The sequence below is a fragment of the Sulfobacillus harzensis genome (assembly GCF_012933365.1).
Lineage (GTDB): Bacteria > Bacillota > Sulfobacillia > Sulfobacillales > Sulfobacillaceae > Sulfobacillus_B > Sulfobacillus_B harzensis.
On the sequence record NZ_JABBVZ010000011.1, the window covers coordinates 1 to 57,671 of the forward strand.

Genomic DNA, 57,671 nt, shown 5'->3' on the forward strand with positions numbered 1-57,671 from the left:
CATCCCGCGCGTTAGCTGTAACGAAGAGGCGTCGCCGACTCACAGACTTAGAAAGCCGTCTCAGCGGCAGGAGGTCAACAGCCTTGAATCGTCCCGATGTGCTTCGAGCATCGTCGACGAAACCCGATCTGGCAAGCCAGATCTTTCCAGATGCAGACAGCCGCTTGCCGCTACGCGGCAAGCCCCGAGACCAAGGTCTTGGGCTAGTAGGCTAATTCTTTTTATACGAGGAGGTCCCCACTATGACTGGCATCATCGCCCGCTATCATTCTTGGCTTGACCTGCCGGATCTGGAGCCCGTGACTCTGGGGGAGGGTATGACCCCGCTGATTGGATGGGGGCATTGGGGCCAGAGTGATATTTTCTTAAAGCTCGAAGGCAGCAATCCCACGGGATCCTTTAAAGACCGCGGGATGACGGTTGCGGTATCCGTTGCCCGGCACCAGGGAGCCGAAGCTGTCATCTGCGCCTCGACCGGAAACACGGCGGCTTCAGCCGCCGCCTATGCGGCGCGCGCCGGGATGCTGGCATTGGTAGTGATGCCCGACGGTCAGGTGGCCGAACAAAAAATATTGCAATCCCGGGTCCATGGCGCCATTTTGGTGAGTTTGGACGGCAACTTCGACCATGCACTGGCCGAGGTTCGTCGTGCCGCTGCTCAAAATTCCAAATTGGCCTTAGTCAACTCTGTCAACCCGTGGCGGCTTCGGGGACAGGAAACAGGCGCCTATGAGGTCGTGGACGCGTTGGGTCACGCTCCGGCGGCCCTCGTCTTGCCGGTTGGCAACGCCGGCAACATCTCCGCCTATTTTCACGGATTTCGCCGCTACCAACACGGTGTTCCCCAAATGTTTGGCATTCAAGCGGCAGGAGCCAGCGCCATGGTGCAAGGCCGTGATATCGACGAACCGCACACCATCGCCACCGCCATTCGCATTGGGAAGCCAGCCAGTCGCCATTTGGCCGAAGAGGCCGTCACCCAATCACGAGGTGCTTTTCTCGGTGTCAGCGATGAGGAGATTCTCTTAGCTCAAAAAGAGCTCGCCCATGGTGGGGTTTTTGCGGAGCCCGCGTCTGCAACCGCCTATGCCGGCTTAAAGCGACTGCGCGAGCAAAACAGGCTTCCCGCCGGCCCGGTGGTGGTGGTGCTGACCGGAAACGGCCTAAAGGACGCCACAACCCCGCTGAGTTGGGCCACGTCGCGCCAATACCGCGTATGCGCTGAGGAGATTGACGGGCTTTTTGCCAAGGTTTTGGACGAGGCGGAATCTCATGTGGCACATTAAAGTTCCAGCTACGGCGGCCAACCTTGGGTCGGGGTTTGACACCTTAGGACTGGCGCTTTCCCTGTCTCTCGACGTTTGGTTTTCCGAGGCCAAGGAGGTGAGCATCTCCGTCCGTGGGGAGGGGCAGGGCATCGTGCCGGAAGGGCCTGACAATTTAGTCTGGCGGACCGCTGCCACCCTCTATCGAGAGGTATCGGGAAAGCCCATCCCGCCCGGCCGTGTGACCGTTAAGAGCCGTATTCCGCTGGCCCGGGGCCTAGGCTCAAGTGCCGCGGCGATTGTGGCGGGTCTCACCTTAGCCAACACCCTTTTGCCGAAGCGCCTCTCCCGAGAAGAGCTATTGGCCATCGCAACCCGTCTGGAAGGACACCCTGACAACGTCGCCGCGGCCATTTACGGAGGATTCATCCTGGCGTGGGATGACCAGGGGGCTATTCGCGTGCAGAATTACCCGGCGCCGGATCTCCGGTGCCTATTATTAATTCCCGACTACCGCGTTTCGACCGAGGATGCCCGCCGCGTCTTGCCGGCCTCCGTTCCCATTCAGGACGCCGTCTTCAACGCCCAACGCCTAGCTCTATGGATTGATGCGGTGAACCGCCGAGATTGGTCGCACCTCAGACAAGCAGGCGAAGACCGGTTGCACCAGCCATATCGCCAGAAACTGGTCGCCGGGATGGGGCCTCTGATTGAGGCCGCGCTTAGTCACGGCGCCGCTTTCTCCGCCCTTTCCGGATCCGGCCCCACTATTCTTAGCCTCGTTCCTTCGGAACGGGCCATGGAAGTCGCTCAAGCGTTAACCCGTGCCGCCCTTGAGGTGATTCCGGGGGCCTTTCAACTCCATGACGTGACCCCCAGTTCGTTTGGCGCCGAATGCGTTTTGGACAGCTGGCAGTGGCGCCGGGGCGGGAGTCGCCGACGCCTGCAACTGGGCCCAGGTGCCTGGCACTAGCCTTGTGAGTCGTTGAGCTCGAAAACTTGATGAACATGGTTTAGGGCGCGCTCGGCATCGCTACGGGCGATGATGCAGGAAATTTTAATCTCCGAGGTACCAATCATCTGGATGTTAATCCCTGCATCCGCCAGGGCACGAAACATAGCCGCCGCCACACCCGGATGATTGCGGACGCCGGCGCCCACGGCGGAAATCTTGGCGATGTCTCCATCCACCAGCAAAGATCGCCCGCCCAAGGCGCGAAGCGTCTCCTGCGAGACCGCCATTGCTCGCTCTCGATCGCGGTCAGCCACTGTCAAGGCGATATCCGCCCGGAGATCGTCGTGAGATAAGGCCTGAAACACCAAATCAATATTGATGCCCTCTTGGGCCAACCGATCCAACGCCAAAGCCGCCACGCCCGGCCGATCCGGCACACCCACCAACCCGATTTTGGTGAGATGAGTATCCAACGCCACCGCCGTAACCCAACGGGGGGCACGCGAGGTCTGCTTTTCGTCAATTCGGGTGCCCGGCTCATGTTCATCAAAGGTGGAACGCGCCTGAACGGCCACGCCCGATTGACGGGCATACAACACCGCCCGTGTCTGGAGAACCTGAGCCCCTTGGGAAGCCAACTCCATCATTTCATCATACGATAATTGGCTTAGCGCGCGCGCATCAGCCACAATGCGAGGATCAGCGGTAAACACGCCCGGCACATCGGAATAAATCTCGCACGCGTCCGCCTTTAGGGCAGATGCAAGGGCAATGGCGGTCAGATCCGATCCCCCACGCCCGAGGGTGGTTAGCCGCCCTTCGCCAGAGATCCCTTGAAAGCCAGTCACGACCGGTATAATGCCCTCTCCAAGCCAGCTTTCCACTGTGGTCGGCCGCACCGCGAGAATGCGTGCTTCGGAAAAATGGCCGTCCGTCAAAATACCCGCTTGGCTGCCCATGACGGCCCGGGCAGAACGGCCCAGCCGGTTAATTGCCATCGCCATTAAGGCGGCGGACGTCATTTCGCCCGTTGCCAGCAGAAAATCCAGGTTATCTGGCGAAGATTGCCCATCGACCTGACTCGCCAAATCGAGCAGGTGGTCCGTCGCGTCCCCCATGGCCGAGACAACCACCACAACCTCATGACCCGCGGACGCGGTCCGCACCACCCGTTCGGCTATAGCCTGAATCAATTCCAGAGACTTCACCGAACTGCCGCCGAATTTTTGTACAATGCGCACCGTCTCACCCCTGAGGTTTTCTCTCGATAATAGCGCAGATAATGTCCGCATGCGATAGGAAGGCTCTTGACAACCAACATTCACGATTATATTCTAAATGCAAGAAATTCGCATTTACAAAGAAGGGACAATAGATGCCGAACCTTTGGGAACCACATGCAGGACTCGCGGTCGGTGCAGTGTTGTTGACAGCGGTGCTGTTGGGCATGGTTCACGGCATTACACCCGATGAACACACCTGGCCCATCACCTTCAGCTACGCCATTGGAAGCTATTCAACCAAAACCGGGGTGGTACGAGGACTAACTTTTTCCGCCTCCTTCACCCTGCAACGGGCGCTGGCCAGCGAGTTGGCCTACTTGGCCCTGGATCGCTGGCTGAGGCTGGGGTCGGCGCTCAACTATTCAATTTACGTCGTGGTGGGTATTGCCATGATATGGGCGGCGCGAGCTATTTTCCGCGGGCAGCACTGGCACCTCTTCGCTTTCGGGCACAACAAGGCGCACAGCGAGCCAGAACTGCACGACGCTGCTTGGTGGATGCCCATCGTCCACGGATTCATCGCCGGCTGGGGATTTGGCGCCTTTGCCATCATCATTTATACGGTGCTGGCGCCATCAATGCCGTCGGCTTGGCTAGCATGGCTGCCTGGCCTGGCCTTTGGCGTCGGCACGACCCTGATCCAAGCGGCGGCCGGCGGGCTTTTTGGCTGGTTAAGCCGCCACTTGGGGCTTAACCAGCAGGACGTCCGTACGGTATCGTTGAAAACGGCCGGCAATACGTTAGGGTTGGGCGGCCTCATTTTCTTCCTGGCGGGAGCGTTTGGGCTGCTTTTCCCCAAGTGGGCCAATTTTAGTGTGGCGACGGGCCTTCACATTCACAACCTCGCCCATTTGGGCCTCCCAACCATTCTGGTCATGGTGACGGTGGTCGTCATCGGTGTCGGGACGCTCATCACGGAAACGCATCGCCTGGCATCCTCCAAGGCCAAGCCTAGCTGGCCCTAAGCGTTCCCGTGAGAATCAGCCCGCCCACGGCATCGACTGTTACCGCTTGACCGGTGGTCAACACCCGGGTGGCGTCAGCCACGCCTACGACCGTCGGGATTCCCAACGAGACACCGACCACGGCGGCGTGCGACGTCAACCCGCCTTCCTCCGCCACAATCGCCAGAGCCGCCTCCATTAACGGAGTCCATTCACCGTCGCTGGGCTGTGATCGAGAAACCGCCCGAAAGACGACGAGACGGGGCGGCGTCCATTGGTGGATCCCGCTTGGCCAACCGGTGCTCCGCCTGTGACAATCACCCGGTCGCCCGCATCAGCCCAGCCGTAGCGCACGGCAATGGCCACCGCATCTGACACCATTGCCTCCAGTGAACGGTGCTCATTGATTAACTGACTTTGAATTCCCCAGACTAACGTCAGCCGTCGCGCCACCTCCTCATAGGGCGTGACAGCCAAAATGGGCACGTGCGGCCGGTGGGCCGCCATCGAAAACGCGGTATGGCCCGTTTCGGTGGCCGTCACGATGACCCGCGCCTCCAAATCCTCGGCTGCCGTCAACGCTGCATGACAAACTCCGTCGGTCACCGTTCCGGAGATGAATCGGGGTTTGGGCGGATCTGTGAGGTGCGCCTCGCTGGCCGCCGCCGTACGCGCCATGACAGCCAACGCCTCCACCGGAAAGTCTCCCGCGGCGGTCTCCTCGGACAGCATCACGGCATCTGTACCTTCCAGCACGGCATGCGCCACGTCCGTGACTTCTGCCCGGGTTGGCCGATTGTCATGCACCATGGATTCCAGCATCTGGGTGGCCGTTATGACAGGCTTGCCGGCTCGATTGGCGGCGCTGATTATCGCACGCTGCAGCCAGGGCACATCTTCGGGCGGATACTCGACGCCCAAGTCGCCCCGAGCCACCATAATTCCGTCGGACATGCGCACGACCGCCTCCAGGTTCTCGACTGCCGCCTTGGTTTCAATTTTGGCGATAATCGGCACAGCCGAACCCAGTTCTTCGAGATATCGCCGAACCTGGACAACATCGTCGGCCGTGCGAATAAACGAGGCCGCCACCCAGTCAATGCCTTCTTCGATCCCCATGGCGAGAGCCGCTCGATCCAGGTCAGTCAGCACAGGCAGCGGCCAGACTTGCCCGGGGCAGGTGATTTTCTTATTGTCGTCCAAAAATCCGGCGGACTCGACCACCACGCGCGCCACGTCGCCGACTTCCTTCACCGCCAGTGCCAAGTTGCCGTCCCCGAGCACGAGCCGATCCTCCACGTTCAGATACGAGAGCAATGCGGGAAGATTAGGCCTCAAATCGGCATCATCGGAGGTTCCTAAAATCAGTTCCGCCCCGTGAACAAGCTTCAGCCCCGCCGGGTTGCGGGTCCGGATGCGCACCTCGGGCCCTGCCGTGTCTAGCAGCACCCCAATGGGCCGGCCCGCTTCCTGCTCAATCGCCCGTACCAACCGGATCACCACCCGATGATGATCCACAGTTCCGTGCGACAGATTGATCCGGGCCACGTCAAGTCCCTGTTCGACCAATTGGCGCAAGACTTCCCTATTGGTCGAAGACGGACCCAAGGTGGCCACTATTTTCGTTCTCCGCATAATATCGCCTCATTGTTCCTTTATGTTCCGGCTCTACCATATCAAAGAACCAGAGGCTCGGCCATGCCGGATATTGAACTGACGTCACACAATCTTTACACTAATGTCATCGATATTTGACAGGAGTGGGACAATGCGTCGCATCCGTTGGGTTGTCGTTGGATTCTTGGGCACCGCGCTGTTGGCTGGTTGCGGGGAAAAGACGCCCACCGCCAAGCCTCAGGGAACTGTCACCGTGGCTTATGCCGGATCGCTGGAAGATGTGAACGACCAGATTATCGGTCCCCAGTTTGAAAAAGCCACCGGATACGCCTACCAGGGCGAGGGAGGCGGCGCGCTTGGCATGGCTCAGAAAATCCGCTCTCACACCATCGCTGCCAACGTCTTTGAAAGCATGGGGTACGCACCCATTCAACTGCTTGAGCCGCATCAGGCCCGTTGGGCTGTATCCTTCGCGTCGAGTCCCTTAGTCATTGCGTTCAACCCCAAGTCGCGCTACGGGACCGAACTTACCGCCATTAAAGAAGGAAAAAAGCCGCTCAGCGATTTGTTTACTCTCATGCAAAGCCCCGGCTTTCGCTTGGGACGCACCAACCCCAACACCGACCCCCAAGGGCAAGCCTTCTACATGATGGTGGAATTAGCCGAGAAAAAATACCACTTGCCGGCGGGCACGGCGTCAAAGATTCTCGGAGTCCCTGACAACCCGCACCAAGTCTATTCCGAGGAAGGCATCCTGACTCTTCTGCAATCGGGGGCCTTGGATGCGTCTAGCGCCTTTCTGTCAGAAGCAGAACAGCGGCATTTGGACTTCATCCGCCTTCCCCAGGATCTGAACTTCGCGGACCCGAGCCAGAATGCCTGGTATTCTCAAGCATCGGTCCGGGTCTCCTCCGGCGTTGTGCATGGAAGCGCGCTGACCATTGACATCACCACGGTGGGGCAGCCCAGCCCCGGAGCACTGTCCTTTGTCCGCTATGTTCTTGGGCCGAAGGGACAACATTGGATGAAAAGCGCCGGGTATACCGTGTTGCCGCCCCAGGTCGTAGGGGCGCGCCAGGCTTTGCCCAAGACGCTTCGGTCGCTGGTGCGATGATGAGCCGCCTTTTGGGAGCCATTGGGATTGTCGGCATTATCTTGCTGTTCTTGCCGTTGGCAGTCCTCGCGTTGCATGCCGGATCTTTTACCCGGTCGTTAAGCAACCCCCAAAACCTTTCCGCCCTACGGACCACCCTAACCTCGGGGATTTTGGCCTTGGCCGTGGATGTGCTGCTCGGGGTACCGCTCTCCTGGTTTCTTGGTCGCCGGGTTCGCCCCGGATGGCAGCGATTTTGGGGCACCTGCCTTATTATTCCCATGCTCATGCCGCCGCTGGTGTTGGGGCTTGTCCTAGCCTATCTAGCAGGCCCGGTGTCGCCCATTACGCTGACGAACACATTTCCTGGCTTAGTGTTGGCAGAAGTCTATGAGTCCCTGCCCTTTTTCGTGTTTGCCGCCTGGGGCTATCTTCGCACCATCCCCCGATCTCTCGAAGAAGATGCCTGGGCACTCGGCAAGTCGCCGCGTGAAACCTTTTGGTACGTCTTGTGGCCTTTATCTGTTACCGGATTTGCCGTGGCGGCAGCGATGGCCTGGGCTCGCATCGTCGGCGCATTTGGCGGTCCGATTGTGGTCGCCTATCACCCGAGCGCACTCCCTGTGCAAATTTGGATCGCCCTCGAAGAGCAAGGGTTGCCGGCAGCGTTAGGCCTGTCCCTCTGGCTCATCGTTGCCGCTTTACCCCTTCCGGTCTGGCTAAACTGGAGATACAGCCATGTTAACCGTTAGCATCAATACGCTCCGGCTTCAGGGGGAGATGACGTTTCAATCGGGCATTACCGCTGTGGTTGGGCTCTCCGGTGCGGGCAAAACCTCGTTGTTTCGCATGTTGGCAGGATTGGATCAACCCCAGCAGCACCACATTGCATTCCGGGGAGAAAGTCTGGACGCCCAGCCTCCTTATACACGACCCATTCGCTATGTCCCTCAGCGTCCCAGCTTAGTTCCTCATCGCACCGTGGGCTCGCAGACGGAATGGGTGCGCCGGGTGGAGCCACAAGTCGTCGATGACTGGAAGCACATCTTAGCCCTGGACGACCTCTGGAACCGACTCCCCAAGGCTCTCTCGGGCGGTGAGCAGCAGCGGGCCGCGCTGATCCGCGCCCTAGCCTCCGATCCACTGGTGTTGGTGTTGGACGAGGCCCTGTCCGCCATTGACCGCCCGCATCGCGCCGCCATTTGGGAGGCCCTTAAAGACCGATGGCCCAACGACCGATTGCTGATTTTTTCTACCCACGACTGGATTGAGGCAGAATCATGGGCCGATCATATCGCCTACGTTGAGCACGGCCGGCTCTTCGGGCCACAGGCCACATCAGCCATCGTCCCACAAACGGCGGAGATGGCACGCCTTATGGGATTTATAGGTGCGGTACACTTAGAGCCCCATCAATGGTTGTGGCTCCACCCGGATGCGATAAGGCCGGGAATGCGATCGGATGCCCCCGTGAATGTCCCTGGCGATCTTGAAATGCAACCCTTATCACGGCTTCGCGCCCGATACCGGTTAACCACCAGAGACCGTGTTTGGCATTGGAACGGACCCTTGGCGGAGAACCCGAACACGGACGGAATTGCGGTCATTAGGCCCGTCATCACGGCCTTTGGGGAGGAGGGATCCCGATCATGACCTTTGGCGAAATGATTCAGCAAGCCCGCCGTCAGCGACAATGGCCACAAAGCGAGCTGGCACGAAGGCTTGGCGTCTCGCGACAAACCGTTGTCGCGTTGGAAAGCGACCAACACGCCCCCAGCTTCGAGACTGCCGTGCGCCTGGCTGATTTACTCGATCTGTCGCTTGATCAGTTGGCCTCGGCACACCGCCTCAGCACCAGCGTTCCCACCCAAATGTTGTGGCTGGACGCCGTTTCACCCCAGGTGCCCATTCCCATTGTGTGGAGCCTCATCCAAGGGGTCCGGGTGTTGGTACCCATCTCCCTTTTGGCGACACCGTCCCCGCCTGACGCAGTCTATAATCCCGTCAGTGGGGAGGTTCGTCCCTTTCCGTCCGCCCGGCACCCAGAGGATGTCATTCTCATCGGAGGTTGCGATCCGTTTGTGCCCTGGCTTAGTCAAATATTTCACGCCGTGAGCCCCCAACATTTCTTAGAGGGCGTCTGGCTATCCAGCACGCGGGCGCTCGAAAGCTGGCGAGCCGGATTGTTGCATATCGCCGGAACCCACTTGTTTGACGCTGAGCGCGGTGTCTACAATCCCGACAACTGGGTCAGCATCGACCATCTTAAAATTCCCTACATCGCCTGGGAAGAAGGCCTGGCTACCCGGCCCGACCATGCCCGGCTCCAGCGGGTGGCAATTCGGGACCCCGGAAGCGAAGCCCACGCACTATACGTGAGGCGGGGTCCCCATGATCTCAAGGCGGAAGTCTTTCGCACCCACCAGGCGCTGCTGGATGCCGTCGCCCTGCATCCTACTTGGGCCGGCGTAGGCTTAGGCCCACAAGCTGTGCTGATGGGATTGGATTTTACCCCCTGGGTTCTTGAACATTACGATTTATGGATTCGTGCCAGCGATGCCAAAAGCTCTTGGTTCCCGCCGTTTGAACAAGCCTTGAGAACCAAAGAGTTGGCCCGCCGTCTCGACGCCGTTCCTCATTTAGCCCGGAAATGGAGAGAATAAGGCCGTATGCGACCCAAACTTGGTGCATACGTCTGCTCCCGCCCCCTCATGCGAAGAGAGGCTCTCTCCGGAACCCGGGTCGTGACAGAGCCTCCATGCCTCAACGGCTTCCGTTTGATACCCTAAAAGAGCACTGAGCCCTGCGAAGTATTTCTCCTGGGCGGGGAGGAATGCTATCCCCATAAAAAGAGGTGATTGCTTGCCGCCACGTCGTCGCAAAAAGTTGGATAGTCAAGGCCTGAGACGTGCCCTGAGCGACCGTCAGATGCAACTGTTGTCCATGGGTGGCGTCATTGGGGTGGGATTGTTTTATGGATCGGGTCAAGCCTTGGAGCTGGCCGGGCCATCCATTCTCATCGACTATGCCATCGGCGGGTTGATTGTTCTCATTATGATGCGGGCACTTGGCGAAATGACCGTGGAAGACCCCGTGGCTGGATCGTTCAGCCGTCATGCCGATCGGACCATGGGACCGATGGCCGGGTTTATTACCGGCGGAATGTGGTGGTTCTTTTGGGTGGCGACAGTCATGTCAGAGCTGTCTGCCATTGGTCTCTTGGTGCAGTACTGGTTTCCCAGCTTTCCTCCCTGGATTCCGGGATTGATTGCTTTAGTGCTGTTTACGGCGTCCAATCTCACCTCAGTGAAAGTCTTCGGCGAGGTCGAGTTCTGGTTTGCCGTTCTTAAGATTTTCGCCATCGGCGCATTTATTGTGGTGGGCCTCTTGCTGGCGATTATTGCTCTCTTCGGAACAAGCCATCATGAGGCGGGCTTCCCGAATCTGTGGCGTTACCACGGATTTTTCCCCAAGGGGCTTGGCGGGATGTTGCAAGCCTTCTCATTGGTGGTGCTTGGCTATAGCGGGGTGGAAACCCTGGCCGTGACCGCCGGTGAGTCCGAAAATCCCATGGAGGCCATTCCGCGTGCGGTCACCAATGTGAGCTGGCGAATTCTCATTCTGTATTTGGGTTCGGTCTTCATTATGCTGGTGGCCTTTCCTTGGTCGGCGCTGGCGGGACGCCACACCAGTCCCTATGTGCTGTTGTTCGCCCGCATTGGCGTTCCGGCTGCCGCCACCATCATCAACGCCATCATCATTACGTCCGGCCTTTCCTCGTCCAATACTGGCCTCTACGGAGGCAGCCGGATGATTTTTTCCATGTCCACCGAACGATTTCTTCCTTCCGGCATGAGGACACTGAATGCCAAGAAAGTGCCCAAGTGGGCCGTGTGGACGACAGGCTTGGGCATTTCGGTCGGCATTTTGGTCACCTACTTGGCTCCCAATTCTGTCTACGTGTGGATGTCAAGCGCCGCCTCCTTTGCCGCGTTGTGGACTTGGGGCACCATCTTGGTCTCGGAGATGCTGTTTCGCAAGCGGTTTAAAGGCAAGTTGCACTATCCAACCCCAGGCTGGCCGGTCGTTCCGGTCATCGGCCTGCTTTTGATTGCCGCGACCTTAGTGGCCATTGCCATTTCGCCCTTAACCGACGTCTCCGTCTGGTCGGGAGCGGTTTGGTTGGTGTTTTTGATTGTATGGTGGTTTAGTTACGCCCGCCAGCACAATAGCGACCGCCCTGATCCCAACAGCCAGGAAGCGTCACCTTAACCAAAGAGGCGGGTCATTCCGCCTCTTTGGTCAGAAGAACGATTTTACCAGTGCTCTCGCGGCTTTCCATCCATTTTTGTGCATCCGCCGCTTCATGAAGGTGATAGCGGCGACCAATCCGCATCGCGAGTTGCCCTGATTGAACGTAGGCCAATACGGCATCGGCCGCGGGCTTCAGCAATTCCGGACGGCGAGCCCGCGCCGTTCCTAAGCTGAATCCCAACACCGCCCGGCAGCTGGCATGGAGATCACCCACGCGGATATGGCCCGTTTCCCCGCTAGCGCTGCCGAAGTGCACCAACCGACCAAACCAGGCCAAAGCTTCCAGACTTCTTTCCGCTACCGTTCCCCCAACCGAGTCTAGGATGACGTCAGCCCCCTGACCATCCGTCAGCTCACGTACGGGGGCAACAAAATCCTCTTGGCTGTAATTGATGACCGCGTCGGCGCCCGCGTCTCGCGCGACGGACGCCTTTTCCTTGCGGCTTACCGTACCAATCACCATTGACGCGCCCATGAGCTTGGCGAGTTGAATGGCTGTCGTTCCGACCCCGCCGGCGGCCGCGTGAACCAGCACGCGCTCCCCTGGGACCACACGGCCCACGTCGTGGAGCAATTTGTAGGCGGTAAACGCCACCGTCGGCAACGCGGCCGCCTGATCCCAGTCGACGGCGGCGGGTATGGGAAACACGAGATTCGCCGGCGCGACGACATATTCGGCATAGGACCCGCCCTTGGGAAACGCGATGACCCGGTCGCCCACAGCCACGCTGCCAACGCCATCGCCAATGGCCTCGACGGTACCCGCCGCGTCTAGACCGGGAATGAACGGCGGCTGTCCGGCGCCATGATATCGACCCTGCCGGGCTTTAATGTCTGCGAAGTTAACACTTGTCGCGGCAACCCGAATGAGCACCTCGCCCGGCTGAGGCTCGGGCGCGGCCACCTCCTCTAGGCGTAACACCTCGGGACCTCCCAACGCCGTCACCACAACAGCTTTCATCCTCATCCCTTCTTTCTTTGGAAATGGGTTTCCTACTCCATTCGCTTCGCGTGTGCCATTTCCTTCCGCCCCTCCTTGTCCTTGAGTCGAGGCATGCGATGTGTCACAATCGGTCAGGTTGACAACGTCGCATTCAGGGGATGACACCTATGAGAACCATGAAACTCGGATCTAGCACGCTGGAAGTGCCTGTCGTTGCGGTCGGCTGCATGCGCCTAAGCGCGCTATCGTTGAAAGAGGCCGAGGCGTACTTAGGCACAGCGCTCGATCAAGGCGCGAACTTCTTCGACCACGCCGATATCTATGGCCAAGGCCGCTCCGAGGAGCTTTTTGCTGAGGCACTACACATGAATCCCGCCGTTCGTGAGCGCCTCATCGTGCAAAGCAAGTGCGGCATTCGCGAGGGCATGTTCGACTTCTCCAAGGAACATATTTTGAACGCCGTTGACGGTAGTCTAAAGCGGCTGAAGACCGATTATCTGGATGTCTTGCTGCTCCATCGTCCCGATGCTTTGGTGGAGCCGGAAGAGGTGGCCGAAGCCTTTGATCTCTTAGAGCAAAGTGGGAAAGTCCGCTGGTTTGGGGTATCCAACCAAAAGCCGATGCAGATCGAGCTCTTACGGAAGTTCGTCAAGCAGCCGCTCATCGCCAACCAGTTGCAGTTGAGCATCACCAACGCCACCATGATTTCCCAAGGCATTAATGTCAACATGGAGAATCACAGCGCCGTCGACCGTGATGGCAGTGTACTGGACTATTGCCGTCTTGCCGACATCACCATTCAGCCCTGGTCACCGTTTCAATACGGGTTCTTCGAAGGCGTGTTCATTGGAAATCCCAGGTTTCAAGACTTAAACCAGACCTTGGATCGCATTGCCGCAGCGCACCAGGTGAATTCCACCACCATCGCCATCGCCTGGTTGCTCAGGCATCCTGCCCGTATGCAACCGATTATCGGAACCATGAACATTGGGCGTCTGATCGATTGCGTCAAGGCAGCGGATGTTCACTTGAGTCGTGAGGAATGGTACGAGATTTATCGCGGCGCCGGCAACATTCTTCCTTAAAGAGGGTTTGGAGCGGGCTCATTGTACGAGCCCGCTTTGACTGGACGGATCGCGCAGTTTGCCGCACCGCAAGGGCCTGCCTGAGCCCGGCATGCTCCATGGCTTTTCACGACTTATAAACCTTGCAGCACCATGCGTATCACCTGAGCCATCAGTTGCTCCGTCTTTTCAAGAGACGACCCGTCTTGCTTTGTAAGCAAAAGGTGGTCGACTTTACTAAGAAAGACATTATCTACGAGATTGTCTAAGACCAACACCGTCAAGCCGTGCATCGCCGACCAGAGCGTCAACGTCAGCATCTCTGCCGACGTCTCGTGTTCAATCTCTCCGGCGCTCTGTGCCGCTGCGATGCCCTGTAACACAATCTGAAGCGCGGCTTCGGCAGCCAGCTCCACGGCCTCACGACTGTTGCCGCTATCGCGGTCTGTTTCGCGTAAGTCTGTTCGGAACATGAGGCGGTAGGTCGCGCGATGTTCCAAGGCGAAACGCACGTACGCGCTACCAAGGGCGATGGTGCGCGCCAACGGGGTTCCCTCGGTCTTGTCATACGCCGATTCGAGCGAGGCCTCCAGCTTTTGAAATCCTTCGATGGCCAGCGCCGCAATGAGGTCGGCTTTATCTGCAAAATGATTATACGGGGCGTTATGGCTCACGCCCGCCTTCCGCGCCACTTCACGCAGGGTCACGTCCGGGGTGTCACGCTCAGCAATGAGTTGCAAAGCTGCATCGAGCAATGCACGCCGCAGGTCGCCATGATGATAGGGACGTGTTTCCTGGTTCGTACCGACACCTCTTCCCAACGGTAACGATGTTCGTCTTCAAGGATAGCACACGCGAATATTGACACTGTCTATTTTGGACGATATCCTAGCACATGTTGACATCGTCCAGATCGATGGCCCGCTATATTGCAACACATTCTAGGGCGAAGGAAGCACTCTCCCGATCACGGGATTGCATGCGTCAAAAGCGCCACCGTCCAAAGGAGATGTATTGGTCGATGTCGACCTTCTTGTACAGGGTGGGCCAACAAGCCTATCGGAACCCCTGGCGCTTCATCGTCGGCTGGGTCGTCATTTTAGGCATCCTCGCCACGTTATTGGGTGTCAACGGCGTCCATATAAGCAACAACATGACCATTCAGGGCACCGAGGCACAGCAGGTTTTGGATAGGCTGCATCGCGCCATGCCCAAATTGTCCGGGGGACAGGGCAGCGTGGTATTTACCGCACCGAAGCGTGAGCGGCTGGACACCCCCCAGCGTTTAGCGGCGCTTGCCCGGGTTGTCCGTCGCGTCGATCATCTTCACGACGTCGTCAACCCTGCCAAAGGAACCCCATCGGCTCAAAATACCGCGAAACCGGAGCGTTCTCTTTCTCGCACGGCTGCGTTCGGCGGTCATCGCGCACGCTATGGCCCATTGATGGATCACGGGGTGCCCATCCCGGGTGTAATCGTGTCATCCAACGGCCGGGTGGCTCTGTTTCAGTTCCAGTTTACCGTGCCCAATACCTCGGTGTCCTCAACGCTTCTTAGCACGATCGTTCGTGACGCGAAGTCGGCGCAGCATGGGACCGGCATTACGGTGTTGCCGACCTATTCCCTTCAGCAACAAGTCCCCCAAGAAGGATCGACAGACCTCATCGGGTTAGGTGTGGCGGCCATTGTCCTTCTCGTCACGCTAGGCTCCGTCGTGGCAGCGGGGCTTCCTATACTCATCGCGCTGGCGGGCGTGGGCGTCGGTGTGGGCGGTGCTCTGGCGTTTTCAAAATTCTTCCCGGTCGTCAACATCACCCCGGTGTTGGCCCTCATGATTGGATTGGCCGTGGGAATCGACTACTCTCTCTTTATTGTCAATCGGCAACGGCGGTTGATGATCAACCACGGGCTGAATGCGCAAGAGGCTCTGGGCCGCGCGGTGGGCACCGCCGGCACAGCCGTGCTTTTTTCCGGCAGCACGGTGGTTATTGCCTTGTGCGCCATGGTCGTGATGGGTATTCAGTTCATGTCTGTCATGGCGTTGGTCGCCGCTGCCACGGTTGCCATCACGGTGCTGTTGGCGTTGACGTTGCTTCCCGCATTATTGGGTCTGATTGGCGAGCGAATCCGTGGGCGCGCACAGGGCACGAAACAGAACCAAAGCCGGCCGCGGTGGGCGCATAAATGGGTACACGGCGTCATTACCGGCCGCTGGCTCGTCATTGTCGGGGTGGTGGTGCTGCTCGGGGCCGCGGCAATCCCGAGCACAAAAATGAAGCTCGGGTTCCCGTCGGGGGCGACGGCGAACTTGAACACCGCATCACGTCAAAGTTACGACGCGATTTCCTCGGCATTTGGGCCCGGATTTAACGGCCCGCTGTTGGTGGTCGCCCAACCTCGCGGCAGCTCACAGAAGATTACCCCCACGGTGCTAAGCCGTCTGGTGCTAGGCGTGCAGAAGGTCGGCGATGTTTCCCTAGTGGCGCCGATGGGGATCAGCACGCACGGCACATTAGCCGTATTGAGTGTCATACCAAAATCCGGGCCGAATGCGCAAGCCACCATCAACTTGGTGAAACATTTGCGGTCCCGGGGCTTGCGAGTTGCCGCAAACAACCATCTCGCTCTTGGGGTGACGGGGATGACCGCTCTCAACATCGACATGTCGGCCAAGTTAGCCCATGTCTTCCCCATCTACGTGAGCATTATCGTCATCCTGTCATTCCTCATTTTGTTGCTAGTGTTTCGTTCCATAATGGTCCCCCTTAAGGCGACGGTGGGATTTCTGCTCGGCATTTTGGCGACCTTCGGCATGTCCACGGCGGTGTTCCAATGGGGCTGGTTCCATGCCGCGTTGGGTTTCGACACCGGGGGACCCCTGTTGAGTTTTTTGCCCATTCTGGTGACAGGAATCCTATATGGCCTGGCCATGGACTATGAAATGTTCTTGGTCAGTTCTATGCGAGAATCACATGTGCACGGCCATCGGGGCACCGCCAGCGTCATTGATGGGTATGACCAAGCAAGCCGTGTCGTGGTGGCTGCCGCCACGATTATGGTCTCTGTCTTTGCCGGGTTCATCTTTAGCCCAAACATCGAAATCAAACAAATCGGGTTCGCCCTGGCGTTGGGAATCTTGATTGACGCCTTCATCATCCGGCTTACGCTGGTCCCAGCCGTAATGGCCCTGTTGGGCGACAAGAGCTGGTGGATTCCCCAGTGGCTGCATCGTAGACTGCCTAATCTCGACGTCGAGGGTGATACGTTGGTGGCCGCGCTCAGGGCCCAGGACGGGGAGCCGGGAGCCATCTCGAATCAGACGCGCGCCTTAATACTGGCGGTCGCAGCGGCGTGGAGCGCCCGCCACGGGGCGCGTCCCGGGGCCACGCTCGAGGAAGAGGAGCGACTAAAAAAGGCTTTGGAGTTGGTACGCACGATACTGGCCCGGGGGGATAATACGACCCCGGAAGCCGCCCCGGAATAGTCCCTGGGTGATACCGGCGATGATTTCTGCGCCATCTGTGACGAGTGGCGGCCCCGGATGCGAATCTTGTTAAAAGGCCACGGGCACCCTCTCCACTTTGGAGGGGGTGCCAAGTTGGAGACGTTCAGATTATTGGGCCTCCGAGATGGGAGGGCAATCCCCGTTACGCGGGTTTGGGAGCCCGAATGTTTTAATGACACCGCCGTTCGCGGTGCAGCCGGTCGCCGACAATGTGGTGCCTCCAATCGTGATGAGGCCACCGTAGGCAAATACGTCTGGGCAGAGCCCCTGACCATTCTCGGCGCCGCCAAAGGCACCACCCAAGCCGCCTTCCACCTGATTGTCCGTGAACTGGCAGTGGGCCATATGCACGATGCCGCCATCGTTGAAAACACCGCCTCCGATGCCGGCACCCCCGCCGCCGCCTGCCCCAGCGCTCCCGCCGGGTTCGCCCCCAGCGCCGCCACCGAAGCCACCAGGCCCGCCGTGTGCGTTTTGGAAGCCCAAAGTCCGACCTCCGCCGCCACCACCACCACCACCACCGCCAAACCCGCCTGGTCCACCGTTGCCACCGGCTGACGCAGCGGCACCACCACCGCCGCCACCGCTGCCGAAGCCACCTGCACCCCCATCGGTCCCTTCGCCAAAACATGACGTGTACCCGCCGCCTACCCCGCCCGCGGGTCCGCCACCCTGGCCGCCGGTGTCACAGAACTCTAGAGACAGCGGATAAAACGAGCCGCCGCCGTCACCGCCGACGGCGGAATTGGAGCTCACCACGGCCTGGACGAGTGTGGCCCGCCCTGTATTGTACAGCGCGCCTCCGAGCCCTGCTCCTCCGCCACCACCGCCACCCGCACAATCCTGGTTCCCAGCGTAGGTGCTCGTGCACGGAGACGTGGCCCCGTTCTCTCCGTTCGCCACGTTGTGCGTAAGTGTACTGTTTCGGACCATCACAAACCCGTGGTTCATGATGCCAGCGCCCTGCGATCCCCCGCCTCCCGTAATCGTCACTCCGAACAATGTGAGGCGACCGCCCTGGGTGACGGTGATGACGCTCGCGGTGGACAACCCTGAAATAATCACGGAGGCGCCATTGGCTTCCGGGTCGCCGATGATGGTCATGTTGCCAGAGACGACGAGCGTACCCAAGGTCATGTGGTATTCGCCAGCGGGCAATTGAATGATGTTATGGCCACGCCTCCCCCGGCAACCTGCCACGGTGGACCCCGTGTTGGCGGCCTCCACCGCAGCTCGGAGCGAACACTCGGTCCCGCTTAGGGTGTCCTCTTGCGTTTCAACGACAATCATGCCACGGTTTTCACGCATCTTTGCACACTCCTTGTTCCAGAAAGATAGTCAATGGGCCATGGCCGCCTTGAAGATGGTCTAAGGCTCAGGCGTATCCTATTCTGGAAAAATTAGGATCGTGCGAGTTCCGTCCAGAAAAATGGCCTGAGCAGGAAAATGATGCCGGCGGGCCGCGATCGCATGACCTCCGAACCTGCACCGGGACTGGGATCCCGTGAACCGATCGGCGTTGTTGTGCGAATGAAGGGGTAAGACGTGAATCCCTGCCGCTCATTCCGACGGACCAAGAAATGAGGCGCTCGGCCGAACCTCCGCCAGATTGAAGACCATAATGCGTTTGAGGAATTGTATCTTGCGGTTTCGCCCGGGGAATACCGCTATCTGACAAATCGGGAGCTGCCCGACGACGTTGTGGAGGAAACGCTTTAGAAGACCTTTCTGGCCATCCGGCGCGATGCGGGGGCGTTTCGCGGAGGGTCGCTTTATGCATCCCATGCACAGAAAAGAGATGAATGAGTCAATGAAGGGTTCTAACATGGAATATTAGGCAAGGCGGAAGTCAAAGGCGGATTTCAAAAATCACCGACACGCTTGTCTTCCACAATCTCGATGCTAGCTGGGTGTGGCACGATGCGTCGGGAGCCCCTCCGAACAGCGTGGCGCGGTGCACGTCGTTTCCTCCTGCGGTGACCTCTGCCCTCTCCTGGATACGCCATCATGAACCGGTGCAGTCCGTGGTGGCATTACCCGATATTGCTTCCGAACAGTCGATGGATCCATATCTCTATCTATAGACCGACTTATTATCAATGTAAAATCTTAAGAGCAGCGATTTATGCGGGACGAAGTGGAATCTGCGTCGGAAACGTACATGAGACGGTGCCTTAAATGGGTCGCTTCTCCCCAATATCGGTCCTGATGTTGGCACTTGTGGGAGCTTTGTCAAGAGAGTACGACTGGTTAGCTTGAACGAACTGGAGTGTTCCTCGGGCAAATAGCTTCTGGAACCGCCCGGAAGGGACACCCCGCTAAACTGGCTCCCGCGAAGGCCACCCCTTCAAAAATAGGTTCGGTGCTCAGGACCTTTCCGGGGACGTAACGCGGGACAGCAGCAATCGGACCGCATGGACTAACAGCGCGCCCATCGGTTGGCCTTGATAGATGATGAAACGGTCCCGGCGATGGACACCCCGCTTGTTTAGGGACTCTTTGGCCGCTTGGGCAACCTCTTTCAAGTCGCGGGAGGTCATGGGAAGTGGAGCTTCCCGTGGCTGATACGTGGCGCCGATAGGGAAGTCTCGGCCGGCCGTGCGGGTCATCTCGATATGACAGCCCATGACGCGACTAATAGGTACGGCATCCACGAAGGCCGATAGCCTCTCCAAACTTTGGCGGAAGGCTTCGCTGTCTTGGACATAGAGGCGCCCAGGATAAACAGTATCACCGGTCAGTAGAAATTCTGTATCGGGATCATAGACGGCGATGGACGCTTTTTGATGACCCGGAATAGGGAATACGGTTAATATCCTTCCGCCTAAGTCGAACAACGCGCGCCCTTCCGGCCAGGACGTGAGCCCAAAAAACTTCGCGACGTCCTCCGGGGAATGGGGGACGATGGTGGTGTGAGCCCGGTCGTGGAACTGTGCGTCTCCGGCCACGTGGTCTCCATGAGCATGGGTGTGTGCCACGATCAGCTCATAGGGTTCCGCATGGGGATGGCTGGATAACCAACTCGCCATCAGGTCGTCGACGGTCTCGCGAAGGGGAAAGCGGGCCGGGTCTCGTGTCGCCCCGGTATCGAATAAGATGGCCCTCACCGATCCAAAGAGGAGATACAAGAAGGGGGCCTCATACGACGTACGCTTGCTCTGGCGGAGAATTACCGTGTGGTGGCCAATCCAGAGCACCTGAATGGGCGGTTCTCCCTTTCGGCCATAATTCCATACAAGCTGGTCCACTTCCATGGGGCTCTCCAATGGGCTCACCTCTGGTGTTGCCGGGGCGTGACGGGCACCTTGGCGCATTTGCTCTCATTGTAGCAGGACCCATGATTGGCTTTCTATATGAGCGGCATTATTTTAGTTGCATAAGTACGGGGCTTTGTTCCGAAGAAAGCTCCGGTGGGGTTTCGGATTTCAGGATTCATGAGGGGAGGTTTCGATTTCGACAATTCTTTTCGGCGGTAAACGTGAGCGTCCGGATATGCGGGGGTTCTTCCGCGTCCCAAGCGAAGAGCATCCGTCATTTGGTACGAACGGCGAACGCTAGAGTCCCGTGCCGACGCCATTTTAGGAAAGCGAGGGGCGGTGACCGCCCCTTTGCCGCTATTCCTGCAAATAGAGGACCAGCATATGCCGGCGGAAGGCTTTCAGGCCCACAATCCCCAAGGCCACCGTAAAGATTCCAAAAATGATAGCCGCGTGGGACAGCCACGCTAACGTCAAATGAACGTGCAACCATCCCAAGAAGAAGGGGACGAGAAGAATGGCCACCGAGAGCATCGTGACCAGGTAGGCAGCCCGTTGATCTCCGACCCTAAGGGCGACGAACGTCCCCACGATCGATGTGTACAAGGCTAGGCCGGCCGAGAAAGCGAGCGCAATCAGGCGTCCTGTACCGGTCGCTAAAAACAACCAATGGAGACCATTGCCACTCAATGCCGCCGCCACCAGCAACTGGACCCCCATGGATAAAATAGCGGCAACATAGCCGACCAGCGAGGAAATCAGCACTTTGGCGCCAAAAATGGCCCACTCCGGAAGGCGCGTGGTCAAGAGATAGTCCAAGGTATGGCCGACCCGCTCGTGCAATACCATATCGGGGGCCGTTTGGGATACCATCACCACGGTGGCAAAGAGCACAAATAGAGCCCGAAGGAGGGTGACCAAAGCCGCGCTTTCGACCGCTGTGGACCCATGATGGTGGGCTGTCGACAAGGTCGGCAAGATGCCAAAAGCCAACACCACGAGCGCAAAAATTCGTAGAAAACGCTGGTTCCCGAAGAGCTCAAAGAATTCTTTCCACAGCATGGTGCTTAAATCACGCATGGTCTTCACCTCCGAGAAGTCGCAAGTATTCCTCTTCCAACGAGACCTGTTCCGGAACGACGGCTCGCACCCCGATCTGAGCCTCGACGAGACGGGAGACCAATATCTCCACATCATCGACTTGGCGCATCGTTGCCCGCCACTCGCGACCGCCTAAAAAGTCGAGTCGGGTTCCCTCGGGTAACGGCAAATTCCGAAGAGAATGCGGGTCGCCTCCGGATAAGGTGAGGCGGACGGTGGGTACCTCTGCCTGGCCTAGGCTGTTGGGATTCCCCATGGCGACTAGCCGGCCGGATTGGATGATAGCGACCTGATCGCACATGCGCTGAGCCTCACCCAAGAGGTGTGTGCAGAGAAATACCGTGCGGCCCGATCCCTGAGCCAGAGACACCAGGAGCTCCCGCACCATGACGATACTCGCCGGGTCGAGACCGGCGGTTGGTTCATCTAGGATTAATAAGTCAGGGTTCGCCATGAGGGCGCGGGCCAGCCCTACCTTCTGACGCATGCCCTTACTGAACCCGGAGATGCGGTCATTCCGTCGATCCCAGAGTTCCACGCGTTGCAACAGTTCCTTAATCCGGTCGCCCCGCTCATGCATGGGAATCCCTGCGATCCGGGCGGCCAATTCGAGGTTCTGGGCGGCGGATAGACGGTCGTAAAGCCCCACATTGTCTAGCATGACCCCCGAGCGCGACCGGACCTCGGCCCCATGAGAGATGGGATCCAAGCCCAACACCGCGACGGATCCGGATGTTGGCGCGAGCATTCCCACCATCATGCGCACCGTCGTGGTTTTTCCGGCACCGTTCGGTCCCAGAAATCCAAAGACACTGCCGCGCGGCACGGCCAAATCCAGGTTGGACACGGCTTGGCGGTTCCCAAAGCGTCGGGAGAGTCCATGACACTCGACCGCATACTGTTCCATGACTTCAACGTCCTCTCCGAAGGAAGCGGACTAACGCTTTTTGGCCGGATCTCTGTCCCGAACCGTGCCCCGGTTAAGTCGCCCGGCGCGTTTAAGCGCATCCACCAACAGAAATTCGATCTGCCCGTTCACACTACGAAGTTCATCAGAAGCCCAACGTTCCAGAGCGTCGTAGAGTTCGGGGTCCAGTCTCAATAAAAACCGCTTTTTTTCCGACACTAGGTATACAGAGTTCCCGCGTTGACCACGGGTTGGGCGGCTTGATCCGAGGCCAGGACTACCATTAAATTGTTGACCATCGACGCCTTACGCTCCTCATCCAAATCGACGAGACCGCTGGACAACAAATTGTCCAAGGCCATGTGCACCATTCCCAGTGCCCCATCCACAATCGTTTGCCGGGCCGCGACAATCGCTTGAGCCTGTTGACGCCGAAGCATCGCCTGGGCAATTTCGGCCGCATAAGCTAAGTGGGCCAGCCGAGCCTCCATGACTTGGACCCCAGCAATCTTGAGCCGTTCTTGCAATTCTTCGGCTAAATCATGAGCCACCACGTCTTGGCTTCCGAGTAGAGTCACGCGATCCGGAACGCCATCATATGGGTGGGTTCCAGCCAAGGCTCGGATAGCGGTTTCGGCTTGCATGCGGACGAAGGACTCCACATCGTCCACGTCAAACACCGCTTGAGCCGTATCTTGGATGCGCCACACAACAACCGCTGCAATTTCTACGGGATTGCCGTCGGCATCGTTAACTTTGAGCGTGTCACTGGTGAAGTTGCGAACACGCCGAGAAACGCGGCGCCGCGCGGTGAAAGGGTTGGTCCAATGCCAACCACTCAGGGACACGCTCCCGACGTATTGGCCGAAAAAGGTTAGGACACGGCTTTCGTTCGGCTGCACCACAAAAAAACCGCGCGCTATCAATACGAAGAGAATTACCAATACGGCGGACCAGGGGCCGGGATGATACCGATATGACAAAATCAAAGCAACTAACACGAGGGCTTCGAGCCCAATTATGGCGAATCCGGGAACGCACCAAGCGTGGGTCTCCTGAGTACGAACCATAGTTATCACTTCTTCCACAAGGATGATATCACAGTGATATCACAGCACGTCGTTCGCCGATTGTCAATGAAATAATCACCCTCACTCGACCGCGGCGTAAGCTCCTGATGGCGATGGTAGGCCGGCCACGAGCAACGAGGGATGGATGGGGGACTGCCTTTATTTTCACGGTTCCCTGCCTCGGAGAGGCAACCCCAAAACGTTGGGTCACCCCCCCCCCGATGTTGGCTAAATCTAAAGTGGTCGAGCTGTTCCTGGATGGTGCGCCGTTCGTTGTTGTCGGGAAAGGCATGAACCGTGCCTTATGGAAAGCGTTGCGTACACATCTCGCGCCCATATGACATAGGGTCCAGCAACCGTAACCGTGGAACGGTTAGCACATCGGTCGGCGGGGGCTACGAGTATTGCCGACGATCTTGCGCGGTACATTTGTCCCCTGGGACGCCAAGCAAAGTAGTCATTTAGAGGGCCTCTCTTGTGAAAGAGGCGCTTAAGGCATTTGGGTTCAGATAGACCACCAGAGATAAGTAAGGCCGTGGCCAGAAGCCATTCGGTGCCGGGATACTGGCGGATGCCACGACGACGGCGTGCAAGCGTTGCAGTGGTATGCTCGGTTGTCGGTCCGGACATCACCATCCCTCAAAATGCGGTGCTTGGATAGAGACGTTTCGGCGTCGCGAAAGAACCAAAGTTCATATGCGTTGTCGGTGTTGTTGATGACGGTCGGCTTTATCGGAACCCTCTGGCTGGTGAGCGCGGTGGCCTGGGCCCTTCACAGTATTTATGCGGTCGTCCTGGTTGGGGTGGGGATTTTCGCGATTAGCGTTATCACCAGCAGCGTCCCCCAGCTTAAGAAGTTTTCGCCGCTGACTTATATCAGCGATACGTCGCCTCATCCCCACACGGCGCAAGTGTGGGAGCATCTGGCCATTATGGCCGTTGTCACAGGTGGTCTGGCGATTCTCGCGTTGTGGGTGGCCAGCCGCCATGAGTGTGTGCCTTAACATGGGAGGGGTCAGATATGAGTGACGGCAATGATGTATTGGTTGTGACAACCCCGATGGTGGCGTCGATGACAGTCCTACGGACGTTGGGGTCGGTGTTTGGGGTGGTGGTGCGCAGCCGTGGATTGGGTGGCAATGTCGTGGCAGGGCTGCGGTCATTGGCCGGCGGTGAAATCAAGGAGTATACTGACATGTTGGAGCCAGCGCGCGAGCACGCCCTCAGCCGGATGAAGACGAAAGCCGCCGAGTTGGGCGCGAATGGCGTCGTGGCCATGCGCTTCGACTCCTCAGAATTGGGTAAACCATGAGCGAAATCGTGGCATACGGCACGGCCGTGGCGTTGGAACCGATGGAGGCTGCACAGCGGGACAGTCGGGACATCCACGAGGGCCCCTGAGGACAGCGGTGAGCCCAGTACGCACTCGGCAGTATGCGGCTCTCGAACATGGGCTGGCGGCAACGGCCGCGGCAAGACAGAAACCACAGTTGCCACGAACTAGCGGTCCGGGACAATGAGTCACACGGAGGCGGTCAAAGAATGGCAAGAAGTCTGGAAGTGCAGTGGACCTTAGGGTCCACCCGGGTATTCGGCACACTGACGATGCCGGAGGGCCCCGGACCTTTTGCGGCGGTTGTGATGGCTGCCGGCAGCGGCCCGACCGATCGTGATTGGAAGTCGCCGCTGCTTCCCGGCCATAACGGCAGTGCACGGCTCTTGGCGGAGGCCCTGGCGGATGCCGGTTATGCCTCGCTCCGCTACGACAAGCGGGCCGCAGGACCCCATGCAGTAGAAAATATGCAGGTGCTGGCGGGTTCTTTGAGCATGGAGTCGCACCGGGAGGAGTACGCCGGTGCGGTGAGCCTGCTGGCTTCCCGGCCAGACATTCGTGCCGAGGCGATTGTTGGACTAGGCCACAGCGAAGGCACGCTCCATGTCCTTCACTATCAGTTGGAACGGCCATCAGTTCCCCTGGCCGGAATGATTTTGGCCGCGCCTCCGGGACGTGCGGTGGGCGTCGTGGCACGGTGGCAATTGGCGGCGCAAGCGGCGGCGATCCCCCACGGCGATGCGCTGCTGGACTTATACGATCAGGCTATTGCGCGATTTTTGGCGGGTCGGGCGGCAGAGCCGGATTCGACCCTGCCCGATGGGGTGAAGCAGTTGATTGCCGGACTCGAATCGCCTGCGAACCTGCCGTTTTCCCGGGAATTGTGGGGAGCCGAGTCCGCGAGTCTCGTGGCCCAGGTTGCTGTGCCGACATTGATTGTGACTGGCAAAAAGGACATCCAGGTCGACTGGGAGCTGGATGGCGCGCCGCTCGAGGCGGCGTCCCAAGGCATGTCCCACATCACACTGAGGTATCCGGATCACGCCAATCATGCGCTAAAGTACGAGCCGAAAGGCCGTTCCACGTTAAATGCAGCAGATGTCGCAGCCGCCTACAACGCCGGGAACGTCCAACTCGATCCCGAAACGCTGACGATGATTCTGGATTGGCTGCGAAGCAAAATTCCACAGCCGTAGCCAAGCGTGAGGAACGGGGAGGACTCGGATCACGTCGGACAGCTTATCCACTGTTGGGTCGCGGTTGGTCTAAAAAATCCTGTCATGACGCGACCCGTTCGATGGTAGCGGTCTTTTGGACGGAGACTCGCCTCACACCATGCTGGCGATGTCCGCATGGATGAACTGGGATAAGAGAGGTCACAGTGGTGGTTAGAGTCCTCGGACCACTCTTGGTCTTGGCTATAGCAGGATTGCTTACCTCGTCCGTTCCCCTTTCTCGGTCACAAGTTTATTACGGATACGATATTCGGAACAGCGAAAAACTTTTGTTGAGTAGGGCTTTACAGAGTCAGAGAATTTTGTCATAATACGCCAAACCGATGAACGAGAAGAATTTTTTGAGCGTTTACAGAAAGCCGGAACGATGAAAGCTGGCAACGCTTGAAGAATCCGATTCCACTCGGGAGGATATCGACGAGGAGTCGATCGAGCCGGCGGTCCGGCAAATCAAGTGGGCGGATCTTTCCGCCAATTAGGGTGGCACCGCGGTGTATACCGTCCCTAAGTCGGGGGCGGATTTTTTATTCCCCCACCGGCAAAAAACACTAAGGAGGTCGACCATGCACATCTTGTTACCCGGCCCCACCCCTATCCCCGAAGCCGTCCAAGAAGCCCTGATTCGCGCCATGAGCGATCACCGTGGCACGCTCTTTGGCCAAGTCGACGTTAAGGTCCGGACGGAGTTGGCGACCTTGCTGGGGGCTCCCACTAAAGATCACATCGCCATCCTTCCCGCCTCCGGCACCGGGGGTCTGGAAGCAGCCTGTGAAAATTTGTTAAGTCCGGGCGACCGCGCATTGGTGGTGGAAACCGGCCTCTTTGGCCGTCGCTTCCGGGAGGTGGCAGAAGCTCACGGGGTAGACGTCGAATGTGTCGAGATCCCCTGGGGGCAAGCCTTTAATCCCCAAGAAATCGCGGAACGTGTGAGACAAAAGCCGTATCGCGCCATTTTGGTCACCCACAATGAAACCTCCACTGGTGTTCTGAATCCGGTTGAAGCCCTGGCCCAGGCGATCGGAACGGATCCGGGAGCACCCCTCATGATTGTCGACAGCATTAGCGGGGTCCCCTCCATTCCCCTGACTCTCGGTCCAGGACTTGACGTCATCATCGCTGCATCACAAAAAGGCTTCATGTGTCCTCCGGGGCTGGCCATATTGGCGCTCTCGGAACGTGCTCGCCAGTCCGTTGTGTCCGACACTAGGCCCGGCCGCTTCTATTTCGACCTTCGGCCCTATTTATCCGGGCGGCTTCCTTATACGCCGGCAATTGGGCTCTGGCACGCCTTGCATGCCGCGCTGGGGCTTTTACGCGCGGAAGGGGCTTTTGCGCGCCTTCAGCGCCATCGTATGTTGCGAGATATGGTGCGGCATTTTGCCCGAGCCGGCGGTCTCACTCTTTTGGTGGAGGATGCGGTCGCCTCACCCACCGTCACCGCGTTGGGGCTCCCCTCGGAAATGAATCCCGGTGACCTCCGGCGACATTTGGAAAACGCTGGACTCCAAATTGCGGGGGGGCTCGGGCTCTGGCACGAACGTGCCATTCGTATTGGCCACGTGGGCCATGTTGATCGGGCGGACCTTGCCGCTGGGCTGACTCTCATGGCACCGCATCTTCCTCATTCGGAGCAAGCGCTGGCCGCCATGATTCCCTTTCTGAAGGAGGCATAGAGGATGACACGCCGACGCATTTTAGTGACGGAATCCTTGGGCCCCAAAGGCCTTGAATATCTTCGTGAGCGCGCCGAAGTCGATGCCTATGACCTACTGCCCCCCGAACAGCTTCCTGAGTTGATGGGTCATTATGATGCAGTCATTATTCGCTCCGCGCATCGCCTGACCCGAGAGCTACTGGCCAACAAGCCGCGGTTGAAGGTTGTAGCCCGTGCAGGGGCCGGGGTAGACAACGTCGACCTCGAAGCCGCCACCGAGTTTGGCATCGCCGTCATCAACGCCCCGGGAGCCAACGCGATTGCGGCCGCCGAACACACCTTCGCCCTGATGCTGGCCACCATGCGAAACGTCCCCTCTGGCAACGACCACGTTCGCCAAGGAGGATGGGATCGCGCCGCATTCTTGGGACGCGAGCTTTATGAGAAGCGCCTTGGGATTATTGGCTTAGGGCGGGTGGGACGACAGGTCGCCCGCATCGCCCATGGCTTTCGCATGCCCGTAGCCGCCTTTGACCCCTTCCTTGCCACGGAGATTTTCCGGGCCCACGATGTCGAGGAGTTTACCACCCTTGATGATCTCTTGCGATGGGCCGAAATTCTTACCATTCACACGCCGAAGTCGGGACCCAAGCTTGGTCTGCGCGAGCTCTCTCTGCTTCCAGTGGGCGCCGTGGTCATGAATGTGGCTCGAGGCGGTCTCATCGATGAGGAGGCTTTGGCTCATCTGCTGGAAACCGGTCGGATTCACGCAGCGGGCGTGGATGTCTTTAGCCATGAGCCGCCCCAACGGGAGTCCCCTCTATTGCGGGCGCCCCATGTCGTCGTCACCCCGCATTTGGGCGGGTCGACCCATGAAGCCATGGTAGAGGTCGGACTCATGACCGCACGTGGCGTGCTGCAAGCACTCGAGAATCAAACCCCATCCAACCTGGTCAACGTTCCCATCCCCGACTTGCCGGACGAAGACTTAAAAGCCCTGGACCGAGCGATGCGTATTCTCGGCCGAGTTTTCTCGAGACTGAATCCCAAGGTGCACGGTCCCCTGGTTCTGAGCGTGGGATCCTCCCTCTCCTCCTCGGTCATCCCTTGGCTCCGTCAAGCGGCATTGGCCGCCTTTTTAGACGACCGCCTGGATGAACGCGTCAACACCATAAACGCCTTGCTGGTCGCTGAACAACAAGGGCTGACATTGTTGGTCGAAGAATCGCCTCTCAGGACCACCGCAAGCATTGCACTCCGATGGGAGGGCAGGCCCGAAAGCGAAGTGGCCTTCTCCATCGAACCTCAGGGACAAGTGGTGCTGCGCACCCTGGCAGGGATACCCATGGAGATGCCGTGGCCCGAAATTGCCCTGGTGACGCGACACCATGACGCGCCCGGCGTCGTCGGCCGCGTCGGTACGGTGGTGGGTCAATATGACGTGAATATCGGCCAGCTTCACCTGGGCCGCCGATCCGCCGGCGATGAGGCGGTTATGGTGTTGACTTTAGACGCCCTGCCACCGGAAGAATTGCTTTCCGCCTTGGCGGCACAGCCCGGTATCGGCTCCGTGTATCGCTTTTCCGACGCCTAGCGATCAACGAACCTCCCCCAACTGTTCGGCTCGTTGGGAGGCCGCCACCACCGCATCTTGAATCATCGTCGGCCAACCGCCTTGCTCCAACACCTGCAACAACGCTTCAGTAGTTCCCCCGGGCGAGGCGACCATTGAAATCCAGTCTGACAATGGGTCGTCGGAGCGGTCCCGTGCTAACCGGGCCGCTCCCTCGACCATACGGCTAACCAGATCCCGAGTCCGTTCAGCGTCGGCGCCCAGCTTCTCGCCGCCCGCGATGAGCGCTTCTAATAGTAGAAAAATGTAAGCCGGACCACTGCCCAAGAGCGCCGTATAGGGGTCCATCAATGATTCCTCAATAACTGTCACGGTCCCAAACTGTCGCAAAAGAGCGAGCACTCGCTCCTCAGCCTCGGCTGTCAGCCCGGAAAATGCTGCCAGAGTCGTCGAAGCCCCCACGGCTGCGCACACATTAGGCATGATGCGCACCAGCGGATGCCCCACGCCTAACGAGCGTATCCGATCCATCGTCCAACCAGCCACAGGTGAAATAACAATTGCCGACTCGTCTAAGTACGGCTGAATGCGCGCTAAGGTCTCTTCCATGTCCTTGGGCTTGACGGTTAACACGACGACATCGGCGCCCGCCACGCGCGCGGGTTCGAAGCTCACAGCACGATCCCAATAAGCGCCGTCCCAGAGATGGCGATGGGCGGTCGAGCGGGCCACGACGTCGACAACCGCATCTATAGGTGTGCGGTTCCAACCCTCCCACAAGGCATGGGCCAAATGGCCAGAGCCTACCATCACAATTCTCTGCATGCTCTCATCCTTTCTCCGCAAGCCGCAAGAAATACAAAAAACCCGCCACCCTCTAAGGGCGGACGGGCCGCGGTACCACCTTAGTTACCGGCCAAAACGAGCCGGTCGCTCTCTCCCGATATCGGGGGTTGCCGTGTTGCGCGTATTTAGAACTGGGACGGGCACGGCTCCCATGGCCTTACACCAACGCCACTCGCTTTGGGGAGCGGAAATGCCCTCGGGTCCTACGCAACAAATCTGTTGCGCGAATTATAAAGCAACGAGCCCGTGTCGTCAAGAAATTGTGAAGGGGCGGGCAAAGCCGCGCCCCTTTCTATGCGAACGTGTTAGGCGGCTCGGTTGCCGAAATGCCCTTCGGCGTCCGTCTGATGGCTTAGAGCATTCCAGAGGCCGCCCACCAGCATCGCGGCACCGATAACCATGGTGACCCAAAGAGCCCACGTATGGCTCGCGAAGCCATAGAAGAAGGGCATCAAGCCCAGGTAGAGGCCAAACAGCGCCTCCAGCCAGTACCGCCAAGCACGACGGGCACGATCAACTAAGGCCCAAACGCTCCCGATCAAGGTGAGTCCTCCTAAAATGATGGCCGTCCAGAGATAGGCGTTCGAATTCATGGGGTTCAACGCCCAAGCGGAAACGACGAACCATGCACCGAATATTGCCATCAATACGTTGCGCCATGTCACCTCGAAACACCTCCTCATCTTTGGCAGCTTTTCGCTGCTTCTAACTTTGTTATAGTACCTTCCTTTATCACTGTTAAGTCCTCCTAGCCCGTTTTGCGGAGAAGTTCCGGCATTCCCTTTCACTTTCTTACACCCGGCGCGTCATCTCAGAATCTTTTGCGTTCGCGCTCCCGCTATCGTGGAATCTCACCGGCTGGAAAGAGAACATCTTGAAGATTCGGGGCGTTTAGGGTACATCTTGAATAGAAAAAAGGAGGCGGGCTGATGGCAGCGGGCATTCAATATATTATTCGGCTTCACATGCAACGTGAGGTCGTTCCCTTTCGTCAGCTGGTGGAACTGGTTGACAATCTTGGCGGCGACATCATCGCTCTTGACTTGGTGCGGGCAGAGGATGAGCAAACCGTGCGCGACTTGACGGTGGTCATGCCATCTCCCGACCATCTGATACAATTGGAGGACGCGCTGGAGCAGCTGCCCGGCACCTCCATCGAGAATGTCTCAGATCGGACCTTTCTCATGCACCTGGGCGGCAAAATCGAGATCCATCCCCGCATCCAGGTCAAGACCCGCGCCGATTTGTCTCACGTCTACACCCCAAACGTAGCGCGCGTCGTCGAGGCAATTGCCCAGGATCCATCCAAAGCCTTTCAGTTGACAATGAAACGTAATACCGTGGCCATCGTCACCGACGGAACCGCCATTTTAGGTCTGGGCCATTTGGGACCGAAAGCAGCGCTGCCAGTAATGGAAGGAAAGTCGGTGCTCTTCAAGTGGCTCGGCCAAGTTGACGCTGTGCCCATTTGCCTCGATACCACCGATACCAATGAGATTATTGATACCGTCGTACGTATCGCGCCCGCATTCGGCGGCATCAATCTGGAGGATATTGCGGCGCCCCGGTGCTTCGAGATCGAGGAGGCGCTGACGAAAAAGCTAGATATTCCAGTGTTTCACGACGACCAACACGGGACAGCCATTGTCATTCTCGCCGGATTATTGAATGCCGCACGAGTAGTCGGGAAAGAATTGAAGGATTTGCGCGTCGTCGTCTCCGGGATTGGCGCGGCCGGCACAGCAGCCACTGATCTGCTGCTCGAAGCAGGCGTCACCGACATTGTTGGCTATGATCGCGAGGGACCGCTGCTGCGCACCCGTGAGTACCCCCATCGTCCGTCCTGGAACCGCTATGCGGCCCGCACCAACCCGCACCTCCGCGACGGCTCCTTGCATGACCTGATGAAGGGCGCGGATGTGTTCATCGGCGTTTCCACAGGAAACCTCTTGACGGTCGAAGATGTGGAAGCCATGGCTCCCGATCCAATTCTTTTTGTGATGGCCAATCCGGACCCTGAAATACAACCGGAGCTCGTGCAGGCGAAAGTCCGGGTGCTGGCCACCGGACGATCCGACTATCCTAACCAAATCAACAACGTGCTTTGCTTCCCCGGCCTCTTCCGAGGCCTGTTGGACAGCCGGGCACGGAGCATCACCACCCGCATGAAGCTAAAGGCTGCGGAAGCCATTGCCAGTGTGGTACGACCCGAAGAACTGTCCGCGGAGTACATTATTCCGAGCGTGTTTAATAAGGAAGTGGCCTTGCGGGTCGCACAAGCCGTTTCCCGGGCAGCGGAAGAAGAAGGGGTCGCACGTCGCGCCACGTCCAGCCTGCACTGATTGTGGCACGTTTCTTCGGGAACAATGAAAACAGGTGATGGGAAAGGATAAGGACAAAATCCCAGCGATATGGAACGTGTGACAAAGGATATGCCAACCTTGTTGTTGGTCAACCCGCACTCGCGCCGCGGCAAGCAAACCTTTGAACGGCTATCGGACGAGCTGGGAGATGTTCTCAATTTACGCGGCAGCGCGCTAACCACGTCTGCGGACGACATGTCCCAGCGCATTCGCGAGGGTCTCGACGGAGGCATCCGCCGCTTCATCATTGGCGGCGGTGACGGAACGCTCTCTCACGCTGCGGATGTGTTGGCAGGCTCTAACGGTGTGTTGGGCGTGCTGCCGCTCGGCACCGGCAACACCTTTTCTCATGGATTGGGCCTCCCCGCCACCCTCCCCCACCTGTTGAAGCTTTTGGCGGAGGGACCGGTAGCCCGCTATGACGTCGGGTTGGCGGAGAAAGACCACTCGCATAAGATTTTCCTCAACAGCCTTACCGTGGGTTTTAGCGAGCGCCTGGTAGAGCTCTTGTCGCGAGAAGTGAAGGACCGTTTGGGCTACCTGGCCTGGATTGTGGCCTTCCGCCACGCCCTGGCCGGGACCCCCACCATGCAAGTGGCGCTGTCCTGGCCCGATGGTCACGACGAATATCAGACCCGTCAACTAATGATTGTCAATGGCCGCACCATTGCAGCCGGCATCAGCGCGACACCCATGTCGTCAGGGCAAGACGGTCTGCTGGAAGTCTTCCGCCTCGGCGATCCCTCGCTCGTTTCCATCGTTCGCTTAGGCACGAAACTCCTGACCGGACGCCTGCTCACCGACCGGGAAGCGCATTATGCAGCGGTGAAGGAGGTCTCCGTCCGCACCAATCCTGCGCTCCCGGTCAACATTGATGGGGAAATCTGGAAAAATACGCCGCTCGCATGTCGTGTCATCCCCGGCTCGCTTTTGGTCATCACCCCATCCAGCCAAGGGCAGTCTCCGGATCGCTGGCCCTTGGTGACGCGAACGCTAGGCGGACCGAGAACCCTCATGCCGCGATTTCGCACGTATTCCACCGAGTCCAGCCGCAACCTTAAATGACTGAGAGGCCGGGATAGGCGCTCACGCCCTCATTGGCCGCATATTCCATAAAACGCGCCCGCAGATGCCGCGTCAGCGGCCCGGGCCGTCCGTCGCCAATGAGTCGTCCGTCGCAAGAGACGGCAGCAATAATCTCCGCGGCTGTTCCGGTCAAAAAGCATTCATCGGCGTTATAGAGTTCGTGGACGGTGAAGTTCTCCTCCACGACGGGAATGCCTTCCCCGCGAGCTAACTCCATGACCACGCTGCGCGTAATTCCCGGCAGAATTCCCGCCGACCGCGGCGGTGTCACGAGCATTTCGTTCCGGACAATAAAGATATTGTCGCCCGTTCCCTCCACCACATGACCCAACTGATTCAGCAATACCATTTCTGGAACGCCACGCTGCGCCGCCTCCACTTTGGCCAGCACACTATTCAGGTAGTTCAAGGACTTAACCTGCGGGTTGAGCACATCGCCGGAGGGCCGGCGACTGGAAGCCGTAGCCACCGGCAACCCAGACTCGTAGAGGGATTCAGGAAACAGCTGAATCTGATCAGCGATAATAATCACGGTAGGCTTGGGGCATTGGCGCGGATCCAAGCCCAGATCGCCGGGCCCACGCGACACCACCAGTCGGATGTAGGCATCTTTGAGATGATTGGCCCGGACCGTGGCCAGCACCGCCTCCGCCATTTGCTGGCGGGTTTCGGGAATGGTGAGCCAAAGGCTTTTTGCCGACTGATAGAGGCGACCTAAGTGGTCCTCCAGACGAAAAACACGCCCCTGGTACGCGCGGATCCCCTCAAAAATGCCGTCCCCATACAAGAACCCATGATCGAAGGGAGAGATCCGTACCTCCTCTTCGGGCACGAGGGCGCCGTTGAAATACAGCAGACGTTCCATGTTGCACATCCTTTATATATGAAATCAGGACTTTAGCCTTCGATAACCTCGGACAGGCTTTTGCCGCTGGGAACCATCGGGAAGACCATCTCATTGGGATCGATAGCGACCTCCAACAACGCGGGCCCTTGAGTTGCCGGCAGCGCCTCAAGCGCGGCCTCCAACTCTTCCATCGAAGTCGCCGTCATTCCGGCTATGCCAAAGACACGCGCGAGGTCCACAAAATCCGGATTGGTTAGCGCCACCCCGTGACGGCGGCGCCCGTGGAACAAATCCTGCCATTGGCGCACCATGCCGTGACCGCCATTGTTCATCACCACGATGGTGACGGGAACTTGGTATTGGGCCACGGTGGCCAGCTCCTGCAGATTCATCTGCAGGCTGCCATCCCCCGCGATGAGCACCACCCGGCCCGTTCCGGCCCGTGCGAGACTGGCGCCAATGGCGGCGGGAAGCCCGTATCCCATCGTCCCGGCTCCACCTGAGGTGATGAAGCTGCGCGGCTTGGCACGGGGCACAAAGAGTGCCGCCCACATCTGATGCTGGCCCACGTCGGTAACAACCACGTCCTGGTCGTTGAGCCGATTGGACAGAGCCCGCAAGGCAGCCGCCGTTGAGAGACGACCCGATGGAGCCTCGGGAACCTTGAGGGGGTGTTCTGTTTGCCACTGGCGGATGGTCTCCAGCCACTCGTCATGGAGTGCCTCCGGAACCAAGCGATCCAGGATGGGCAGCACCTCCCGCAAATCGCCCTTCAGGGTGAGGTGAGGCGTCACGATTTTGTTCCGTTCGCTGGCATCCACCTCAACATGAACAATGTGCGCATGCGGAGCGAAAGAATCAATGCGTCCGGTCACACGATCGTCGAAGCGTACGCCCAACGCGAGAATCAAATCGGCCGCCTGTACGGCGTGATTGGCGGCAAAGGTGCCATGCATTCCTAGCATGCCAAGGCTCAACGGATGGTTTGCGGGAAATGCGCCGATGCCCATCAACGTCGTGGTGACCGGCACCTGGTATCGTTCCGCCCAGGCCTGAATCCATGGGGCAACCCCGCTTGCCACAACGCCTCCACCGACATACAACACCGGGCGGCGAGCACGCCGCACGTAGGCAGAAAACCGAGCGGCCTCTAAAGGCGAGAGGCGCCAAGGCTCCGACGGGAGCTGTACCTTTTCCGGACCCGGCCGGGATTCCTCCGCCATCTGCACATCCTTTGGCAACTCGACTAATACCGGCCCCGGACGACCACTGGAGGCCACGCGATACGCCGCCCGGATGATCCGACCGACCTCGTCGACCTCGCTGACTTTCCAGCTGTGCTTTACCACCGGCAAGGCCATGGTAAACACATCGGCTTCTTGAAAGGCATCTGTTCCAATCAGTCCCGTGGGCACCTGACCCACCAATACCACCAGCGGGGTGGAGTCAGTCATGGCGGTCATCAGTCCCGTCAAGGCGTTGGTTCCGCCGGGGCCCGAGGTCACCAGCGCAACCCCGGGCGTCCCGCCTGCACGGGCGAAGCCATCGGCCGCATGAATGGCTGCCGACTCGTGACGTGTGACAATGAAGGCCATGTCCTCCGTTTGCGAGAGCGCGTCCACCAGCGGCAAAACCGCGCCCCCGGGGACGCCGAACACCGTATGCAATCCAAGTTCACGAAGGGTATGCCATACCCGCTCTGCCCCTGTCATCGACTCTCTCCCCCCGTTAAAATGCATGCTCAAGCTCGGCCAGAACGCTCTCCGTCATATCCTGGGTGGTCGCTTGGCCCCCTAGATCCGGGGTCCTAACCCCTCCCGATACCGCACGACGCACCGCCTGGTTTAGGGCAACGGCGGCATCGGGAAGTCCAAAGCTCCACTCCAGCATCATCGCTACAGAACCAATTGCCCCAAGCGGATTGCTAATCCCCTGGCCGGCAATGTCAGGGGCCGATCCATGAATCGGCTCATATAGCCCCAAATCGGGATCAAATTGGCGTACCGTGGCTGACGCCATCACCCCAAGACTTCCCACTAGTCCACCGGTCAGATCGCTTAAGATGTCGCCGAACAGATTTTCGCAAATTGCCACACGGTACCGGTCAGGCGCGGTGACCAATTCCGCCGCAGCCGCGTCAACATACCGGTGCACAAGAGACACGCCAGGATACTCGTCGGCCATTCGAGTCACCGTTTCCCGCCACAACTTGGAGGTTTCCAAGACGTTGGCTTTGTCGACCGAGACCAGAGGAACACCCTCGCGTTCCGCCAACTGGAAGCCTATGCGGGCAATGCGCTCTATCTCCGGCACGGAATAGCGCGAGGTGTCATAAGCCTCAAACACACGATCCGCGCGAAGGCCACGGCCCCTTGGCGTTCCGTAATAGAGACCGCCTAAGAGTTCCCGCACAATGACCCCTCGGGACGGCGGGCGCTTCAAGGGCGACGCCGACTCCAATCCGGCAAACACCTCAAAAGGGCGGAGATTGGCGAAGAGCCCCAGCGATTCGCGCAATAACAAGAGACCCTGTTCGGGAGTCACCGGGTGGTTGGCCCAGCGCGGCCCGCCAACAGCACCCAAGAGTACGGCATCAGCCCGGTGCACCAGTTCTTCGGTGGCGCGTGGAAAGGGGTGGCCCGATGCCTCAATGGCCGATCCCCCAATCTCAGCCCGTTCCAGTTCCACCGTAAATCCCGCCAGCGAGGCGACTTTCTGCAGCACTGTTTCGGCAGCCGCCGTCACTTCTGGCCCAATGCCGTCTCCCGGAAGAACCGCGACTTTATACCCCACGCGACTCACCTGCTGTCATTTTCATTTCCTGCCAAATGCTCATCAGCTCACCGTCGTCAATGCCACGCTTGCCCTCGGCCGCACTCTTGATTCGCCGCTGCATGTGGCGAAGGTCATCCGCCGTATAGGACAGCCCCAAATGCTCCAGGCGTTCGCGCAGCGCATGGCGGCCGGAATGCTTTCCCAGCACTAAACGGCTTCCCTGGCCTAGCGAGACGGCGTCGAGAAATTCGTAAGTCGTAGGGTCCTTCAACATGCCGTCCTGGTGTATGCCCGATTCGTGGCGAAACGCGTTGTCTCCCACAATCGCTTTGTTGGCCTGAACAATCATGCCGGTACATTGGCTTACCAGCCGGCTGGTGCGATAAATTTCGCCGAGATTTAAACCATGCGTGAGCTTCCAATGGTCGGCCCTGGCGGACAGGGACACGGCGACCTCTTCCAAGGCGGCATTGCCGGCCCGCTCACCAATCCCGTTAACCGCCACCTCCACTTGGCGGGCGCCTGCTTTGACTCCCGCCAAAGAATTGGCCACCGCCAATCCCAGATCATCATGGCAATGCACGGAGAGAATCGCGTCAGCCGGAATCGATTCTCGCAAGAAGCCAATGAGACGGGCATATTCATCACTCATGGCGTACCCGACGGTATCCGGGAAGTTTAAGGTGCGTGCGCCGGCCTCATAAGCTGCCATGGCTGCGTCAAGCAAAAATTGGGGATCCGAGCGGGTGGCATCTTCAGCAGAAAACTCCACATCCTCCCGATATGACCGGGCCTGCCGCACCGCGTCCGCGATCCGCTGCAACACAGCCTCAGGAGACAGCTTAAGCTTGGCTCGCATGTGCACCTCTGACGTGGCAATGAAGACATGAATGCGCGCATTATGAGCCGGTTCCAAGGCCCGTGCGGCGGTCTCGATATCGTGTTCTTCGCAACGCGCCAAGGCAGCCACCTGACAGGTCTCGATTTCACTGGCGACTTGGCGTACCGCCTCGAAGTCTCCCGCCGACGAGACGGGAAATCCCGCCTCAATGACATCCACCTGCAGTCGCTCTAATTGATGGGCAATGGCCACCTTCTCCTGAATGGTCAGAGCCACCCCTGGCGACTGCTCGCCATCCCGTAATGTGGTATCGAAAATACGCACCCGCTCGTTCATGATTTAACGCACCTCCTCTTCAACCTCGGCCTCTACGGAGGGCCTCAGCCACGACATCATCTGCCGGAGATCACGGCCGACCGACTCCACTGGATGGCGGCGAGCTGCCGCTCTAAGCGTCTCAAATTCGCTTCGCCCTTCACGGTTTTCGGCCATCCAAGCGCGGGCGAACGTGCCGTTTTGAATCCGTTCCAACACCTTTCGCATTTTGTCGCGCACCGCCTCGTCTACCAAGGTCGGTCCCACCGTCAAGCCCCCATACTCGGCGGTATCCGATACCGAGTACCACATGGCGCCGAGTCCGCCCTCATACATCAAATCCACAATCAACTTCATCTCGTGGAGCGTCTCAAAATAGGCGATTTCCGGCTGATAGCCAGCCTCAACCAATGTTTCAAACCCGGATTGAATCAGTGCTGAAACCCCACCGCAGAGAACCGTTTGCTCCCCGAACAAGTCGCTTTCGGTTTCTTCACGAAAGGTGGTTTCGATGACTCCCGCGCGCGTCCCGCCAATCCCCGAGGCATACGCCAACGCCAAATCGCGGGCTTGGCCGGTCGCGTCCTGGTGGACCGCCACCAGGCACGGGGTGCCTTGACCCTCGCGGTACAACCGTCGGACCAGGTGACCGGGCGCTTTAGGCGCCACCATAAACACGTCCACGAAGTCAGGCGGAACAATTTCGCCGAAGTGCACGGCAAATCCGTGAGCGAACGCCAAAGCCTGGCCGGGGCGAAGATGGGGAAGAATCTCATCGCGGAACAAATCGGGCTGCACGTGGTCAGGCGCTAAAATTTGTATCATGTCGGCCTGTTCGGCTGCCTGGCTCACGTCCATGACTGTCAGCCCGTCGCGCCGTGCCCGTTCCCGGGACGCGCCTGGCCGGATGCCGACAATCACCGGAACACCACTGTCCCGCAAATTCAAGGCATGCGCATGGCCCTGGCTGCCATAACCGATGATGGCGACTTTGCGAGACTGGATATGCGTTAAATCGGCGTCCTGGTCATAGTAAATCCTTGCGTTCATACGGATGCCCCCTTCTTCGCTGGTGTCATGCGAACTCGCCGACCGGTGAGCGTCACAGGGCCCTGGCCAAGACGGCCGGCGGACTCTGGAAGTTCCAGCGTCATGGCCCGGATGTCCTGATGCCGGGCCAGGTGCCGCATCAGCTTTCGGGCACCCTGATGGTCAGTCTCCACCTCCAAGGTGGCGTGGATGTGGGCGTCCACCCGGTTCTTCTCAAAGGTGGCACGTGAGACATCGGCGCGCCGCTGGCTGACGATGGCCCACAAACGGGCCTCGGCTCCATCCGCGAGCGCCATATGAATGGTGATGCGGTATCCCATTGTTTCGCCTCCTGTCGGGTAATAAAAAACCCTTTCCTCGCGGAAAGGGACGTTTTCACGTGGTACCACCCTTTTTCCCCCGCCCATGGGCGGGGCTCAACATGGATAACGGCATGACCCGCCTCTTTCTCCACGGCTGCGGCCGTTCTCGAAAGAGGTGCTCCGGGGCGAGGTGTCGTCGCGGAGAACCTTAGGCTTTCACCATCCCTAAGTCGCTTTGCGCTCTCGCTGCGTCAACGCTCCCCATCATCGCGAAAAAATTTATAGCAAAAGACCCGCCACAAGTTCTCGCTTCACGAACTTGCCACGGGTCTTTTATCCCCACGGTGTAACCCGATATTTGGGTCTGTACCGCTCGGTCCTGCTCTCTTGGAGTGGATCCCTAGGTACACTTCGAGGTTGCTATTGGGAGATAGTTATTCGAGGAACAAGCGGAAATTCCTCCCCCGCCACAAAAAATTTTTTCACGACTCCCCGAGTGTCGTGCGAGCACCCAAACTGGCGGAGGAAAAGAGCCGTTGATATTTGGCCAAGGCTCCCGCCGTATAGCGGGGGGCTGGCCTTTGCCAAGCGGCCCGCCGGGCTTCCAGTTCCTCGGCCGTCAAATCCACCGTGATTTGCCGTTTTTGACTATCAATGGTGATGCGATCGCCATCGCGAATCAGCGCCAAAGGTCCTCCGACCCAAGCTTCCGGCGCCACGTGCCCCACCATCGGCCCACGGGTCGCGCCAGAAAAGCGCCCATCCGTTACCATGGCCACATCGGAGACGTGCCCCTGGCCAATAATGGCAGCCGTTACAGACAGCATCTCGCGCATGCCGGGCCCGCCTTTTGGCCCCTCATAGCGAATCACCACCACGTCCCCCGATTGAACGCGCCCCGCCGAGATAGCCTGAAAGGCCGCTTCCTCGCCGTCAAATACCCGGGCCGGGCCGGTAAATTGAACCTGTCCGCTCGGATCGGTGAGCTTTAGGACCGCTCCATCAGGCGCGACGTTGCCGCGTAAAATGGCCAGGGCTCCATCGGGATGCAGAGGCTTCTCAACCGGATACACGACGCGAGAGGCCAGTTCGGAATCAGGCAGCGGATAGTTTCGGACTTCCTCACCGAGAGTTTTTCCGGTGATGGTTAAGACGTCCTCATGCAACAGTCCGGCATCCATCAGCCGACGCAGAATGAGCGGAACCCCGCCTGCCTCATGAAGGTGCGCCATCAGGTATTCACCGCCAGGCTTCAGGTTCCCGATGTGCGGTGTCTCGCGGCTGATGCGGTCAAAATCCTCCAGCGTGATGGCAATCCCAGCTTCACCCGCAATGGCCATCAAATGCAGCACGGCATTGGTGGATCCGCCGAGGGCCGCGGCCACCCGCACGGCATTCTCGAGAGACTTCAAGGTGATAATATCCTTCGGCCGGATATTGGAATCGAGCGTCGCCATCACCTGCTGGCCCACCTCACGCGCCCGGGCTGCACGATCCGGATGCATAGCGGGCACCGCTGAGGTTCCCAGCCGCGCCATTCCTAAGGTTTCCACAAGAGTCCCCATGGTGTTCGCGGTAAAAAGGCCTCCACAGGTGCCCGGTCCCGGACAGGCGGCGCGCTCCAGCGCGTCCAATTCCGCATCATCAATGCGGCCGGCAGCGTGGGCACCAACGGCCTCAAAAACATCCTCCACGCTTACCGCCTTGCCCTGAAACACCCCCGGCATCATGGTGCCCCCGTACAGAACCACCGTGGGAATGTTGAGGCGCACCGCGGCCATTAGAATGCCGGGCAGGTTCTTGTCGCAGCCCCCCACCGCCACCAAGGCGTCAAACCCCTCGGCAAAGGTCACCACCTCGATGGAGTCGGCAATAATTTCCCGGCTAATGAGCGAACCTTTCATGCCTTGGTGTCCCATCGCAATGGCGTCGCTCACGGTGATGGCCGGAAACTCAATTGGCGTGCCCCCTGCTTCTCGGATGCCCGTTTTCACCTCGCGGGCCACCTGATCGAGATGGAAGTTGCAGGGCGTCACTTCCGTAGCCAAATTGGCCACACCCACAAAGGGATTCCGAAAATCAGCATCGGTCAAGCCCATCGCGCGATACATGCTGCGATGCGGAGCTCGCTCGGGGCCGTCCACGGTGACCCGGCTTCGGCTCCGGCGGGGATCATTTTCCATGATGTATGCACCCTCCTCACTAAATATTGCCGCCCATTATACTCCCATCGCTGAAAAGGCGGGGAGATTTAAAAAATTTTTTAACCAGGACTAGTCAGAATCTTAACCTAGGCGATACAATGGGGACCAAAAAATCTCCGGCTGGAAAGAAAGGACGGATATCATGGAGCCGCGAACCTTGTTCGAAAAGATTTGGGCGAGCCATGTGATCGAAGACGCCCCCCCGGATCAACCCGCGCTGTTATACATAGACCGCCACTATATCCATGAGGTCACGTCCCCGCAAGCCTTCGAGGGACTGCGGCAATCGGGCCGAAGGGTTAGGCGGCCGGATTTGACGCTGGCGGTCATGGATCACAACGTGCCGACGTCGGATCGGACGCTTCCCATTCAGGATCCCGTGGCCCGCCGACAGATTGAGGAACTCGCGCGCAACTGCCGCGAATTCGATGTCCCACTCTGGGATATTCACCATCCCGACCAAGGCATCGTCCACATTATCGGCCCCGATATGGGTCTTACGCTACCAGGCATGACGATTGTCTGCGGCGACAGCCATACGTCCACCCATGGAGCTCTGGGCTCCCTGGCCTTCGGCATCGGCACCAGCGAGGTTGAGCATGTTTTGGCGACGCAGACGATTTGGCAACACAGGCCGCGGACCATGGAAGTGCGGTTCAAGGGCAAGAGGCCTGTAGGAACCAGCGCCAAGGACATGATATTGGCCCTGATCGGCCAAATCGGCATTGGCGGCGCCACCGGGCATGTCATCGAGTACACGGGGGACGCGGTGCGATCCCTCAACATGGAAGAGCGGATGACCATCTGCAATATGTCAATCGAGGCGGGAGCCCGCGCCGGCATGATCTCGCCCGACGAAACCACCTTGGCCTATTTGGCGGAACGACCCTATGCCCCAAAGGGCGCCGACTTCGACCGCGCCCGGCAAGAATGGCTGGCGCTGGCCACCGACGCCGGAGCTCAATTTGACCGCACGGTGGAGATCGATTTGGAGGATCTGGCTCCGATGGTAACCTGGGGCACCAATCCGGAAATGGCGCTCCCCATTACCAGCCGGGTCCCGGATCCGGCACAGGAGCCCGATCCGGTGCGCCGAGACACCTATGAGCGAGCGCTGCAATACATGAATCTGACCCCCGGTCAACCTCTCGCCGGCGTTCCCATTCAACGCGTCTTCATTGGCTCCTGTACCAACGGCCGACTCGAAGATTTGCGGCGTGCGGCCCAGATCGCGAAGGGACGCCGAGTCGCTGCAGGGGTCCGGGCCATGGTCGTGCCGGGCTCCGGGCGCATTAAGCGGGAGGCGGAAGCGTTGGGGCTGGACCAAATCTTTCTGAGCGCCGGATTCGAATGGCGCGAGCCCGGTTGCAGCCTATGTCTGGGCATGAATGACGACATTCTTTCCCCCGGCGAACGCTCAGCCTCCACCTCCAACCGCAACTTTGAAGGTCGGCAAGGCCGGGGGGGCCGCACTCATCTGGTCAGTCCCGAAATGGCAGCGGCGGCGGCCATCGCCGGGTGTTTAACCGACGTTCGCCAATTTACCCAGGAGGTGACAGTATGACCCCCTTTCATGCCCATCGCGGACTGGTGGTTCCCCTGGCCCGCAACAACGTCGACACCGACCAAATCATTCCCAAGCAGTTCTTAAAGCGCATCGAGCGCACGGGATTCGGCCAGTTTCTGTTCTTTGACTGGCGTTTTGACCAAGATGGGAACCCGCGTGCGGACTTTGTGTTGAATCAACCGCAATTTGAAGGAGCCAGCATTCTTTTAGCGGGGGAAAATTTCGGTTGCGGCTCGTCGCGTGAACACGCCCCCTGGGCTCTTAAGGACTACGGGTTTCGCGTACTGATTGCCCCATCGTTTGCTGACATTTTCTACAACAACTGCATTCAAAACGGCATCTTGCCTGTGAGGTTGGAACCGAGCCAGATCCAAAAGCTCATCATGGAGGCCGAACGTTCTGAGGGCCTGACTCTCGATGTCGACCTCGAAAGGCAGACGGTGAGCTACACGGACGGCGTTCTGGTGGATCACTTTGAGATTGATCCGCGCCGGCGGGAAACCTTGATGAAGGGACTTGACCCCATTGGCGAAACGTTGCTCCACGATTCCGCCATCAGCGCCTTCGAGGCGCGGCACGCCGTCCCGGTCGTCCCACCGCGGGTCTAACTTGGCGGGCTTGACAATGTCACCAGGGTCAATCTCCGAAAACGGGGACATGGTTGTCGAGGAACACCTCACCATACGTTAAATCGTGGGGGTTGCATCGCGGCCCCTTTATGCTACCCGCTTTGCCTTGCGGGAGAAGGATAAAGCGCGTTCTGGTTTCTTTCGCCAAGCAGTGCAGTAAAATAGTGAACAGCCTTGGTATGTGAGGGAGGTGAGAAATCCCGGGAGCTTCGTCGGCCATGCCGGGAGGCCAACTATAAAGAATCTAGAATATGAACGAGACCATCACCACGGTGGTCCCCAGATTTCTCCGGCCATTGTCGGGCTAGATTAAGCGGTCGGCGAATCCGACCGGCCGGCGTCAATACCTTTCGCTCTAAGCATTATTGCCTCGTATGTGTCGTTGTTCGCCTTTGGGGAAAGCAACCGCACCATCTGATACTTGGCATTCCGAAGGATACCATTCGGGGGCCAAAATCGCCCGTTCACGGGGGATCGATTGCCATTGGGCCCGTGCAAGCCCAAAATATCAGGAAATTTGCCAGGAGGGCGATCACGTGAAAATAGGACTGGTGCACGAAGGCCATGGGGAAACGTTGGTCGCCTTGACGCCCGACAGCGTCCAACGGCTCGTTTCAAAAGGCCATACCATCACGGTAGAGGCAGGTGCTGGCAACGCAGCAGGTTTTAATGACCAACAATATTGTGACGCAGGCGCCACGATTCAAGAAGAGCGCAAAGCTCTGGTGGTCGAGAGCGACGTGATTGCAACCGTCACCGGCCCGCGCGAAGCCGCCGAGTGGGGCGAACTCTCGCCTGGGACGGTGGTCGTGGGGATGTTGAAACCCTTTTCCGCCCCGGTTCGGTTGTATGAGCACTGGGCGGAAGCAGGAGTAACCGCCCTGAGCATGGATGCCCTGCCGCGCATCAGCCGTGCCCAAAGCATGGATGTGCTGTCATCGCTGAGCACCGTCATGGGATATCGGGCTGCCATTATCGCGGCGGAACGGGTTCGCAAGTTCTTTCCGCTCTTGATGACGGCGGCGGGAACAATCCCGCCGGCGCGCGTTCTCATCTTGGGAGCGGGTGTGGCGGGCCTGCAAGCCATTGCCACCGCCCATCGGCTGGGCGCGCGGGTGGAAGCCTTTGACACGCGTCCTGAGGTTCGGGAGCAGGTGGAGAGTCTCGGCGCCACGTTTCTCACCCTCGACGTCGAGTCGCAAGCGACGCAGGACGGGTATGCGACCGAGTTGGCGGATGACGCCCACAAAAAAGAGAACGAGCGCCTCAGGGAGCCGGTGGCGCGGGCCGACGCCATTATTACCACGGCCCAAATTCCGGGTCAGCGGGCTCCCATCCTGATCACCCGGGAGATGCTGTCGGGCATGAGACCAGGTTCGGTCATTATCGACCTTGCGGCCGAAACCGGCGGCAACACCGAGGTAACAAAGGTGGGAGAAAGCGTCTTTTATGCGGGGGTTGAGGTTGTCGGATCACGAAATTTGGCCTCGGAGCTTCCCCATGATGCGAGCCAGCTTTTCGGCCGCAACCTAGCTAACTTTTTGCAGTATCTCGAGGACGCAGGCATCACATGGAACGCGCAGCACGAGGTGTCGCTGCCAGATGACGAGATTGTCAATCGCACCATGCTAATCCATGAAGGACGCCTGCTTCATGCAGGACTTCTCAAACGACAAGGAGGGGGCGTGCTGGATGTCACTCATCGCTGAACTCTACATTTTTGTTCTCGCTGTCCTGGCGGGGTTTCAAGTCATCGCCAAAGTTCCGTCCATTCTGCACACCCCACTGATGTCTGCGACTAACGCCATCCACGGCATCATCCTGATAGGGGCTCTCGCCGCAGCGTTTGCGGTGCATGGGACAGCCAGTCTGGTGATTGCCCTATTGGCGGTGTTTTTTTCCAGCATCAATTTGGTCGGCGGCTTCGTGGTTACGGACCGCATTTTGGCGATGTTTCGCTCTGAGCAGGAAGCGGGGCGGTCTTCGTGAACGCGGCGGCTCAAGTGCTTTATATGATTTCGGCAACGCTTTTCGTGCTGGGCGTGCGTTTTTTGGGATCACCGGCTTCAGCGCGGAAAGGCAACCGTTTCCTGGCTATTGGCATGCTGGTAGCCTTGGCAACGACGGTAACCTTCGCGCCCCGATATGATCATTGGGTCTTCGTGGTCTTGGTGGTTTTGGCGGGAAGCGCCATCGGCATCATCTCTGCACGCAAAGTTCGCATGACCGCAATGCCGCAAATGGTGGCGCTGTTCAATGGATTGGGCGGCGGCGCCGCGGCCTTGGTGGCGGCGGCTGGCTGGCCGGGCTCGACCGGGGCCGCTTCGGGGCTGGCGCTTCTGACGATGATCCTTGGATCACTTAGCTTCGGTGGTAGCATTATTGCCTTCCTCAAGCTGCAAGAGTGGCTCCACGTGGCTCAGCGCTTAGCGTTTGGACTGCGTATCAGTGGTTTGCTGGTACTGGCGGCAGCGGTCGCCGGGGCGATTTTTATGGGAACAGCACCCTCCCCGGGTCTCGGCGGTGCGATAGCCTTAATGGGGGCTGCGGCCGTGAGCGGCGCCCTGCTCACGCTTCCAATTGGCGGGGCCGATATGCCCGTGGTGATTTCCTTGTTGAACGCGCTGACCGGTCTTTCGGCGGCGGCCACGGGCTTTGTGCTGCACAACCAGCTCCTAATCATTGCTGGAACCTTGGTGGGCGCTTCCGGCACCATCCTAACCCAGCAGATGAGCCGGGCCATGCACCGGTCCTTGACAAATGTGATTTGGAGCGGACAGGCGGCAGCTCAGCAAGCGGGCAGCGTCGACGGCACCGTACAGTCCATTACTCCGGACGATGTGGCAATGCTGCTTCGTTACGCCAAAAAGGTGGTCATCGTGCCCGGATATGGGTTGGCGGTGGCGCGTGCGCAGCTTGAGGTGAAACAGGTGACGGATTTGCTGCAAGGTTTCGGCGTGGAGGTGCTGTTCGGCATCCATCCGGTCGCCGGCCGCATGCCGGGCCACATGAACGTCTTGCTGGCGGAGGCTGACGTGCCGTATGACCAATTGTGGGAGATGGATCGCATCAACCCCCGATTTCGGGATACCAACGTCGTATTGGTGGTCGGAGCCAACGATGTGACCAATCCGGCGGCACGAACGGCGGCAGGAAGCCCCCTGTATGGAATGCCCATCCTAAACGTGGATGAGGCGCAGAATGTGGTCGTGCTCAAGCGGTCCATGGGTCGGGGATTTGCCGGCGTCGACAACCCGCTCTATGTCCACCCCAAGACCCGCATGTTGTTTGGGGATGCTAAGCATTCATTGTCCGCCTTGGTGCGGGAACTCGAAACCATCGCCTAACGGGGGGATCCAAAGCACGGGAGATAGCGCCCCTGGAAGGCCTGTTGAGGCATGGGAAGCGAGCGGCATGACTTTGCCGACTCGCTTCTTCATCCCCCGAGACTAGTCGGGTTCGAAGCCCCATCCGACAACGTGAGATGGGTGTTCGTCCGTCATCATCACGGAATTGCGGGCGGCAACCATACCGAGCAAACTCCCCAATGGAAGCCCAGTGTTGGGGTTGATATCAAAACGGGGAAAATTGCTGCTGGACACGTCAAGCCGCAAGCGATGGCCAGGCTGAAAGAGATTGGCGACAGGATACAGATCAATCTCCACCTTGGTTACCGTGTGAGGTTGATAAGGCTGCTCGTGGTCGTACCCCTGTCGGAAACGAAGCCGTTGAATCCCATCGGTCAAATTCAGCGCATAGCCCCAGGGATGGACGGGCGTGGGCGGGTACCAGTCAATGATCTTGGCCGTCCAGTCGGTGTCGAGAGCGCTCGAGGCGACATAGAGCACAACCATGAGGGGACCGGCCAAGATAAGCGGACGGGTAAGCGGCGGCGTCGTGAAGACCAAGACATCGGGGCGCACGTACAACGGACCAAAGGGCGGCCGCGCATGAAAGATATCCGGGGACGTCGTTTGATCATGCGGGCCAGCCGGGACGACGGGACGGAGCCGATCAAAGGTCGGCGGCGGGTTAGCTATCCCTGGCATCGGATCGATATAGGAAAGCGACGAAAGATTGCCTCCCACTGTCGGCACCGGATTAGTGGGATCGAAGCGAAACGTGGCAGTTCCTGGCGGTCTTAAGGAGGGTCGGTCCAACAGCATGCCGTCGCTGCTGAGATGCCAGCGCTTAGGCTGGGATTCGGGAGGAGGCCATGTCGTCGCCTCAAGAAACCGGCCGCCGTGTCGAAGCCGGCCATCAGAATCCACGTCTCCCCCTGCCCCGCCCATCAGAAAATACCGTACCGGCGCGGTCCAGGGAAGCGATCCTTGGCCTTTAAGCCAATAATCAAACCACTGCCGAAGGAGCGGCAACAACGGGGTATACGCCTCACCACCAAAAGATATGGGCGCCGTGTCGGTTTCCACTTCGCGCCATCCATGAGTCCACGGTCCCATCCAAAGATACTGGGGATTCCGTTTCAGGGCCGACAGCCCTAGAAAATTCCTGATTGTCGCTCTCGTGTAAGAGTCGTACCAGCCCCCTGAATAGAGCGTGGGCACATCGGCATGTTCCACCCAGTAGCGCCGGATGTTCAATTCACGCCGTTCCCAGACGGCACTATGGATGCCGGCGGTGAAAAGCTCCCAGAACCGCTGATCGTGCGTGGGCGCAAGGGCCAAGGGACCTTGCCCCCGTTTTGGAACGCGCCCGGTCCTCAGTATCTCGCGAACATCAAATTGAGTGAGCCGTTCGCGCACCGTGTCCGGGAGATTCGAATCGGTGGCGGCCGCGTAGAGCATCCATGCCATCCACCGGAGTTCAAAGGCGCCCCCTTGGCGCACGCTTTCCGAGTGGGCATCGGACCATCCCTCATGCACCCACATGGCGCGAAGATGTGGGGGATTGAGCGTCGCCAACGCGCTTTGCAAGGATCCCGAATACGAATAGCCGAACGTGCCGACTTGCCCATCACACCATGCTTGTTGGGCAATCCATTCGACCGTGTCATAGCCATCTTCGGCCTCGGTCAAAGCAAAGGAGAACTTGCCGTCCGAACCGAAGCGGCCTCGGCAATCCTGAACCACGACCGCGTATCCGGTCTGAGACAGCGCCCGCGCAAGGGCGACCCGATCGCGGTCCTTGCGGTCATACGGCGTTCTCAGCAACAGCGCGGGGACCGGATGGCCTTTATCGTCCGGTCCCCTACGGTTCGGCAGATAGATGTCGGCGCGCAACAACGCCCCGCCGCGCATGGGGATGGCCACGCCTTCAACAACTACAACGGGAAACCGCGTACTCACAGAACAACTCCTCACGTTCAGGTCTCAGCCGCAAACGGTGCCTAGCGCCTGCTAGCCCAGCGGCCCCAAAAACGGCGGGCCGAGGTATGGATCGTCCATGTCCAAGACCTCTGGCCATTCGTCGGGAACACCAGGGCGTTTCGGACGCGGCGCGCCGTCCCAGCCAATCTGGTCCATCTGAAAGTATAGGCGCACCAAATGGCCGCCGGGGTCCATTACCTGAAAGGCATAGTCGACGCCCGGGGACAGTTCGTCCGGCCAAGGCACTTCCCGGCATCCGTGGCTTCGGAGAAAGTCACGAGCCGCCCGCAGTTGGGCGTAGTTGGCCACCTGCAGCCCTAAATATGCGGTGGTGGTCGCTGTGGATAGTCCCAAGCGCTCACGGGCGGCCAGAGGGAAGAGCGCCAAGGAATGATGTTCCGTGTTGACCCTAAGGAACGCGCACTCCAAACCGTTCCATGTCACGGTTTCCGTGAGCCGAAAGCCAAGTAGCTGCTGATAGAAGGCCGCCGTCGCCGCCACATCCGGCACAAAAAGCCCCAATGGGCCGATCTGGGTCACCTTAAAGGGTCGCGCAAGCAATACGCCGTCCACATCATAGCGTTCCTCCCCGTCCTCATCGCGATATCCGCTGGCGGAATCGATCCCGTGCGCCAGCGCCTCGTTGACCTCCGCGTACTCCGACATTTGGGGGATTTGGGGCCGCTGCTCAAATAGACGGTAATGCATGGCAAACGGTTTGCTGACCCCGTTCCAGCCAATCTGCTCCATGCCATAATAGAGCTCGTTAATGTAGCCGTTGAGATCATAAAAATAACTGTGCCAATTGGAACCCGGCATGTCGCGGCCCGCCCGTTGGGTTGCCACCCCCTGGTCCTGCAGCCATTGATCCGCATTGACCACTTCCCGCAAGGTGCCTGCCTGCCACGATATTTGCTGGACGGTGATGCCGCCCTCGTAGCGGCGACTGGGATCGGGCTCCAACACGGCATGAGCCGGCCGGTTCAACAGCACCACACTATGATGGTCGCCGGCAAAGCGCGTAAACACGGTCTTCGTGTCCCGAAATTGCGGTTTGCGCATATGCTCCGGGAATCGTTCCTCAAACGGATACCAATCGGTCACCTTGAATCCCAACAGGTCATGATAGAAACGAAGACCCTCGTCAATATCTTCCAGAGTGAGACCAATGTGGCCCAGTCGTCGAATTTTGAAAGGGCGGGGTAGCCAGACGCCGCCCACATTGTACCGCGATGCGATTGCCATCAGATGCCCTCCTTGTCACCGGCATAGTACGGTTATGGTCAAATATCCAGCTGGGCAGGTTCCGCGCCTTGGGGCACGCCGTACTGGGAAAAAATGTAATCGCGTGTATTCTGGGCCAGACGGAAAATCCGCTCTCGGGCTGCGTTGACGAGCCTGCCATCGCGTTTGACCGCCTGGCCCGCCACAAACACGGAGTCCACATTGTGAACGCCCGCCCCGGTCAACACAGCACCGACCGGATCGTTGACGGGAAAAAGGTTCCAGTCCGTGGCGCGGACCAGCACCAGATCCGCCTGTTTTCCTACCGACAGGGTGCCGATTTTGTGATCCAGCCGAAGTGCCCGAGCGCCTTGAATGGTCGCAAATTGCAGGATTTCTCGGGCGCTTAAGGCAAGCGCGTCGGGCATGTGCCCCGCGGCCAGGGTTTCGTTATTGACCCGGGCCCGTTCGGCCATCAGCATCGCCCGCATCTGGCCGAACAGATCTCCAGATATCGAGGTGACAACGTCCACGCCCAAGGCGGGGGCTCCCCCTGCCTGTGTCAGCCGGCCCGTGCAGGGATAGCCATGGCCCATGAGCATTTCGATTTCCGGTGTAACTGATACCGAACAATGGTGGTCAACCATGATTTTATATTCGTCCTGTTGCAGCGTGTTGGAATGGACAAAGTTTAGGTCTGGTCCCAATACACCGCGTTCGTTCAGCCGACGGATGGAGTGGTCGACCGAGCCCCACGTGCCAAACCCCAGGTGCATCGAGCACACGGCATCCAGTTCTCGCGCCAGCTGAATGTCGTTCAGGGCCGTCTCCCAAGAGGAAAACTCCGGGCCCCGGATCGCGAGCCCCATGGTTAATCGCTGGTCCTTGGACGAAAAGTAGCGTTCCTTCACCCGACGGCTGTCCTCCGGATGCGGCAGCTCGCTGTCCTTGGACCAATAAGCGCCGGCACCTTTGAGAGGCGTTCCATAGGCAAACACGGCCCGGATCCCGGATTCGTCGAGCGCACGGATAAGCGCATCAGCGTGTTCAGGCGAATTGACCATCGACCAGTCAAGCACCGTTGTGACGCCGGCATTTAGCGCCTCCAGTGCCCCCAACAAATTGCCCGCATACACGTCCTCTGGCCGGAGCATGCCGCCCAAGCCGTTGAAGTACAGATGGTGCAAATACGTGGTCAGGGACCATTCGGCGCCGACATTGCGAATCACCGATTCCCAGACGTGCCGGTGCGTATCCACCAAACCGGGGATAACAATCATGCCGGTCGCGTCAATGACTTCAGCTCCCGGCGCCTCAAGACGGGGACCAATCGCGGAAATTTCCTCCCCGTCGATGACGATATCCATCACGCTTCCATCACGGTAGCCAGGATCGAGGGTTATCACCCAGCCACCCCGAATGAGGAATCTTGACATCACGCACCCCTTTCTCGTCCCAATGCCGAGGAATGCAGTCCCCGGCCACCAATCCGACCCATTTTGAGGAGAGCTACGGTGATGCGATGACTGGAGTGCGCTGCTCTCCTAGTGAGATTCCGCCGTCTTCCTGAGCGATGCGGGCGACGATGACGTCGCCGTCCTTGAGATAACGGGTATTGGATTTTTCCGCTGCGCGAAGCTCTGCCTGCTTTTGCGCCCCGTCCACAATAGGGCTGTTGAGCGTTTGAGCAAGATCCGGCGAGAGACTCAATGCACCCCCCCGGGTGTGCCCGTCAGCAATACATCGCCAGCCTGTAAATCCATCACGCGCGACAATTCGGTTAACGTCTCTTCAGGGGTATAGAGCAACTGAGCAGTAGAGGCGGATTGGCGCAATTCGCCGTTGACCCAAAGATTTAATGCCAGATGATGAACCAACGGGCCTTCACCGTCTTCCAGCAGACACAGGATGGGACCCGTGGGACAGAATGTCCGGTAGCTTTTGCCTAAAAACCATTGTCCCGGAGGAATTTGAATGTCGCGAGCCGACACATCGTTGGCAATAAATAACCCGCCCACCACCTCGGGCAGCGTATCCGTCGTAACGGTGATGGGACCGGTAATGTCGGCCCGCAGCACCAGGCCCAGTTCGATTTCATAGTCGAGCAGTTCGACCTCTGGAGGCCGGGCAATCGCATCCCGCGCTCCCGTGAGGGTACTGTCGGCTTTGGTAAAGAAGGTGTTGACAGGCGGTTTTTGGGATGGCAGGCCCGCCTCAGTGCGGTGCTTCGCGTAGTTGACGCCCTGACATACGATCCGTGCCGGACGGGTGATGGGGCTGAGCGGAGTGACCTCCTCGACAGGAACTCCTCGACTCTTGCCCGCCCGATCCCGAAGTGCTGTTGCTTCTTGTTGCAACATCACCGCAGTAAAAACTGACCCGGCGTCTATGGGATGGACTCTGGGCCCTTCAACGACGCCCCAATATTCGTCGGTCCCAACCCGGTAGCGCATCATTGCTAGACTCACGGTCGCCTCCTGTGACTCCCGCGTGGACGCGGGGGCGTATGCAGCGCTAGTCGCTCGACAGCTTCAAGCAACTCCGTCATAGCTGCCCGCGCCCCATCGATGTCGTGTTGGATAACCGTTGCTAACACCTGGTGATGATAGCCTAGGACCGTTTGCCGCGAGGTTTGGCCCTCAGCTTTCCGCAAGACGGCCATGGTTGCCTTGCGGCTTTGAACCAGAGAATCCCGCAAGACACTCATGAGGCTGGTCATTAGGTCGTTGTGCGCCGCTTCAATTAACGTACGGTGAAAATCGTAATCGGCCTGGGCCCACGAGACATCGTCATCCAACGCCGACGCCATGCGCTCAAAGGCGAATCGCATCGCATCGTGATCGGCGGGCGTGCTGTGCTGCGCGGCCAAGGCGCTCGCCATCGGCTCAAGCCCCAGACGCACCTCGGTTAACTGGCGATAAAACTCGGGACCGTCCGATGTCTCCATCGCCCAGCCGAGCACTTCGCGATTCCACCACTGCCACTCGGAACGGGGTCGGACAGTTGTGCCGCCCTTGGGAACGGACGCGACCATCCCCCGGGCCTCGAGCCCTTTGAGCGCTTCACGCACAACCGTCCGGCTGACCCCTTCCATGACTCCCACGGTCTCCACTTTAGGCAAAACGGTGCCTGGAGGCAGATCGCCGGAGACTATGCGGCACCCCAGACTATGTAGGATCTGCTCCCGACGCCGCATGAAAAACCTCCTGAAGGGCACTAGACAAGCAAGCGAATCAATTAAATAATATTACTACCTTGCGCAAGTTGTCAATCAATATTATTTATTCTCACAGGAGGAATAGAATGACCCCAACGTTGTTAGTCATCATTGGAAGCACCCGGCCCACACGCGTAGGGTCCGCGGTCGGCCAATGGTTTGTCGACCATGCCCGGACCGACGGGCGATTCACGACAGAAGTGGCAGACTTGGCCGAAATGGCGCTCCCGCTCTTGGACGAACCCGACCATCCCCGTGTGCGCCAATACCGCCACCCTCACACGCAAGCGTGGAGCAAGCGGGTGGAGACTGCCGATGCCGTTGTTTTCATAACGCCGGAATATAATTACGGCGTGAGCGCGCCCCTAAAGAACGCCATCGACTACTTGCATCACGAATGGCAGATTAAGCCAGCCGCCTTTGTGAGCTATGGCGGCGTATCGGGCGGCACGCGGGCCGTGCAGATGTTGAAGCAGATTGTGACTACCGTGAAAATGGTGCCGCTTTGCGAAGCGGTGGTGATTCCGTGGGTTGAGCAGTTTTTAGACGACGATAAGCATTTTTGTGCCACGCCTGCGCTTGAAGAAGCGGCCTCGGTAATGCTCAATGAACTCTTGTTCTGGGCCAAGGGGCTGAAAGCCATGCGTGACCAGCGCGCTGCTCTGTAATGAAACCAGGGGCTGGGCGGCATCCTTAGACCGCCCCTCCTGTGGGAACCGGCTGACCTCCATGTCGGGTGGACATGAGCCGGCCGGTTCCGACAACTTCAGGTCGATAACCAGAAGGATGAGGGCGCGCGGTCGCGTCTCCTATTCGATTTCGTACAGCAGCCAATCACCGACCTGGCCGCCCATTTTGTTGTATAGGGCTTGGGCGACCACATTGTCTCTGGCAGTTTCCCATTGCATGTATGCCCATCCCCGCGACCGAACGTAGTCAAGGCAATGCTGGAATAGTCGCTCGCCAATTTTTTGCCCACGGTGGGCCGGGTGCACGAACAAATCGTTAAGAATCGCGGCGCGCTTGGCTTGGAGCGTACTGAAGGTGAAATACAACGTGGCAAAACCCACCAAGAGCGCCTGATCATCCGCGACAAATTGAATCCCGGAGTCGGGGTGTTCCAGAAGTTGCGCAACCAATTGAGTTACGGCCTCGCTTCCTGGATTGGGCCGTTCATAGAAATCCACGATGTAGGACAGCATCAGGGGCACAAGATCAGGGATATCAGCGCGCGTGACAGCTCTAATGACCATTAACCCACCCCCTTACCACCGCGTTCGGGCCTGGATGCGCCTTAAATTTCAGGCGCGCCACTTAAGCGGGCAACCGACTCAGCACCGCATCGGTAAACGAATGGGTGGTTGCCGTTCCGCCGAGATCCGGGGTTTTAATTCCCGCCAGCAAGGTAGCCTCGATGGCATCCAAAATCCATTGCCCTTCTTCGGGATATCCGAGGTGATCGAGCATCAGCTTAGCCGTCCACAACTGCGCGACCGGGTTGGCGATATTCTTTCCTGCAATGTCGGGCGCTGACCCATGGACAGGCTCAAACATCGACGGGAACCGCCGATCAGGATTGATGTTGGCCGAGGCGGCAAGCCCCAGCCCGCCTTGGATCGCGCCGCCGAGATCGGTGAGAATATCGCCAAAGAGATTGGAGGCGACCACTACGTCAAAGCTTTCCGGTCGGGTGACAAAGTAAGAAGCCAAGGCGTCGACGTGATAGAGAGATTGGTCAACGTCGGGATATTCCCGTCCCACCTGCCGAAACACCTCATCCCAGAACGGCATGGAATAGTTGAGGCCATTGGACTTCGTGGCGGCGGTGAGCCGCTTGCGCGATGTACGTGCCAGCTCGAAGGCCCATCGCATGACCCGCTCAGTTCCCTTGCGAGTAAAGACGCTGTTTTGGATGACGACCTCATCCGGCGTTCCTGGACGCAGGGCACCGCCAATATTGGAATACTCTCCTTCCGTGTTTTCGCGGACCACCACGAAGTTGATGTCGCCCGCCTTATACCTTCTAAGGGGGCTCTCAATGCCCTGGAGTATCTTCACCGGGCGCAGATTCACATATTGGTCAAACCCCCGACGGATGGGAAGCAACAGTCCCCATAGCGAAACATGGTCCGGAACCGTGGGAAAGCCCACAGCCCCCAAAAAAATGGCCTCAAATCCCGACAATGTCGACAAGCCATCCTCAGGCATCATGCGTCCGTGCCTCAGATAGTATTGGCAACTCCAATCAAAGTGTTGGACATCTAATTGGAACCGCCCGGAAATCTGCTGAACGTGCTGGAGAACCCGGAGTGCCTCTGACACCACTTCATGTCCGATGCCGTCACCGGGAATAACGGCTAAAGAATGATGATTCACCGAATCCCTCCTCCCATCTTTTTCCATGGTACCAGACCTTCGGTATTCTTATGCTAACATTAGCCCAAGGAATCGGAACGGAGGGCATTTCCTTGGCTGTACAATTGCAGAAAGCGCACGCATCGTCGAGCCTGCGCCAAGTCATTGGCTGGCTCTCGTGGACTCATTTTTTGAATGATGGCATTGCCAACTACCTGCCTGGCATTTTGCCCTTCATCCTCTCCCAGCGACACGTCCCGGCGGCTCTGGCGGGTGGCTTCATGACCGCTTTGCTTTTGGCCCAAGGACTGCAGCCGCTATCGGGATGGATCGCCGATCGCATCGGAGGCCGGGTCATGGTGCTGGGTGGGGTGGCCCTCAGCACCGCGAGCGCCGCATTGGTGGGATGGGCGCACCCGGTTTGGCTCCTGATTTTGTTGTTGATTCTGACGGGCATTGGCAACACCGCTTTTCACCCCCAAGCCCTCTCCATTACCCGAGGACATGTCGGATCCCGGCAAGGAGCGGTCATGTCCGTGTTCTTGGTGGGTGGAGAAATCGGGCGCAGTCTGGGGCCCTTGGCTGCGGGCGTGGTTGTGCACCAATGGGGCTTGAACTGGATTTGGCTGTTGGCCCTTCCGCTCTTGATCACCTATCCCTGGGTGATGAAGGTTATCCCCCCCGCGCCCAAAAAGTCCCGACAAGGGGCGCCCATTGCCTTCAACCGTCATATAAAGCCCGCGTCCGCCCTCTTGGGCTATTCCCTGGTGCGATCCGCCACGACTTACGAGATGGTCACGCTATCGCCCATTTTATGGCACCAACGCGGCGGCAGCTTAGTGGTCGGATCCGCCCTTGTCACGGTGTTGATTGGCGTGGGAATTGTGGGCAATCTGCTCGGAGGCGCGATGAACGATCGGTTTGGAAAAGGGGCGGTTCTGGCTGGAACCAGTATTCTCGCCATCATTAGCTTAGCCGGCTTCGCATCGCTCTCGGGATTTTGGATATGGCCAGCTCTCGGGGTAATGGGCATCGCGCTCTTTGGATCGTCCTCGACCACCATGCTGATTGGCCAAGACATTTTCTCCGAAAACCCGGCTTTGGGTTCGGGGGTCGCGTTGGGGCTTGCCAATGGGTTAGGCGCCATCTTGGTCATTCCCCTCACCTATCTCGCTGCTGAATGGGGAGACGCAACCATTGTTTGGATTTTGGCTGCCCTCACATTAGCGACCATGCCAACCATCTGGGGCATGCCGCGAGGCCGAAAGGAACTCGCCGCGCATCACGCGTAAATTTTTTGCTCAAAGTTATTGCTCTGACGCTTGTCTCTTTGCTATAGTCAGATAGCACTTATCATCAAGAAAGAAAGGGGGAGAAGCCCATGGTCAAGCTCCGATTCGGCATCTTCGTGAGCGCCACACTGATCGTTTGCGGTTCTCCCCCGAACGCCTGAGGTTCTTAGACCCTCTGCGCCGGCGGCAAACCGCCGGCGCTTTTTCATGTTCAGGACATAGCATCTGCTCGCCGTCCCTGAGAAAGGAGCATCATGAACGCCAATCAGCCTGTAGTTCCCTTGGATGTTCCGGCACTGGCCGTCCATCATGTTCAGA

General features: G+C 58.8%; 54 protein-coding genes and 1 pseudogene (1 of these 55 running past the window's edge). 26 read left to right on the forward strand and 29 right to left on the reverse strand.

The window, feature by feature from the left end; translation table 11 throughout:
* The 3 genes from HIJ39_RS23655 to thrB all read left to right on the forward strand — a co-directional run.
* A partial coding sequence (locus HIJ39_RS23655; RefSeq protein WP_207711479.1) for a hypothetical protein occupies nt 1–215 on the forward strand: 215 nt, incomplete at its 5' end.
* Between the two features lie 27 nt (nt 216–242).
* The gene (thrC, locus tag HIJ39_RS04790; RefSeq protein ID WP_169097275.1) at nt 243–1,286 is read left to right on the forward strand and encodes a threonine synthase; all 1,044 of its coding nucleotides are present in this window, start codon (nt 243–245) and stop codon (nt 1,284–1,286) included.
* Entirely contained in the window at nt 1,273–2,238 is a 966-nt protein-coding gene (gene thrB, locus HIJ39_RS04795) for a homoserine kinase (protein ID WP_169097277.1), read from the forward strand. Before thrC ends, thrB begins: the two co-directional genes overlap by 14 nt.
* Here the strand turns inward: thrB and HIJ39_RS04800 are convergent.
* Entirely contained in the window at nt 2,235–3,461 is a 1,227-nt protein-coding gene (locus HIJ39_RS04800; RefSeq protein WP_169097279.1) for an aspartate kinase, read from the reverse strand. The two genes, thrB and HIJ39_RS04800, sit on opposite strands and share 4 nt — an antisense overlap.
* 134 nt (nt 3,462–3,595) lie before the next feature.
* Here HIJ39_RS04800 and HIJ39_RS04805 point away from each other — a divergent pair, with 134 nt between their 5' ends.
* Nucleotides 3,596–4,468 (forward strand): hypothetical protein, encoded by an 873-nt coding sequence (locus HIJ39_RS04805; RefSeq protein ID WP_169097281.1) that lies wholly within the window; start codon nt 3,596–3,598, stop codon nt 4,466–4,468.
* Here HIJ39_RS04805 and HIJ39_RS24015 read toward each other — a convergent pair.
* Entirely contained in the window at nt 4,455–4,646 is a 192-nt protein-coding gene (locus tag HIJ39_RS24015) for a PEP-utilizing enzyme (protein ID WP_243239352.1), read from the reverse strand. The two genes, HIJ39_RS04805 and HIJ39_RS24015, sit on opposite strands and share 14 nt — an antisense overlap.
* Nucleotides 4,646–6,082 (reverse strand): pyruvate kinase, encoded by a 1,437-nt coding sequence (gene pyk / locus HIJ39_RS04810; protein ID WP_243239353.1) that lies wholly within the window; start codon nt 6,080–6,082, stop codon nt 4,646–4,648. The genes HIJ39_RS24015 and pyk overlap by 1 nt, the downstream gene beginning before the upstream one ends.
* A gap of 133 nt (nt 6,083–6,215) precedes the next feature.
* On the opposite strand from pyk, the gene HIJ39_RS04815 reads away from it, so the two are divergent.
* The 5 genes from HIJ39_RS04815 (at nt 6,216) to HIJ39_RS04835 (ending at nt 11,429) form a co-directional block, all read left to right on the forward strand.
* Nucleotides 6,216–7,178 (forward strand): extracellular solute-binding protein, encoded by a 963-nt coding sequence (locus tag HIJ39_RS04815; protein WP_169097283.1) that lies wholly within the window; start codon nt 6,216–6,218, stop codon nt 7,176–7,178.
* On the forward strand, nt 7,175–7,909 hold the full coding sequence (locus tag HIJ39_RS04820) for an ABC transporter permease subunit (RefSeq protein WP_169097285.1): 735 nt from the start codon (nt 7,175–7,177) through the stop codon (nt 7,907–7,909). The genes HIJ39_RS04815 and HIJ39_RS04820 overlap by 4 nt, the downstream gene beginning before the upstream one ends.
* On the forward strand, nt 7,896–8,810 hold the full coding sequence (locus tag HIJ39_RS04825; RefSeq protein WP_169097287.1) for an ATP-binding cassette domain-containing protein: 915 nt from the start codon (nt 7,896–7,898) through the stop codon (nt 8,808–8,810). Before HIJ39_RS04820 ends, HIJ39_RS04825 begins: the two co-directional genes overlap by 14 nt.
* Entirely contained in the window at nt 8,807–9,820 is a 1,014-nt protein-coding gene (locus HIJ39_RS04830) for a helix-turn-helix domain-containing protein (RefSeq protein ID WP_169097289.1), read from the forward strand. Before HIJ39_RS04825 ends, HIJ39_RS04830 begins: the two co-directional genes overlap by 4 nt.
* A 199-nt stretch (nt 9,821–10,019) precedes the next feature.
* Nucleotides 10,020–11,429 carry an amino acid permease gene (locus HIJ39_RS04835; protein ID WP_207711481.1) on the forward strand — a complete coding sequence of 470 codons (1,410 nt, stop codon included), beginning with the start codon at nt 10,020–10,022 and terminating at the stop codon, nt 11,427–11,429.
* Nucleotides 11,430–11,442: 13 nt separating this feature from the next.
* Here the strand turns inward: HIJ39_RS04835 and HIJ39_RS04840 are convergent, their stop codons facing one another.
* Nucleotides 11,443–12,432, reverse strand: coding sequence for a quinone oxidoreductase family protein (locus HIJ39_RS04840; protein WP_169097291.1), 990 nt, complete (start codon nt 12,430–12,432; stop codon nt 11,443–11,445).
* Nucleotides 12,433–12,581: 149 nt separating this feature from the next.
* Here HIJ39_RS04840 and HIJ39_RS04845 point away from each other — a divergent pair, with 149 nt between their 5' ends.
* Nucleotides 12,582–13,499, forward strand: coding sequence for an aldo/keto reductase (locus tag HIJ39_RS04845; protein ID WP_169097293.1), 918 nt, complete (start codon nt 12,582–12,584; stop codon nt 13,497–13,499).
* Nucleotides 13,500–13,612: 113 nt separating this feature from the next.
* Here the strand turns inward: HIJ39_RS04845 and HIJ39_RS04850 are convergent, their stop codons facing one another.
* Nucleotides 13,613–14,299, reverse strand: coding sequence for a TetR/AcrR family transcriptional regulator (locus HIJ39_RS04850; protein ID WP_169097295.1), 687 nt, complete (start codon nt 14,297–14,299; stop codon nt 13,613–13,615).
* Nucleotides 14,300–14,499: 200 nt separating this feature from the next.
* Between HIJ39_RS04850 and HIJ39_RS04855 the strand changes: the two genes are divergently transcribed.
* Complete coding sequence (locus HIJ39_RS04855) at nt 14,500–16,962, forward strand: MMPL family transporter (RefSeq protein ID WP_169097297.1); 2,463 nt, start codon at nt 14,500–14,502, stop codon at nt 16,960–16,962.
* A 129-nt stretch (nt 16,963–17,091) separates the two neighbouring features.
* Here the strand turns inward: HIJ39_RS04855 and HIJ39_RS04860 are convergent, their stop codons facing one another.
* The 6 genes from HIJ39_RS04860 to HIJ39_RS04885 all read right to left on the reverse strand — a co-directional run bounded on the left by HIJ39_RS04860 (nt 17,092) and on the right by HIJ39_RS04885 (nt 23,318).
* Nucleotides 17,092–18,291 carry a hypothetical protein gene (locus HIJ39_RS04860; protein WP_169097273.1) on the reverse strand — a complete coding sequence of 400 codons (1,200 nt, stop codon included), beginning with the start codon at nt 18,289–18,291 and terminating at the stop codon, nt 17,092–17,094.
* A gap of 1,058 nt (nt 18,292–19,349) precedes the next feature.
* On the reverse strand, nt 19,350–20,237 hold the full coding sequence (locus HIJ39_RS04865; RefSeq protein WP_207711482.1) for an MBL fold metallo-hydrolase: 888 nt from the start codon (nt 20,235–20,237) through the stop codon (nt 19,350–19,352).
* Nucleotides 20,238–20,597: 360 nt separating this feature from the next.
* Complete coding sequence (locus tag HIJ39_RS04870) at nt 20,598–21,320, reverse strand: ABC transporter permease family protein (RefSeq protein ID WP_169097301.1); 723 nt, start codon at nt 21,318–21,320, stop codon at nt 20,598–20,600.
* Nucleotides 21,313–22,248, reverse strand: coding sequence for an ABC transporter ATP-binding protein (locus tag HIJ39_RS04875; RefSeq protein WP_169097303.1), 936 nt, complete (start codon nt 22,246–22,248; stop codon nt 21,313–21,315). Before HIJ39_RS04875 ends, HIJ39_RS04870 begins: the two co-directional genes overlap by 8 nt.
* A gap of 30 nt (nt 22,249–22,278) precedes the next feature.
* Complete coding sequence (locus HIJ39_RS04880; RefSeq protein ID WP_169097305.1) at nt 22,279–22,467, reverse strand: ribbon-helix-helix domain-containing protein; 189 nt, start codon at nt 22,465–22,467, stop codon at nt 22,279–22,281.
* Entirely contained in the window at nt 22,467–23,318 is an 852-nt protein-coding gene (locus HIJ39_RS04885) for an SPFH domain-containing protein (RefSeq protein ID WP_169097307.1), read from the reverse strand. The genes HIJ39_RS04880 and HIJ39_RS04885 overlap by 1 nt, the downstream gene beginning before the upstream one ends.
* A gap of 653 nt (nt 23,319–23,971) precedes the next feature.
* Between HIJ39_RS04885 and HIJ39_RS04890 the strand changes: the two genes are divergently transcribed.
* The 5 genes from HIJ39_RS04890 (at nt 23,972) to HIJ39_RS04910 (ending at nt 29,134) form a co-directional block, all read left to right on the forward strand.
* Nucleotides 23,972–24,322, forward strand: coding sequence for a hypothetical protein (locus tag HIJ39_RS04890; protein WP_169097309.1), 351 nt, complete (start codon nt 23,972–23,974; stop codon nt 24,320–24,322).
* Nucleotides 24,323–24,339: 17 nt separating this feature from the next.
* On the forward strand, nt 24,340–24,630 hold the full coding sequence (locus HIJ39_RS04895) for a heavy metal-binding domain-containing protein (RefSeq protein WP_420824561.1): 291 nt from the start codon (nt 24,340–24,342) through the stop codon (nt 24,628–24,630).
* A gap of 230 nt (nt 24,631–24,860) precedes the next feature.
* Nucleotides 24,861–25,847, forward strand: coding sequence for an alpha/beta hydrolase (locus HIJ39_RS04900; RefSeq protein ID WP_169097311.1), 987 nt, complete (start codon nt 24,861–24,863; stop codon nt 25,845–25,847).
* Between the two features lie 602 nt (nt 25,848–26,449).
* Nucleotides 26,450–27,559: a pyridoxal-phosphate-dependent aminotransferase family protein gene (locus HIJ39_RS04905; protein WP_169097313.1), complete on the forward strand. Its 1,110-nt coding sequence runs from the start codon at nt 26,450–26,452 to the stop codon at nt 27,557–27,559.
* 3 nt (nt 27,560–27,562) lie between these two features.
* Nucleotides 27,563–29,134, forward strand: coding sequence for an NAD(P)-dependent oxidoreductase (locus tag HIJ39_RS04910; protein WP_169097315.1), 1,572 nt, complete (start codon nt 27,563–27,565; stop codon nt 29,132–29,134).
* Nucleotides 29,135–29,137: 3 nt separating this feature from the next.
* On the opposite strand, the gene HIJ39_RS04915 is transcribed toward HIJ39_RS04910, so the two are convergent.
* Nucleotides 29,138–29,938, reverse strand: coding sequence for a pyrroline-5-carboxylate reductase family protein (locus tag HIJ39_RS04915; RefSeq protein WP_169097317.1), 801 nt, complete (start codon nt 29,936–29,938; stop codon nt 29,138–29,140).
* 326 nt (nt 29,939–30,264) lie between these two features.
* On the reverse strand, nt 30,265–30,624 hold the full coding sequence (locus tag HIJ39_RS04920; RefSeq protein WP_338055078.1) for an SPW repeat domain-containing protein: 360 nt from the start codon (nt 30,622–30,624) through the stop codon (nt 30,265–30,267).
* Between the two features lie 264 nt (nt 30,625–30,888).
* Here HIJ39_RS04920 and HIJ39_RS04925 point away from each other — a divergent pair, with 264 nt between their 5' ends.
* The gene (locus HIJ39_RS04925) at nt 30,889–32,301 is read left to right on the forward strand and encodes an NAD-dependent malic enzyme (RefSeq protein ID WP_169097321.1); all 1,413 of its coding nucleotides are present in this window, start codon (nt 30,889–30,891) and stop codon (nt 32,299–32,301) included.
* A 69-nt stretch (nt 32,302–32,370) separates the two neighbouring features.
* Nucleotides 32,371–33,387 (forward strand): diacylglycerol/lipid kinase family protein, encoded by a 1,017-nt coding sequence (locus tag HIJ39_RS04930; protein WP_169097323.1) that lies wholly within the window; start codon nt 32,371–32,373, stop codon nt 33,385–33,387.
* On the opposite strand, the gene ilvE is transcribed toward HIJ39_RS04930, so the two are convergent.
* From ilvE to ilvD, 7 genes are all read right to left on the reverse strand, one after another.
* Entirely contained in the window at nt 33,380–34,273 is an 894-nt protein-coding gene (gene ilvE / locus HIJ39_RS04935; protein ID WP_169097325.1) for a branched-chain-amino-acid transaminase, read from the reverse strand. The genes HIJ39_RS04930 and ilvE overlap by 8 nt on opposite strands.
* 32 nt (nt 34,274–34,305) lie before the next feature.
* Nucleotides 34,306–35,967 (reverse strand): biosynthetic-type acetolactate synthase large subunit, encoded by a 1,662-nt coding sequence (ilvB, locus tag HIJ39_RS04940; protein ID WP_169097327.1) that lies wholly within the window; start codon nt 35,965–35,967, stop codon nt 34,306–34,308.
* A gap of 16 nt (nt 35,968–35,983) precedes the next feature.
* Nucleotides 35,984–37,048 carry a 3-isopropylmalate dehydrogenase gene (leuB, locus tag HIJ39_RS04945; RefSeq protein ID WP_169097329.1) on the reverse strand — a complete coding sequence of 355 codons (1,065 nt, stop codon included), beginning with the start codon at nt 37,046–37,048 and terminating at the stop codon, nt 35,984–35,986.
* Nucleotides 37,038–38,207 (reverse strand): 2-isopropylmalate synthase, encoded by a 1,170-nt coding sequence (locus tag HIJ39_RS04950; protein ID WP_169097331.1) that lies wholly within the window; start codon nt 38,205–38,207, stop codon nt 37,038–37,040. Before HIJ39_RS04950 ends, leuB begins: the two co-directional genes overlap by 11 nt.
* A gap of 3 nt (nt 38,208–38,210) precedes the next feature.
* On the reverse strand, nt 38,211–39,236 hold the full coding sequence (ilvC, locus tag HIJ39_RS04955) for a ketol-acid reductoisomerase (RefSeq protein ID WP_169097333.1): 1,026 nt from the start codon (nt 39,234–39,236) through the stop codon (nt 38,211–38,213).
* On the reverse strand, nt 39,233–39,556 hold the full coding sequence (locus tag HIJ39_RS04960; protein WP_169097335.1) for a hypothetical protein: 324 nt from the start codon (nt 39,554–39,556) through the stop codon (nt 39,233–39,235). The genes ilvC and HIJ39_RS04960 overlap by 4 nt, the downstream gene beginning before the upstream one ends.
* Nucleotides 39,557–40,020: 464 nt before the next feature.
* Nucleotides 40,021–41,721: a dihydroxy-acid dehydratase gene (gene ilvD, locus HIJ39_RS04965; protein WP_169097337.1), complete on the reverse strand. Its 1,701-nt coding sequence runs from the start codon at nt 41,719–41,721 to the stop codon at nt 40,021–40,023.
* A gap of 163 nt (nt 41,722–41,884) precedes the next feature.
* Here ilvD and leuC point away from each other — a divergent pair, with 163 nt between their 5' ends.
* The 5 genes from leuC to HIJ39_RS04990 all read left to right on the forward strand — a co-directional run bounded on the left by leuC (nt 41,885) and on the right by HIJ39_RS04990 (nt 47,285).
* A complete protein-coding gene (gene leuC / locus HIJ39_RS04970) occupies nt 41,885–43,306 on the forward strand; it encodes a 3-isopropylmalate dehydratase large subunit (protein WP_169097339.1) in 1,422 nt (473 codons plus the stop codon).
* Complete coding sequence (gene leuD, locus HIJ39_RS04975; protein WP_169097341.1) at nt 43,303–43,917, forward strand: 3-isopropylmalate dehydratase small subunit; 615 nt, start codon at nt 43,303–43,305, stop codon at nt 43,915–43,917. Before leuC ends, leuD begins: the two co-directional genes overlap by 4 nt.
* A 557-nt stretch (nt 43,918–44,474) precedes the next feature.
* A complete protein-coding gene (locus HIJ39_RS04980) occupies nt 44,475–45,647 on the forward strand; it encodes a Re/Si-specific NAD(P)(+) transhydrogenase subunit alpha (RefSeq protein ID WP_338055079.1) in 1,173 nt (390 codons plus the stop codon).
* Nucleotides 45,631–45,927: an NAD(P) transhydrogenase subunit alpha part 2 gene (locus HIJ39_RS04985; protein WP_169097345.1), complete on the forward strand. Its 297-nt coding sequence runs from the start codon at nt 45,631–45,633 to the stop codon at nt 45,925–45,927. Before HIJ39_RS04980 ends, HIJ39_RS04985 begins: the two co-directional genes overlap by 17 nt.
* A complete protein-coding gene (locus tag HIJ39_RS04990; RefSeq protein ID WP_338055081.1) occupies nt 45,924–47,285 on the forward strand; it encodes an NAD(P)(+) transhydrogenase (Re/Si-specific) subunit beta in 1,362 nt (453 codons plus the stop codon). Before HIJ39_RS04985 ends, HIJ39_RS04990 begins: the two co-directional genes overlap by 4 nt.
* Before the next feature lie 102 nt (nt 47,286–47,387).
* Here HIJ39_RS04990 and HIJ39_RS04995 read toward each other — a convergent pair whose 3' ends face one another.
* The 7 genes and pseudogenes from HIJ39_RS04995 to HIJ39_RS05020 all read right to left on the reverse strand — a co-directional run bounded on the left by HIJ39_RS04995 (nt 47,388) and on the right by HIJ39_RS05020 (nt 53,685).
* Entirely contained in the window at nt 47,388–49,244 is a 1,857-nt protein-coding gene (locus tag HIJ39_RS04995) for a CocE/NonD family hydrolase (protein WP_169097347.1), read from the reverse strand.
* Between the two features lie 51 nt (nt 49,245–49,295).
* Nucleotides 49,296–49,838, reverse strand: coding sequence for a VOC family protein (locus tag HIJ39_RS25090; protein WP_420824562.1), 543 nt, complete (start codon nt 49,836–49,838; stop codon nt 49,296–49,298).
* Nucleotides 49,839–50,036: 198 nt separating this feature from the next.
* Nucleotides 50,037–50,510, reverse strand: a pseudogene (locus tag HIJ39_RS25095) (VOC family protein); the annotation flags it as partial.
* A 38-nt stretch (nt 50,511–50,548) separates the two neighbouring features.
* Nucleotides 50,549–51,925: an amidohydrolase family protein gene (locus tag HIJ39_RS05005; protein WP_169097351.1), complete on the reverse strand. Its 1,377-nt coding sequence runs from the start codon at nt 51,923–51,925 to the stop codon at nt 50,549–50,551.
* 73 nt (nt 51,926–51,998) lie between these two features.
* Complete coding sequence (locus tag HIJ39_RS05010; protein WP_169097353.1) at nt 51,999–52,199, reverse strand: hypothetical protein; 201 nt, start codon at nt 52,197–52,199, stop codon at nt 51,999–52,001.
* The gene (locus HIJ39_RS05015; RefSeq protein WP_169097355.1) at nt 52,196–52,957 is read right to left on the reverse strand and encodes a fumarylacetoacetate hydrolase family protein; all 762 of its coding nucleotides are present in this window, start codon (nt 52,955–52,957) and stop codon (nt 52,196–52,198) included. The genes HIJ39_RS05010 and HIJ39_RS05015 overlap by 4 nt, the downstream gene beginning before the upstream one ends.
* On the reverse strand, nt 52,954–53,685 hold the full coding sequence (locus HIJ39_RS05020) for a FadR/GntR family transcriptional regulator (RefSeq protein WP_169097357.1): 732 nt from the start codon (nt 53,683–53,685) through the stop codon (nt 52,954–52,956). Before HIJ39_RS05020 ends, HIJ39_RS05015 begins: the two co-directional genes overlap by 4 nt.
* 107 nt (nt 53,686–53,792) lie before the next feature.
* On the opposite strand from HIJ39_RS05020, the gene HIJ39_RS05025 reads away from it, so the two are divergent.
* Entirely contained in the window at nt 53,793–54,374 is a 582-nt protein-coding gene (locus tag HIJ39_RS05025; protein WP_169097359.1) for an NADPH-dependent FMN reductase, read from the forward strand.
* Between the two features lie 141 nt (nt 54,375–54,515).
* On the opposite strand, the gene HIJ39_RS05030 is transcribed toward HIJ39_RS05025, so the two are convergent.
* Together HIJ39_RS05030 and HIJ39_RS05035 are read right to left on the reverse strand one after the other, a co-directional pair.
* Nucleotides 54,516–54,959 (reverse strand): GNAT family N-acetyltransferase, encoded by a 444-nt coding sequence (locus HIJ39_RS05030; protein ID WP_169097361.1) that lies wholly within the window; start codon nt 54,957–54,959, stop codon nt 54,516–54,518.
* 61 nt (nt 54,960–55,020) lie between these two features.
* Nucleotides 55,021–56,082, reverse strand: a complete 1,062-nt coding sequence (locus HIJ39_RS05035) for a tartrate dehydrogenase (RefSeq protein WP_338055082.1) — start codon at nt 56,080–56,082, stop codon at nt 55,021–55,023.
* A gap of 92 nt (nt 56,083–56,174) precedes the next feature.
* On the opposite strand from HIJ39_RS05035, the gene HIJ39_RS05040 reads away from it, so the two are divergent.
* Both HIJ39_RS05040 and HIJ39_RS05045 read left to right on the forward strand, forming a co-directional pair.
* Entirely contained in the window at nt 56,175–57,353 is a 1,179-nt protein-coding gene (locus HIJ39_RS05040; protein WP_169097365.1) for an MFS transporter, read from the forward strand.
* A gap of 254 nt (nt 57,354–57,607) precedes the next feature.
* On the forward strand, nt 57,608–57,671 hold the start of the coding sequence (locus tag HIJ39_RS05045; protein WP_169097367.1) for an ABC transporter ATP-binding protein. 743 nt of this gene lie beyond the right edge of the window; the window shows 64 of its 807 coding nt (coding positions 1–64); the start codon lies at nt 57,608–57,610; its stop codon lies off the right edge, out of view.

Excerpts from the sequence above, each read along its gene's own strand:
- HIJ39_RS04905 (WP_169097313.1), top strand. The coding sequence starts at position 26,450 with ATGCACATCTTGTTACCCGGCCCCACCCCTATCCCCGAAGCCGTCCAA.
- HIJ39_RS04960 (WP_169097335.1), bottom strand. The coding sequence starts at position 39,556 with ATGGGATACCGCATCACCATTCATATGGCGCTCGCGGATGGAGCCGAG.
- leuC (WP_169097339.1), top strand. The coding sequence starts at position 41,885 with ATGGAGCCGCGAACCTTGTTCGAAAAGATTTGGGCGAGCCATGTGATC.
- HIJ39_RS04915 (WP_169097317.1), bottom strand. The coding sequence starts at position 29,938 with ATGCAGAGAATTGTGATGGTAGGCTCTGGCCATTTGGCCCATGCCTTG.
- thrB (WP_169097277.1), top strand. The coding sequence starts at position 1,273 with ATGTGGCACATTAAAGTTCCAGCTACGGCGGCCAACCTTGGGTCGGGG.
- HIJ39_RS05030 (WP_169097361.1), bottom strand. The coding sequence starts at position 54,959 with ATGGTCATTAGAGCTGTCACGCGCGCTGATATCCCTGATCTTGTGCCC.
- thrC (WP_169097275.1), top strand. The coding sequence starts at position 243 with ATGACTGGCATCATCGCCCGCTATCATTCTTGGCTTGACCTGCCGGAT.
- ilvC (WP_169097333.1), bottom strand. The coding sequence starts at position 39,236 with ATGAACGCAAGGATTTACTATGACCAGGACGCCGATTTAACGCATATC.
- HIJ39_RS04910 (WP_169097315.1), top strand. The coding sequence starts at position 27,563 with ATGACACGCCGACGCATTTTAGTGACGGAATCCTTGGGCCCCAAAGGC.
- HIJ39_RS04925 (WP_169097321.1), top strand. The coding sequence starts at position 30,889 with ATGGCAGCGGGCATTCAATATATTATTCGGCTTCACATGCAACGTGAG.
- HIJ39_RS04830 (WP_169097289.1), top strand. The coding sequence starts at position 8,807 with ATGACCTTTGGCGAAATGATTCAGCAAGCCCGCCGTCAGCGACAATGG.
- HIJ39_RS04895 (WP_420824561.1), top strand. The coding sequence starts at position 24,340 with ATGAGTGACGGCAATGATGTATTGGTTGTGACAACCCCGATGGTGGCG.
- pyk (WP_243239353.1), bottom strand. The coding sequence starts at position 6,082 with ATGCGGAGAACGAAAATAGTGGCCACCTTGGGTCCGTCTTCGACCAAT.
- leuD (WP_169097341.1), top strand. The coding sequence starts at position 43,303 with ATGACCCCCTTTCATGCCCATCGCGGACTGGTGGTTCCCCTGGCCCGC.
- HIJ39_RS04820 (WP_169097285.1), top strand. The coding sequence starts at position 7,175 with ATGATGAGCCGCCTTTTGGGAGCCATTGGGATTGTCGGCATTATCTTG.
- HIJ39_RS04840 (WP_169097291.1), bottom strand. The coding sequence starts at position 12,432 with ATGAAAGCTGTTGTGGTGACGGCGTTGGGAGGTCCCGAGGTGTTACGC.
- HIJ39_RS24015 (WP_243239352.1), bottom strand. The coding sequence starts at position 4,646 with ATGGAGGCGGCTCTGGCGATTGTGGCGGAGGAAGGCGGGTTGACGTCG.
- ilvE (WP_169097325.1), bottom strand. The coding sequence starts at position 34,273 with ATGGAACGTCTGCTGTATTTCAACGGCGCCCTCGTGCCCGAAGAGGAG.
- HIJ39_RS04860 (WP_169097273.1), bottom strand. The coding sequence starts at position 18,291 with ATGCGTGAAAACCGTGGCATGATTGTCGTTGAAACGCAAGAGGACACC.
- HIJ39_RS05025 (WP_169097359.1), top strand. The coding sequence starts at position 53,793 with ATGACCCCAACGTTGTTAGTCATCATTGGAAGCACCCGGCCCACACGC.
- HIJ39_RS04875 (WP_169097303.1), bottom strand. The coding sequence starts at position 22,248 with ATGGAACAGTATGCGGTCGAGTGTCATGGACTCTCCCGACGCTTTGGG.
- HIJ39_RS04900 (WP_169097311.1), top strand. The coding sequence starts at position 24,861 with ATGGCAAGAAGTCTGGAAGTGCAGTGGACCTTAGGGTCCACCCGGGTA.
- ilvD (WP_169097337.1), bottom strand. The coding sequence starts at position 41,721 with ATGGAAAATGATCCCCGCCGGAGCCGAAGCCGGGTCACCGTGGACGGC.
- HIJ39_RS04845 (WP_169097293.1), top strand. The coding sequence starts at position 12,582 with ATGAGAACCATGAAACTCGGATCTAGCACGCTGGAAGTGCCTGTCGTT.
- HIJ39_RS04815 (WP_169097283.1), top strand. The coding sequence starts at position 6,216 with ATGCGTCGCATCCGTTGGGTTGTCGTTGGATTCTTGGGCACCGCGCTG.
- HIJ39_RS04950 (WP_169097331.1), bottom strand. The coding sequence starts at position 38,207 with ATGAACGAGCGGGTGCGTATTTTCGATACCACATTACGGGATGGCGAG.
- ilvB (WP_169097327.1), bottom strand. The coding sequence starts at position 35,967 with ATGACAGGGGCAGAGCGGGTATGGCATACCCTTCGTGAACTTGGATTG.
- HIJ39_RS04855 (WP_169097297.1), top strand. The coding sequence starts at position 14,500 with ATGTCGACCTTCTTGTACAGGGTGGGCCAACAAGCCTATCGGAACCCC.
- HIJ39_RS04870 (WP_169097301.1), bottom strand. The coding sequence starts at position 21,320 with ATGCGTGATTTAAGCACCATGCTGTGGAAAGAATTCTTTGAGCTCTTC.
- HIJ39_RS04805 (WP_169097281.1), top strand. The coding sequence starts at position 3,596 with ATGCCGAACCTTTGGGAACCACATGCAGGACTCGCGGTCGGTGCAGTG.
- HIJ39_RS04885 (WP_169097307.1), bottom strand. The coding sequence starts at position 23,318 with ATGGTTCGTACTCAGGAGACCCACGCTTGGTGCGTTCCCGGATTCGCC.
- HIJ39_RS04985 (WP_169097345.1), top strand. The coding sequence starts at position 45,631 with ATGTCACTCATCGCTGAACTCTACATTTTTGTTCTCGCTGTCCTGGCG.
- HIJ39_RS04930 (WP_169097323.1), top strand. The coding sequence starts at position 32,371 with ATGGAACGTGTGACAAAGGATATGCCAACCTTGTTGTTGGTCAACCCG.
- HIJ39_RS05020 (WP_169097357.1), bottom strand. The coding sequence starts at position 53,685 with ATGCGGCGTCGGGAGCAGATCCTACATAGTCTGGGGTGCCGCATAGTC.
- HIJ39_RS04825 (WP_169097287.1), top strand. The coding sequence starts at position 7,896 with ATGTTAACCGTTAGCATCAATACGCTCCGGCTTCAGGGGGAGATGACG.
- HIJ39_RS05005 (WP_169097351.1), bottom strand. The coding sequence starts at position 51,925 with ATGTCAAGATTCCTCATTCGGGGTGGCTGGGTGATAACCCTCGATCCT.
- HIJ39_RS04865 (WP_207711482.1), bottom strand. The coding sequence starts at position 20,237 with ATGGAAGTGGACCAGCTTGTATGGAATTATGGCCGAAAGGGAGAACCG.